Raw genomic sequence first — 57671 nt, 5'->3', positions numbered from 1 at the left:
GGCGATCAGACGACGGCAAAACATGCGCGCGCCACACTTCACAGAAAAATTCTTTCACGCTCGTCGGTCGCAACGGTCGTAGCGGCTTCAAGGCCGACTCCGCCCAACGTCGGCGCACATTAAATAAACCAATGGATGTATAAACAAGCAATGAATGCGCATTATTAAATGCGACGCGCGGAATGTCTCTGCAGCAATCTGCGGCGCGACAGTCGGCTCGAATTTGCCGTGCTGCTCCGTTAGCCGAGATGCGCGCCTACCGGCGGCGCAAGACACGATGCAGGATGACGTGGTGAATGGGCTTCGGTGACAAAGCGGGGCAGCCTGATTTCGCCGGGCAACGTCAAAGCAGCTTCGTCTAAGTCTTCCGGCACAAAAAGACTTTCTCACCGCGGATGAGCCCATATTGCGCGACTCGCGGCTCGACCGCCGTATATTCGTCGACGACGAAGCCCGTTCGCTCGAGCCGACGCCGGAAATCACGACCGAAGAAGCGGACGTGGTCATGCTGGTTGAAATACAGTATCCGATCTTCTTCTGTTTTTTGCCTCGATCGATCCTCGAACGTTTCCTGCCACCCCTCAATAAGCGGGATCATGGCGATCAGCGTCCCACCTTTGCGCAAGATCCGAAAGAGCTCGGGCATGGCCAGGCGATCGTTCACGTGCTCTAGGATATGGCAGCATATGATCAAATCGAACCTGTCATTTTCGAGGTCTATGTTTTCGATATTGATGTCGAGATCAGCGCCTTTGCCTCCGAACTCGCAGGTGACGTAACTGCGCGGCGTTCTCGCCTTGATATAGTCCGTGAGCCCCTTTTCTGGCGCGAAGTGAAGGATATCCTTCCCCGTAAACAGGCTCTGCTCGGCGTCGCAAAGCGCCAACAAGCGGTGCCGCTCGTGCGATAGGCAATTCGGACAGAGCGAATCGAAGTTGATCCCCAACGCCAGCGGATTTGCGTACGCGAAGAAGCGGCCTCGATATCCACATACTGAACAGGTTCTCTCAAATCGCCCGAACAGGAAACGGATCGTCCGAAGCCCGCTGCGCAATGACCAGACATAAGGTCGCAAACGACCCTTGATGCCCCCAATCGACGATGATGCCACGTCAAAATTGCTCATCTTGCGCTCCCAACATCTGCCATTCCCTGAGCGAAGCACGCACACCGATGCAAACGCCCCAAAACGTCCACATGTAATTCCAGAAATGGACCGTCAAACCCGTGAACAGGAAGACCATGCAGGCGATCGTAAATCCCGTCTGAATCTCGGTTGGACGACGCCCGGGCACAGGCAATACCGCCGAGAGATTCAAAGCGATCAGCAGGATGGTGACCGGTACACCGTAATGAAGGCTCGTGACGAGCCACACGCTGTCGACGGTACGGTCGAGTAGATAATAGCCAAACGTCACGAATCCGGCTCCCGTGAGCGGCGACTGCCAGACCTGCGCCGAGACGGCGTCCCAGATCATGAGGCGATAGAAGCCGGTTTGAGGCTCCAGGGTTGCGTGTGACAGCAGCCAGCTGAGAGGGTTGTTTGTCATAACGGTGATGGCCACCAGGAACGCGCCCGCCCCGGTCCAAAGGAGATGCCATCGCCAAGGGAAGCGACACAGCAACCGGTCGTAGGCGTAGCTCGACATGACCAGGACTATCCCCATGACGGCGGCCGAAGATAGCGACAGCAATCCGCCGAAAAAGCACAGACACGCCCACGACAGCCGCTTGATGGCGCTTGTCGCCGAGAACAGCACGATGGCAGCAGCCAGCGAACAGAACACGCCATAGAGAATAGGATGATCGAATGTCGATATTGCGCGTCGCAGACCTGCTCGTACTCCATCTGCGCCCGACGTGCCGTCGTCCACGAACGCTTCAGGCTGCGGCATGATTGCCGCCATGAACTCGCGGACGATCCAATGCCCTGTCAACACGTCCGCCAACGCAACGCATATCGCAATCGCCGTGAATGCCTTGATCAGACGAATGAACTGCTGGACCACCGACGGCTGCAGAATGAAGGCTCGCGCGATAAAATATGCCCCGACAAAGTCGAGCGCCTCTGCAACAGCGGAAAACGCCGATTGAGGTCCGGCGGCATAACCAGCCGCCGCCACCATGGCGAGCGCAAGCGTCCCCGCGAGCCCGTCCGACAACAAGAGCCGCCGGCCCGACTGCAATAGCCGCGCAACCGCCGGCAACAGCAGGATCATGAGGCTTATCCTGGTCGGCGTCAGCTTTGCCCCGGCGATCAGCACCTGGACGCCCGACGGCAACACGATGCCCATCAGAAGCAGCGGGACGACCAGACTGGACCGTTGGGGAATGGTCGATTGGAATCCGGACGCCGCCGGGCGAATACGCGGCTGCCCCGCGAGGAGAGCACCGCCAGGATAGCTCATGAGGCGATCTCCCCGGAGCGGCCGGACCGGGCCATTGGATCCGACAAGCGTTTCAGTTGGTGCGAAGCACGCCGGCGCTTCATCTGATGGCCTCCTGCGTCGCGACGCTGCCGAAGTTCAGATTGCGGACCAGTCGCCAGCCGTCAGTCGCGTTCCGAAGATAGATGGGCTGGTTTTTCCGAAACAGGGTGGGCCCATACTGTCCGGAACCGATGTGGTTGCCGGTGATCGACACGCCCGAGATCGGATTATCGTTGAACTTCGCGTCCGAATAGATCGTGTAACTGCCGCCAGCGAGAAGATTGCCTTCGATGACGATGTTGGAGACCGGGCCAAACTCGTTGTCGATCATGATGGCGCCGGCCGCGCCGTGAGAATTGATGATCGTGTTGTGCCGGATGACCGTGTCCGAGATGCCGCCATCGATCTGGACGCCATCGTAGTGAGGCGCCCCACCGGCGTTGAGATCGTGAATAAAGTTGTCTTCGATCAGATTGCCCTTGCCGGTCAGCACGATACCGTTTTCGACGTTGGAGATGTTGTTGCGCTGGAACGTGCCCTGTCCCATGATGCCCTGGTTGCCATTTCCATCGGGGCCGGCACCCTGGCCGTCGATCGTGCAATCCCTGACGACGACACCCGTCCGATGCGGATCAATCCTGATAACCGCCCAGACGCTACCCGAGATGCGGGACATCTCGATAGTTACGTTGTCGGCGTTGACGACGACGCCGCCCTGAATGTCCAATCCCGAAATCGTCGTGCCGGCCACGGCAATCGCAAGCGGTCCGGATGGCTTCAGCGCGAGATCACGAGGCGGCCCCGTGTTGCTTGCGTCGGGCCATTGGGAGGCGAACGCCGGCTTGGACGGGCTGTTCGGTTCCGCTGCCACAGCCGCCGGAATTTGGAGCGCTGCGGCCGCAGCCGCGACACGGACGGCGTCGAGCACAATTCCGCCCCAGCGGTGCTTGCGGCCAAGCGCAAGGCTGCCGGCTCTTCGCCATCTCCGCGCGCGTTCCGCGACGCCATCTGATCTCATCGCTCTTCTCGCTGGAAACAGCCCGACGCCTCAGCCGGCCCGATCCTCTGCGCCTCGTAACCGCCGACCCACTCTCGCCGGCGCTTCCAGACGGCTTCCCAGTACGCCGCATTCTTTTGCCATTCGACGTTCCGCGCCAGGGCGGCTGCCATGCCGTAACCGCACCAGCGTGTGAGCGGCACGATCAGGTGCAGCACCTGCCCGATCGTTCGCGCCGGCCAGCCAAAATGCCGGTTGATCAAGGTGACCCTTCCCTTGAACACCTTCACCCTCTTGTCGACGGGCACGACGTCCGATGCCCCGCCATAGTGGACGATGGTGGCCTCAGGCGTGACCGCGGGCCGCGCACCGAGCGATCGTGCGCGATGGCAAAGGTCGGCCTCCTCCCCGTACATGAAGAACGTCGGGTCGAACCCGCCGAGCCTCTCCCACAGCAGCTGGTCGATCAGCAGAAAACAACCCGTAACGATGTCGACGTGCCGCGCGGTATCTCGGTCCCATCCGCCATAGGCCTCGGAATTGAAAATCGGATTGCGACGACCGAAATAGGTGAGCCCCAGGGCGAAACACGACAAATTCCACAAACTGATTTTTCGGAAGCACGAGGTGCGATTGAGGCTGCCGTCCGGAAAGACGGTGCGTCCGCCCCAGACGTGAAAGGACGGATTTGCGTCGGCGAATTCCAGGAGACGATCGATCGCGCAATCGAGTATGATGGTGTCTGGATTGAGCAGGAGCAATCGGCGGCCGTGCGCCCGTTTTGCGGCCAGATTGTTGGCGGCCGCAAAGCCGATATTGTTGTCTAGCGCAATCAGACGGACGTTGGGGAATTGACGGGCAATTTCGGCAGCTGACTGGTCGGAGGAGTTGTTGTCGACGACGATGACCTCATATCTCGTCCCGATTGTCTCCGCGGCGATCGATGCCAGACAGTCGAGCGTCATCTCGCGAGTATTGTAGCTCACGACAATGATGGAGAGATCCAGCTGCCGATCCGGGTCCGGACGTTTGTCATCATGGTAGGCGTTCCTCATACCAGCTCTGCTCCTTTCGACGAAACTGCCGCCCCGCTCGTGGCGCTATCACCCTCGAACCTCAGCTCCGGTGTTGGTGTCGTGTCATTCCGCTGCGCCGGCCTCGATTGTCCCTGTCAGATTTTTGCTCGGCTCATGACAGCGCGCGGCAGCCTCACTCTGGACGCCTCGCCCGCTGCCTAGGCGCGGAATGTGCAACGACACCCAACGCGAAACCCACGCCTTTTGCTTGAGCGCCGGCGCTTCGACAAATCGCCAGGAGGCATATGCAAGAACGAGAGTTACCGATCCCGCCAGCAAGGCCAGCGGCCAACCGGTCGTGAGATCGAACAGCGTCAGGAACGCCAGGATGACCGGCGAATGGATCAGGTATACGCCATAGGACAGATCGTGCTTGAGCGGCACTCGACTGGCGACCTCGGAGAGCCCGAGGTAAACCACGACGTAGGGTACACACAGCGGCAGCGCTACCGCCCCCACCCCGCCCGCAAGACCGATCAGCGCGCCCCCTACGGCGACGGTGGCCCCGATTCCGGAGAACGGGATACTTTCACGGTAGAGGTAGAGGGTCGTGCCCGCGATGAAGTAGACGAAGAGACCGATGAAATCCAAAAGCCGCTGCGGACAGGCCGCATGCAGCGATGGCAAGAGCGCCAGCCCAACATAGGCGAGGTAGACCAGTGCGAAACTGATGATCGTCAGCGTACGTCGGCGGAGAAAGCCCGCCACGCTCATCGCCGCCAGCACCGCATAGGACCAGACTTCGATATTGAGCGTCCATAGCGGTCCATTGACCTGTACTTCGTGTCCGTGCCGCACCACGCCCGGCAGGTAGTGCGACATCAGCGTGACGGCGTTCTTCAGATACAGGTAGAGCTGGGCGCTGCCGAAATAGTCGGCTAGCGAATATGTCGTCAGGGCCGGACCCAACACAAACATCGACGCGATGACCACGACGAACAGTGCGGGCAGGATACGCAACGCTCTATTTACGCCGAACCGGACGAGATCGCCGGACCGAGCCAAGCCGGGTGCCAGCAGGAAACCGCTGACGCAGAAGAAAATAACGACTGCAAACAGGCCGAACTGGATGAACCCGCCGCTGAACCGATAGAGGATGTCGTTGACTCCCCACCAGGCATGGTGAGCGACCACCATGAGTGCGGCCACAAGCCGGATCTGATCAAAACCGGGGCCTCTGGCCGAAAGGACGGAAAGCCGATCGCCGATCGTCGTCGCCCCGGTTGAAATCATCGATTTCTCACGCAAATGATCTTTCTGACAGCTCACGATTATATAATATTAAATTCTAAAGGCAATTAAATACGGCGCCCATATTAACAGGAACGGACCTCGACGGCCGGGCCATCTGATTCATATGAGGCCAATTCGGCTATCCTGTCATCGCGTGGTTTTCCTCCGGAGACGGTCACGATAATCGAGGCCGAAAGCCCGAGCGAAAGAAGCCTCGGCGCGCGCTCGCTCAACCGGGAGGTCATGCCAAACAGTCCGTCGCCATGGTCCGCCGGAACCCCGAACATCGCTTCGATTCGCAGGCCTGACTCGACGCACCAACTCGCCAGCTTGCGCGCCGAAGCGAAATGAACGCCCGCAGCCTCGTAGCCGCTGGAGCGCCTGGACTGGAGACTCGCCCTGAGATACGACCGAACACCCCTGGGGGACATCGTGTTGGGCATCTGGATCACTGCTATCGACCGCTCGTGCATGAACGATCGCAGCCTTAGAAGCAGCTTTCGCGGATCCGGAGCGAGGTGCAACAGGTTGAGACATAGAACGCAGTCGTAGGTGTCGCGATTGGGGCCGATACTGTCCAGATCGGCGTAGATCATCTCGATCCCGTCCCCGGCGGGGCCGGCTGCAATCACCGGATCGAGCGGAATCGCCGTGACGTGCAGACCTCGCGCCTGCAGCCGCTTCTCGGTCTTGCCGGAACCACAACCGATCGAAAGCACGCTGCGCGCCGATGCCGGCACGAGCGCGATCGTTGCCTCGGATTCAGGTTCGTAATAGTCCTTGGAAAAACCCGCGCGGCGAAGACGCGTCTCCGTTGGAAGCAACGAGTAGGGCGAGCAGCGGCCAGCCGCGATTTGCAGCAGAATCGCCTTTTGCCTGCCGAGTTCTTCTTCCCCGATCCCCATCCGGCCGACGTACCGGTTGGTGAGGTGATGCACGGTGAAGTCCTCCAGGTGCGAGATTGGCACCAGCTTCCTCAAACCACATTGGGTGTATGGATCCGTCGCGGCCGTACAGGCCAGATCATACTTGCCCTGGTGCGGAGCCACATCGAAGCGGCCCGAATGCAGGGCCTTGGCTAGCTGCTCCCGGGTAAGGACGAAACAGGCGGCGTGCTCGTTGGTGAAATGCGCCAGAATATAGTCGCCGCGCCGCCTGACCGATGAGGGATCCCAGTGAAAGTGCGCGTGAATATCAGGATAGTTGCGCTCGCCGTCTTCGCCGAATTCGACCCGCAGAAACCCAGCAACTTCGTCAGGAGATAGAAACGACGTTACCTCCAGCCAGGCGCGGATGTTCCTCTCGGTGATCAGAATGTCGTCTTCCGAGTAGATGAACAGATCGTATTGGTCACGACGTTGCGCGAACAGATTCTTGTGCGCGAACGGCAGGGACCACGGGTTCCTGGCGGGCAGGCCAACAATACATTCCACCCCGGTTGTCGCGCGCTTGTCGATATTCGACAACACGACGATATCAATAACGAGGGACATCGCCCCGTATTCCCGTATGACCCGCTCGAGATACCGGTCATTCGAGGTTCCATGGCTTGCAATCGCGACCAGTACGCGAGGCAGGCGACGGCGGTCTTGGTGCGTCACATGCCGGGCAGCATGCTCGTTCATCGCATCGGGATCCCAGAGAGGGTCATTATGCGGACCTCGCGTTTAAATACGCCATAGAGTATATATCCAGATATGGATTAGTCGATATTTATTATTATTTAAATTTGGATTATATCGCGATATGGTTCCGAGCAGATGTCGGGTTGTTCTCGGCATTTGGCGCGACACCCGGAGAATCCCATCGCATGAAGGTGCTGGTCTATCCCCATTCCATGGAACTGGGAGGGTCGCAGCTCAACGCAGTCCAGCTCGCCGAGGCGGTTCGAGACCTCGGTCATGAGGTCATCGTGGCGGCAGAGACTGGCCCTCTTCTGGACAGAGTAAGGGAAACCGGCCTCAGGCACATTGAAATTCCCCGGCATCGGGCCCGGCCCTCGCCTCGCGTCAGCCAGATGCTCCGAAGCATCGTTGACGAAGGAGCGATTGACGTGGTGCACGGTCATGAATGGCCCCCCATTGTCGAAGCTTTTCTGAGCGTTGGGCTATCGACCAGGGCTGCCGTGGTGGGAACGGTCATGTCGATGTCGGTCCCCAGGTTCCTGCCGCGCCGCGTTCCTCTGACCGTTGGCACGGAGATGATCCGTCGCGCCGCGATCGCTGCAGGACATCAGGATGTTACCTTGCTCGAGCCGCCAGTCGATACGAAGTCCGACCATCCCCTCGTCGACGGCGCGAACTTTCGCGCGGCGCAGAATATTGGTCCGGACGAGGTCGTCATTGCGATGGTCTGTCGGCTTGTGCCGAACCTTAAACTGGAGGGTCTGCTATCCGCGTGCGATGCCGTCGGCGGAATAGCGCTCGACGGTCCGCCAGTGCGGCTGCTGATCATTGGTGATGGACCGGCGCGACCGAGTGTCGAAGCGCGGGCGGCCAGGACCAACTCGCTCGTCGGCCGGAACGCCGTCATATTGGTAGGCGAGATGTCCGATCCGCGCCCTGGCTATGCTGCCGCGGACGTCATCATTGGCCAGGGCGGTTCGGCGCTGCGCGGGATGGCCTTTGGCAAGCCGCTAGTAGTGATAGGCGAGGACGGGTTCAGTGAGCTGTTGACGCCCGAGAGCGCGCCGACCTTCTTGCAACAGGGCTGGTATGGTTTGGGCAAGGGCTCGCGTGGCGCGGGTGCCGGTGCACTTCGGTCGGCTCTCGAGGCCATTCTCGCCTCTGCGCGCCTCCGTCAGGAGCTTGGCGGATTCGGCCGGCGACTGGTGGAGCATCGCTTCAGCCTCGCGCACGCGGCGAAAACGATAGAGCAAACCTATCTGCATGCCCTGCGCAGCAAGCCCTCAGCCAGCCAGCGATTGGCAGATGCCGGACGATGCGCGGCCAGCCTTGCCAACTATAAGGTGCAGAGGAAATACCAGCGCTGGATGGGTTTGGCTTCCGCCGAAGACGACAACGATCGGGCGCGAATCTCCGCGGTGCTGTCCGCAAAGGCGAACGCCCCTCGATCAGACAGAGTCGCGCCAGATCCGGCTCAAAAGATATCCCGACAAACCGATTCTTGACTCGCCACGGATCGGCACAAGCGGCTCAGCGGGCCAGTTCACGCTTCACCGCATCCACGATACGGTCCTGGTCCGCGCCGTCCAGCTGCGCATAGAGTGGAAGCAGGATCGCGTGATCCTGAGCGAGCTCGGATTGTCGCAGATCGTGTCGCGCCACCGTGCCGGCATAGGGCGGCTCGCGATGCGAGCACATGATGCCCCTGCGCGTAGCGATGCCATGGTCGAGCAGCGATTGCATCGTGACCCGCTGATCCAATCGATCGGGCAAGCGCACGCAGTAGCTCTGCCAGTTCGATCGTGCCCACGCCGGCTCGAACGGCAACCGCAACCCCTCAATATTACCGAGCAGCTCAGCATAACGGGATGCCAACGCGCGCCGCCGCGCAATCAGGTGCGGGAGCCGCTCGAGCTGTTTGCGCCCGATCGCGGCCTGCATATCCGTCATTCGATAATTGTAGCCGACGAGGACGTACTCCTCGAAAATGACACGCTGCGACCCGTGACGCACGATGTCAGGAACGCTCATCCCGTGTTGCCGTAACAGCCTGAACTTTCGGTCGAGCTCGGCATCGGAGGTGGTGAGCATTCCCCCCTCACCTGTCGTGATTACCTTTCGCGGATGAAAGGAAAAGCAAGCAATGTCTCCATGCGGCTTGCCGATCGCCTCCCATTGCCCATTCATGCAGATCTGCGATCCCGCGGCACAGGCCGCGTCCTCGATCACGGCGATCCCGTGGCGACGCGCCACAGCCATGAGCGCGGCCATGTCGCACGGCATGCCCATCTGATGGACCGCGATGATCGCGCGCGTGCGCTCGGTGATGGCTTCGGCCAGCCGGGCGCAATCCAAATTGTATGTCTCGGGCTCGATATCGACGAAAATCGGAGTGGCGCCCTGATATCGGATCACGTTCGCCGTTGCGATGAAGGAATGGCTGACCGTGATCACCTCGTCGCCCCTGCCAATACCCAGCGCGGCCAAGGCGAGCTGCAGGGCGGTCGTGCAATTCGCGACCGCGCAGGCATGCGGGGCGCCGACAAGCGCGGCGAACTCGTCCTCGAACGCAGCCACCTGTGGACCTTGCGATACCCAGCCCGACAGCACCACGGCGCGCGCAGCGTCGGCTTCTTCATCCGCAAGCAGCGGAGCTGCGATCGGGATCACGATGTCGCCACCTGCCGCTGACGATCCGAAGCGAGTTCGCGTTCTGATCGCCACCACTTCACGAGGTCGGCTAGCCCCTGCTCGAGCGAAACCGTGGTGCGGAACCCCAGCAGACGCTCGGCCTTGCCTGTCGATGCCAGCCGTCGAGGCACCGGATTGACCGAGCGTTCAGGTGCAAATTCAGGTGTCAGGCCGCGCCGTCCCATCACCGACGCAAGCGCCGTAGCCAGTTGCGTCAGGCTGGTCTCAGTACCGCTTCCGACGTTGAAAACTTCATCAGTGACCTTTGCCCTGGCCGCAAGGATGTTGGCGCGCGCGATGTCGCGGACGTGAACGAAATCCATGGTTTGACGGCCGTCACCAAAGATTACGGGAGGCAATCCAGCCTCCAGCCGCTCCATCCAGCGGATCAAGACTTCGGTGTACCGTCCGTGTATGTCCATCCGGCTGCCGTAGACGTTGAAATAACGGAATGCCACGTAATCGAGGCCGCATACGTCGTTGAAGGCCCGCAGAAGCCCTTCGTTGAAGGCCTTGGCGGCTCCATAGAGGGTCCGGTTGTTGTACGGATTCTGCCGCTCGGTTGTCGGAAACTCCTCGGCCATGCCATATACGGACGCCGAGGACGCCGCGATGATCTTCTCGATATCGTGCTTGATGCACAGCTCCAGGAGGTCGTAGGTGGCGTCCACCATGACCTCCTTGGCCAGGCGTGGCTCCGCCGCGCAATGAGTGATGCGAAGTGCGGCCTGGTGAAACACGATGTCGGCAGCCTTCACCAAGGCTTCCATGAGCTTGCGATCGCGTATGTCGCCGTGAACCAGTCTCACCGGTCCACGACCAAGCGCGCGCCGGAGATTTTCCGGCCGGCCTCTGACCATGTTGTCGAGGGCAACGATCTCGATGCAACCCTCATCGCAGAGCAGATCGACGATGTGGGAGCCGATGAATCCTGCCCCACCAGTGACCAGAACGCGCTTACCCTTGAGCTCAATCAAGACGCCCTCCTGTTGCAGGACCTTGTTGTGAAGCTTTGTGATTGCCGCGATTGGTTGCTGACGGCTTCGCTGGGTCGCAATGCTCCGGCGCTCCTCAACGTGGAGACAGCTTCGGCCGCCCGGTCCGGCAGCAGCTCCGGATAAATGGGAAGGGAGAGAAAGTCGTTCGCAAGCATCTCGGTTACCGGCAGATCACCGGCCTGATAACCGAGTTCAGCATAGGCCTTCTGCAGGTGTACCGGAATGGGATAGTGAATCCCTGCACCGATGCCGGCGTCCCGCAATAATGTGAGCGCGTCGTCGCGCCGCTGCAATCTGATCGAATAGACATGATACACGTGGCGGGAGTGCGAGGGCGGCCGCGGTCGCGCGAATGGGAGCTCAGAAAGCAGTTCGTTGTATCGTTCTGCGAGCGCTCGGCGGGCCTCGGTCCAGCGCTCGATGTAGTCCAACTTGACATTCAGTATCGCGCTCTGGATCTCGTCCATGCGATAATTGTATCCGGGAATGACGTGGTCGTATTTCGCCTCCTGCCCCCAGTCCCGCAGCAGCGACACGCGGCGCGCGAATTCAGGCCGATCGGTCACGACGGCTCCGCCCTCGCCGAATGCTCCCAGATTCTTGCCCGGGTAAAAGCTGAAGCACCCCAGATCCCCGATCGAGCCTGCGCGGCATCCCCGGTATTCTGCGCCGTGCGCCTGCGCAGCGTCCTCAATGACGACCAGACCGTGACGTCGCGCAATCGACATGATGGGATCCATGTCGGCCATCAATCCATGGAGGTGAACCGGCAGGATGGCTCTGGTTCGAGGTGTTATCGCAGCCTCGATCAGGCCAGGATCCATCGTCCACGTGACCGGGTCAACGTCGACAAAAACAGGTTTGGCCCCGCTGTAGAGAATGGCGGCGGTTGTCGCCACGAAGGTCATGGACACCGTGATGACTTCATCACCGGGTCCGATGCCCGCTGCCAATAGCGCAAGGTGAAGCGCAGAGGTCCCACTATTCACTGCCAGGCAATGAGCAGTCCGGCAATATTCCGCAAATCGTTCCTCGAAGGCTGCGACCTCCGGCCCTTGCACAAAATGCCCGCTGCTGACGACTCTTGCCACCGCGGCGTCGATTTCCGGCTTGATTTGGCAGTATTGGGCTTTCAGATCCAGGAAAGGTATCAAGATTCAAAACCTTGGATTGGACTGACGACAATTAAACAATTAACTCGCATTATAATATTAATTCAAGCATAATTTTCAGAATATAAACAAATATTAAATAAATCTGGCCTACGAGACCTCGCTGATGAAGGCACGATCGACGGCTGCCTCGCTTCCGGCTGCGGACATGGTCCGAGCGGGTACGCCCGCCACGGTGGCACCCGGGGCAACGTCCTTTGTCACGACCGAGCCCGCGCCAACGGACGCACCCGCGCCGATCGTGACACCGCATAGAATTGTGGCGTTGGAACCGATGGAAGCCCCCTTGCCGACGTGAGTGCGCTGCAATGTCCAGTCCGAAGCTTGTTGAGGACGACCATCCGCCGTTGCCGCCTTCGGATGTTTGTCGTTCGTGAACATCACGCCATGACCGATAAATACTTCGTCCTCGATCGTGACGCCTTCGCAGATGAAACTGTGCGATGAAATTTTGCACCGCGCGCCTATCCTCGCTCCCGCCTGGATTTCGACGAAGGTTCCGATCCTGCTCTCGTCGCCGACGGTGCAGCCGTACAGATTGACCAGTTCCGGGTGAAGGATACGGACATCGCGACCAAGTTCTACGTCTCGTGTGATAGGCATATTCCGCACTCCGAATGATGTCGCAGAAACGCTATGACGCCGTCCGCGAAGGCCACAGCCCCGGCGCCATTCTCGCCAAGCCGGCTGCGGCGTAGTGAAACTGCTGCAAGAGCGGGTGTCCGGTGACCATCAGTCCCAGCCACCAACAGAGCCCAGCAACGAAGGAGGCCGACGCCAAACCTGCAACTGAGGTAAGATCTCCGGCCTCCGTGAGCGCCGTACAAATAGATACACCGGCAATCACAAGAGCCGTTACAGCTCCGCTTCTCCATAAGGTGCGTACGAATTCGGCGGGCCGAAGGCCGAGTTGTCGCCCCAGAAAATAAAATGCAACCGCTGCTTGAAATGGCAATGTGACAAGAGCGGATGCCGCAACGGCGTGCACGCCCAGAAACGATGCGCCGAAGATGACCAGAAGTGATGGTGGCAGCGAAATCAACGACGAGATCAGCGCATCCTGCACCCTTCCGCCTGCAACAAAGACCGGATAGGTCAGGCAGGCCGCGAAAAGCGCTAGGTTGCCGATACAGAGCAGTTGCACGAGCGGGACGACCTCCAGCCACGTCGGACCGAGCCAGAGCAGAATGATTGGCCGGGCCATGATGGCCATAAAGATCAAGAACGGCCACTGCACGGCCGAGAGAGACTGAATGGCCTCGAGATAAACAGCCTTGAGATCGCCGCCTGCTTTGCTTCGCCCAACAATTGCCGGCATGACGACCGGACTGATGACCTGCGTGACCAGCTTGTCGAATATCTGCGTCGAGGCGGTTGCACGGCTGTAGAGACCGACGGCGGTGAAGTCGAGCACTCTGGCCAGGAACAGCTGCGGCGCCAGGCCGTAAAACACATTCACGACGCTCACCGCGCCCGAGTAGAGGCCGAAACCGACGATCTCCCGGCAATCGACCAAGGATGGCCGCATCGCTTTAAAATCTCTCCGCCATATCAGCAGCATCACGGCCAGCACCGCGTTGCCGGCCACCCCTCCCCAGAGCGGGGCCATGTAGCTGAAGTGCGCCATTGCGAGAGCGACCGAAACGATAGCGATCGTTGTACCCGCTGCGAGGTTACAGATTGCGAGCACGCCAAACTGCATCTCACGACGGAACAATGCGGCTATGGTTCCAGAGAACGGCAGCAAGACAAGATTTAGTGCGGAAATCTCGATTCCTCGGCCCAGGCCGTCCAGCCCGAAGAGACGCGCGATCGGCTGCGCAAACACGAACAGCAGGAAAGCCGTGGCCGCCGAGATCGTGAGGGTAATCGTGAACGTGGTCTGCACGCTCGCGCGCGACAGTTCTCGCTTCTGGATCAGATAGCTTGCGCCTGCAAATTCCTGAAAGCAGGCCGCAATGATGGACGTGACGGCGTTCACGACAGCATAGATGCCAAACTCCTCGGGAGACAACAAACGGGCAAGCACGGCGGTTGCGACGAAGACCAGCAGCAGGCCGACGTAACGATCGAGCGCTGAGAACAGAATGGAGCGCTGTACCGGCCTCATTGTATCGTCTGCCATGTCGGTCAGGCTAGCTGGGCCGCCGCGCGCGTCATGCTATCGCTCTGGCGCGTTGCCGGGTTCCGTAAGGCTCCTGCAGCAATACCGGCGCACCCTGTTTTGCGATCGAGCACGATGCCGCTTCCAAAACCTCGATCACGCGGAGTCCGGAGGTGCCGCTGGAAATCGGCTGGGCACCGGTGCGTACGCAATCGACAAAATGCTCGACCTCCGTCTGTAGCGCCTCTGTGGGCGAGATATGCGGAGCCCACATGTCGCCGGCGCGATATCCGATCCGAAGTTGATGTGCATCTTCAGGAGGCGCGTCAAGCGTAATTCCCTTGTCATAGACCTTTATCTTTTCGGTCGGCTCGAGATCGTCGTAGACAATCATCTTCTTGCTGCCACCGATGAAAGTCTGACGCACCTTGACGGGCGACAGCCAATTGACGCTGACGTGGGCCACGCATGTGTTGGCAAAGAACAGCGTGATATGCGCCATATTCTCCGGCGAACCGGTGACATGGCACGAGCCGGTTGCAGAGACGGCGATCGGCGCCTCATCGAGGATATGGTGAATGATCGAGATATCGTGCACCGCCAAGTCCCAGATCACATTTACGTCCTTTTGAAACAACCCGAGACTGGCGCGCGTGCTGTCGTAATAGTAGATGTCTCCGAGTTCGCGGCTCAGCAGAAGCTCCCGAATCTTCTGGACCGCCGGCGTGTAGAGGAAGGTGTGATCGACCATGAGCGTCAGGCCACGACGATCTGCTTCGTCGATCAAACGGGTCACGAGCTCGGCGCTCGGCGCAAGCGGCTTCTCGACCAACACATGCTTTCCGGCCTTCAGCGCCGCAATTGCCAGCTCATAGTGGGTATGCACCGGCGTCGCGATAGCGATTGCATCGATGCTGGCGTCCTTGAGCAGATCTTCGTAGCGAGTGGTGGTTTCCACTGTCGGGTAAAGCTGCTTGATCGCGCCAAGCCTGCCCGGGTGCAGGTCGCTCACGCTGACGACGCGGGTGGCAGGGTTGATCGAGAAATTGCGAACGAGATTGGGCCCCCAATAGCCGTACCCCACGACGCCGATTCCCAGTTGACTATCTCGCATGCTAACCTCGATTCATTCAGAGGATACGCCTCTAGCCATCCTCTCGCTGACGGTCACATCACGTTGGGCGTCAAGTCCGCGCCGGCATATCCTGCCATATGCCTCGTGTATCTATGACGTCGAGATGCCGACGCTCCGACAGGGGCACCATCTTGAATTCGTCATGATCGACCAGGAGGACCGCGATCTCGCAGCTGCGCAGAGCCTCATCGATGTTCACGAAAGCGACACGGTGGTCGGCCAACTGAGGCGGCAGACGGCGAAGGTTCGGCTCGACGACCTTGACTCGCTCTCCGTACTTTGCCGCGAGATGCGTGGCTATCTCCATGGCGGGACTTTCACGCAAATCGTCGACATTGGCCTTGAAGGTCAATCCACAACAAGCAACGTTTGCATAGGGATGCTCGTCGATCAGCGCCTCTGTACGTTCGATGATGTTCTGAGTTTTGGCATTGTTGACTTCCCGGCTTGTCCGCATCACCCGAGCGAGGTCTGGTGCGGAGTCGATGATGAACCAGGGATCGACCGCAATGCAGTGCCCGCCGACTCCCGGTCCCGGCCGCAATACGTTTACGCGAGGATGGCGGTTGGCGATGTCGATCACCTCCCAGACATTGATGTCGAACCTCTCGCAAATCAGCGAGAGTTCGTTCGCGAATGCTATGTTGGTATCGCGGAAGGCGTTTTCCGTCAGCTTGACCAACTCGGCTGCGCGCGCCGTGGTCCCGACGCAGGCTCCGCGAACAAACATCTTGTAGAAGCGTTGAGCACGCCGCGTGCAGGTTGGCGTAATTCCCCCGATGCACCTGTCGTTGTTGATAAGCTCGGTCAGGATCCGTCCCGGCAACACGCGTTCTGGACAGTAGGCGACGTAAATCGCTCCGTCTTCCTTGCCGTTGACGCCTATGTGCAGATCTGTCCTGCGCTCGACGATCCGCTTTGCTATCGCCTCGGTAGTCCCGATCGGCGACGTCGACTCGAGGATGACGAGATTGCCGGGCGCAAGGATGTCGACGATTTGATCGACTGCCGCATTGACGCTTGAAAGGTCTGGACGGTTTTCGCGATCGATCGGCGTCGGCACTGCTATGATGAAGACGTCGGCAGGCTGCGGCTTGGTCGAGGTCGTCAGGGCACCGCTCGACACGACCTTGGACACGAGACCATCGAGATCTGGCTCTGCAATGTGAATTTTTCCGGATGCGACCGTATCGACGATACGCTCATTGGTGTCGATACCGGTCACCTGCAGTCCCCGGCTCGCTATCAGCGCTGCGGTCGGGAGCCCGATATAGCCAAGTCCAACGACATTGATCTTCTGAAATTCAGGCATCAAGAAGCACCTTCACGATACGCTCGCTCGCGTGCCCGTCACCAAACGGATTATGCGAACGGGCCATGGCGGCATAAGTCTCGTCATCGTCGAGTAGGCGAAATGTCTCGGCAACGATCTTGTCGTAGTTCGCACCGACCAGGCGCGCCGTCCCAGCCTCCACCCCCTCGGGACGCTCGGTCGTATCGCGCATCACCAGGACTGGTTTGCCGAAGGTGGGGGCCTCCTCCTGGACGCCACCTGAATCCGTCAGGACCAGATGGGACAAGGAGAGAAGGCTCACGAAGTCCGTGTATTCCTGAGGTGCGATGAGGACGACCCTCGGGTGATCCGACAACCGGGACGCAAACAAGTCGCGGACATTCGGATTCGGATGCACGGGGAGCACCACAGCAACATCTTCCCTGCGCAGGATCGTTTCCAACGCGTTCACGATGTTGACGACACCGCCGCCGAAATTCTCCCGGCGGTGGCAAGTCACCAGAATGATGCGTCGATTGCCGTGGCGCTTCTTAATGCCGTCCCAGCGGCTCGAGAGCCCCGGATCGGATTCGACCATGGCTTTCACGAGGATGAGCGCGTCCACCACCGTGTTGCCGGTGACGTGGATTCTGTCGTCCGAGACGTTTTCAGAGCGTAGCGCGCGTGCCGCGCGCTCTGTCGGCGCAAAATGTTGATCTGCGATCGAGCCGACGATCTTGCGGTTCACCTCCTCCGGCCACGGAGCGAAGATGTCGCCGCTGCGCAGTCCCGCCTCGATGTGCGAAACGGGTATCCGGTGGTAATAGGACGCCAGCGCACCGGCCATGGCAGTCGCCGTGTCGCCCTGGACGATAACCCTGGTGGGCTTCACCTTGTCGAGGAGCTGACCGATTTCTCCGAGCAACCGGGCGGTCAGATGATCCAGCGTCTGATTGGCCGTCATGACGTTCAGATCAAAATCCGGAACTACCTTGGCGAGCTTGAGCACCTGATCGAGCAGCTGCCGATGCTGTGCTGTCGCACAGATCGTTAACGAAATGTCCTTGCGATTCTCGGCCTTGAGTCGGTTGATGACCGGAAAGAGCTTGATTGCTTCCGGCCGGGTTCCCAAAAGGATGAAAAAATGCTTGCGCACGTCTCACCCTCCGATCCGACTCGGGCCCGGCGGCACGGCGCCCGGCGTGCCAAATGTATGCTCTATTGCTTGCTTGACGAGCGCTTGCACCAGGATGCCCGCAAACAATGTGTTCGTCGTGGCGTATCGCCACCACATCCGCCCGGGCTCTTGATAGATGCGGTAGAGCCATTCGAGGCCCAGCTTCTGAATCCGTACCGGCGCGCGCCGAACGGTGCCTGCGAGGATATCGAACGCACCGCCCACGCCCATGATAAAGGGTACGCCGAGCTCGTCACGATGGGCAGCGAGAAAGCGTTCCTTCCGTGGTGTCGGCATGCCAATGAAGAGACAGTCGGCCGCGCTGGACTGGATGTCCCGAACGACGTCAATCTCCTGCTCCGGCTTGAAGTAACCGTCGTGCCAGCCCGCGAAGACGAGTGAGGGACATCTCTCTCGCGCGCGTTGCATGGCCTGGTGCAGGACGGCGGGCGTGGCTCCCAGGAAATATGGTTTGCAGCCCTCCCGCGCACATACCACGAGCAACTCGGTCAGGAGATCGACACCGGCGACTCGCGAAGCGGCCGGAAGCCCCAGGGCCCGGGCCCCCCAGAGAATCCCCATGCCGTCGATGCTGACGATGTCGCTGTTGGCGACATCGGCCGCCAGCACAGGATCGGACCGCATATTGACGAATTTGGCGACGTTCAACGCCACATGTTGCAGCCGCCGGCGGCTGCGCATGGCGCCGCGCGCAATCTCGACGGTCTCCGCCATCGTCAGCAGATCGATAGGGCACGCCAGGAACGATGCACGCATTTGAATCGACCTCCAAAAATGCAATTTTGTTTATGTTGCATTTAAGATTATTATATCGATAATATTGGACTAATATTTAATTGCAAGGATTAAATGCGCGGCTTTCTGCCTGGAAATGAGCGCTACTGCGCCGGGCGCGCGTATGGCAGGCCAGGGCAATTAAATAGGGACATTTCAAATGATCTCAGTCATTATTCCCCACCTCAATCAGGCCGACGCCCTGGAAGCCTGTTTGCGAAGCCTGGATGCGCAGACCCTGTCCCGGGACTTGTTCGAGGTCATCGTGGTGGACAACGGCTCGGCGATGCCCCCGATGGACGTCATTGCCGGCCATTCCGGCGTAAGGCTGGAGCACGAGCCGCATCCCGGCCCGGGTCCGGCGCGAAACGCAGGCGCGGCCTGTGCGAGAGGCGACATTCTCGCTTTTGTGGATGCCGACTGCCGGGCTCATCCGGACTGGCTGACCGCGATCCATAAGGCGTTCCAGCAAGCCGGACCGGCGACGATCCTTGGCGGAGAGGTTCGCATCAGGCCTGCCGTCGAAGGGCGTTTCACCGCGATTGAGGCCTATGAAAGCGTTTTTGGCTTTCGCAATCGCTTGTACGTCACGAGGCACGGCTACTCCGTCACGGCAAATCTCGCGGTTCGCCGCGCCGACTTTGCGAGGATCGGACCTTTCCCGGGCATTCAGTTCGCGGAAGATATGCAATGGGGACAAATGGCTATCCACGCCGGCTGCGAATTTCGCTACGTTCCCGAGATGGTCGTGTTTCACCCTGCGCGGCGCTCTCTTCGAGAGCTCTATGCGAAGTGGGATCGCCAAATCACGCACTACCGCAACACGGCGCAGGCCGCGCGCGGTTGGCAGTTGCGCTGGTTTGCCACGGCCCTGCTCGTCCTCGCATCGCCGGCGGTTGGCGCCATCACCGTGCTGACGAGCGGACGCCTCCATGGGATGAGCGCGCGCCTCAAAGCGATTGCCGTTCTCTGCGCGGTTCGCAGCCATCGAACGACCAAGATGCTGGCCCTGCTTTGGAGAGAGGGCACGGTCGTCTGGAATCGCTAGCCGATCGCGCTGCCGTTGCCCTGCGGCTCGCCGCCAGGCGGGCAAGCTGACTGTTCGAACGCGACGTTGTGGCTGAGATCGCGCAAGTCGGTACGCCGGCCGAATGACCACAAAATCCAGCCGAGTTCGTAGCTGCGACACTCCAGTCGAACACCCACATCCGCGCTGTCGATCAGCTCCCCCCCGTTCTCGCGCCAGGCGTTCTTGACCGCACGCAATACGCGCGGCGCCTTGGTCGTCAATTCACCCTTGCGGATCTGCGAACGGATCGTCAGGTTCAGTTCAGGCACGAGCATGCTCCGGCCCAGCTGGTTGTGACCGAGTACCCAGTTGAATCCCCTGACCAGGGCATCCCGCGCTCCCCGTTGTCCAAAGCGCTCGGCCCATTCCAGCAGCGCCGGGGCCATTCCATACTGATGGACCGAATAGATTTCGTAGAAATCGAGGATGCGGCCGCTCATCGCATCGAAGAACCACGGCCATTCGCCTTGGGGCCCTTGAAGTGCAATCAGATTGCGCACGCAAGTATCGGCCATGACGAGCGCGGACGCATCGCCGGTGAATTCGCCGTACTGATAGCAGGCGATGGAGAGATATGTTTGCGTCGCAAACGACGCGAAACGGCGACGGAAACCGGACGGTGCGTCGAAGAACAATCCGGACTCGCCATGGAACCGTTCCTTCAGGAAGCGGTAGAGCGAGCCTGCGAAGCATAGCCACTCCTTCTCGCCTGCCCTCGCCTGCGCAATCACTCCCGTCAGCAGCATGCCCAGATCCTGCGCCCGAAAAGCCTGCCACTGCGACTGATCCGAGAGAACGGCTCTCACCTCGCGCTTGACCTGCATCGGAATCGGGAGGCGGAGCTCCGCGGCGGCCCACAACGCCATGCCGAACGCATATTTGCGTACGGGTAGCGCAGTAAGCCTCACGGCATTTCGGTAGAATATGTCCGGGAGGTCAATATCAGCCGGAAGTTCCGCGACCCGCGACATCCCAAGCAAGACGTTGAGAGTATAAAACACGTCACTATGGGGTAGCGACTCGTTCGGCGAAGCGCGCCCGTCGAGGTGATAAATATGCGACCAACGACGCTCTGCAGGCAGCCAGCAGCGTTCAAGCCCCTTGAGCGCATAGTTCACCAGGGGCGAGTTTGATGCAGGCACCTTGGTTGCAGCGGGCACTATGAGCTTCACACCAGAATTCGGACTGATCATCATTGCCAGCACCATTGTAAACTCGGTTCAGTACTCCCGGATGCTTTCATCCAGGCCGCGAAGCAGAGGATAGAGGAAATATGAAATCACCGTTCGCTGTCCGACCTTCATCTCGGCGGTAACAGCCATACCGGGGATCAACTGAACGCGTTCGGACGGCAGCCGAAGGTGCGTGTCCCGCAGATCGATCAGTACGCGGTAATAGGGAGCTGATGACCTGCGCACACCTTCGGCCTTCGCCTCTGGCGAGAACGAGTCCTGACTAATGACTCCGACCTCGCCAGTAGCGGTGCCGTACTTCTGAAATGGAAATGCCTCGAACTTCACTCGTACGGCCTGCCCGACCGCCACCTGTCCGATATCCCTCCCCTCCACGTTGACCTCCACCCGGAGCGCCTCGTCCCGAGGGACCAGCACAAACATCGTCTCGGCCTCGCGGATCACCGAACCTACCGTCCGATTGGCAATGTCGAGCACCACCGCATCCGCCGGTGCATTCAGCACGATCAGTTGTCGGCGGAGCTCCGCCTTTTTGAGCTCTTCGGCAGTGCCGTCGCGCTTTGGCAACGTCTCGACGAGTTCCTGATAGGCGGCGCGGCGAAACTCGGCCGCGAACACCTTCTGGTCTGCACGGGCCTTCTCCAGGCGATGCGTGTTGTCGATGATGCTGCCACGGACTCGCGCCAGGTTGCTTTCGACCTCCAGCCGCGCATCCCGTGATAGCAGGAAGTTCAATCTTGAACCGACCTCCTTGGCCATCAACGTATTTCGCATGGCTTCAATGGACTGCATCGTGTCCAGTCGCTGGGCGAGGACCAGCTCCTCGCTCTGAGCCGTTTTTAGATTGGCCTCGGCGGACGCAATCTGCGCGTCATAATTCTGGATTTGAAGGTCGAAGGCCGCCTTCCTCTGGAGGAATAGCCTTCTCTGCAACGCCTGGTCGGCGTTCGCCGTCCCATCGACGCCGTAGTCCGTGCCGTCCAACTCGGCTCGAAGCCGGCCGATGGAGGCGTCGAGACCCGCCAGGCGGCCGCGCAGTTGGGCAAGATCAGCTTGAGAGAATGTCGGATCGAGAACCGCAAGCACGTCACCGCGATTAACGGCTTCGCCGGCCCTGACCCGTATCTCCCGAATGACCGAGGTTTCCAGCGGCTGTACAACCAGGTTGGGATGCGTCGTGATCAACTTGCCCTGCGCAGTCACAATCATGTCAACGCGAGACACGCATGCGAATGTGACCGCCGCAGCGATCAGGGCGACGACACAATAGAGCGTGATTCGTCCCACACGCGGCGGCGTCAGCTGCTCGATCTCGGCTGCGTCTGACTGAAATTGCGCGACAATGCGAGAACCTGCGGGCGCGGACCTCAAGAGCCGGCGTCTCGTCAGTGAACGGGACGGAAGCCCGGATCTACCCGAGGCCGCCTCAGCTCTGGTCTTTTCAGCCGCACTCATGCGATCTGCCTCGTCTGCTGATTCCAGAGATGCCTGTAGAAGGTGCACTTCGACAGCAGTGCATCGTGACGATCCACATCGACGATCCGTCCACGGTCGATCACCAAAATCTGGCTTGCGTCCGACAGCATCGAAAGCCGGTGCGATACGATGATGACGGTCCGTCCCTCGGCGATACGTCGCAGATTGCGCCGAATGATCGCCTCGCTCTCGGAATCCAGCGCGCTGGTGGCCTCATCGAGGATCAGAATGCGCGGGTTGACGATCAAGGCCCGCGCGATGGCGAGCCGCTGCTTTTGTCCGCCTGACAGGTTCGATGCCTGCTCCTCGAGCATGGTATCGAACCCCCTCGGCAGCCGCTCAATGAACTCGTCGGCGCCGGCGAGCTGAGCCGCCCGGACGACCTCCTCGAATGTGGCGTCGCGCCTCATGCAGGCGATATTTTCGCGCACTGTGCCTCGGAACAAGAAATTGTCCTGGAGCACGATCCCGAGATTCCGCCGCAGATGGGCGAGATCGATCTCGCGCGAATCGTGACCGTCGATGCGCACCAATCCCTGCTGCACCGGATACATTCCCGCGACTAGGCGTGTCAGCGTCGTCTTGCCCGAACCGCTCCGGCCGACAATTCCGAAGATCGAGCCGGGAGCGATCGAGAACGACACGTCGTCCAACGCCGGCGTTCCCTCGCCATAGCCAAAGGTGACGTTTTCAAACTCGATCTGCCCGGCGAAGTCGGGCCGCAGGCCCTCACGCCGACCGTCGCGTTCCAGCTCCCTGTTCATGACCTCGCCGAGCATGTTAACGGCCAGCGCAACCTCTTGGTATTCGTGCACCATGGTCACCATCTGCACCAGCGGCCCCGAAACGCGCCCCGCCAGCATGTTGAAGGCGACAAGAGCGCCGATCGTCATCTCGCCGCCGAAGACGTCGAGCGCGCCAAGTGCGACGATGCCGAGCGTCATCATCTTCTCGAGGAAACCGGTCAAGGCCTGAGCGCCCGCCGAGATTTTTTCAACGCCAAACCGCATCGATACCGACTGCGCGCAGCGATCGTCCCATGTCCTGTTCTGGCCGGGCTCCATGGCCAATGATTTCACGGTGCGCATTCCGTGCACAGTCTCGACCAGGAAGGCCTGGCGGCTGGCCTCGGCCTGATACAGCTGGTAGAGTCGTCGTCGAAACGGTCCTATCAAAATGGCAATCACGCTCGCGCTGATCACGGTGAAGGCCAGCACGACGCATGTCAGCTTGACGCTGTAGAGCGCCAGAACCGGCAGGAAGACGAGCAACGAAAGCGCGTCCAAGGCGGTCAGGAACAGTCGGCCGGTCAGGAATTCACGGATCCGGCCGGCTTGCTGCATGTGCTTCACCAACACGCCGGCCGAGATGCGCTCGAAGAAAGTTACCGGAAGTCCCAAAAGATGCCGAAACGTCCTGGTCGCGACCCGGATGTCGATCTTGTTCGTGGCATAGAGCAGCAGATAGCGCCGCAAGAAGCTGAAGACCGCGTCGAAGCAGAGCGCTAGGATCGCGCCGGCCGAGAGCACGTAGAGTGTCGTGAGGCTCTCGTGGACAAGAACTTTGTCGATGACGAGCTGAAAGAAGATCGGAAGCGCCAGCCCCAGCGCATAGAGGAACACCGCAGCAATTGCGACGTCGGAAAACAGCCGCCACTCCCGCAGCATTTCGGGTACGAACCAGCGCAGCCCAAAGGGCCTCTGGCCCTGCGATGGAGAGCTCTCGCGCTTGAACAGAACGACCTTTCCCGACCACATGGCGCAAAAGCGGTCCGCATCGACCAGCAGGTGCTCTCCCCTCCGCTCCGCCAGAGGATCGAAGACCGTTACAGCATCGCACTCCGGCCCGACGCCGACCACGAGGACCCAGTTCAGGTTCGAGAGCTGGACAAGAGCCGGATAGGCTTCGCCGAGCTGGCATATCGCCTTCCAATCAAGCTGCGCCGTGCGGGCGCGAAGGCCCGCATCATGAGCCATGCGCAGCAGGAGATCGGTCGAGATGCCGGTCTCGTCGACGGCATAGGCGTGCCGAAGCCGATCGGAAGGCAGATCGATGCCGTGATGTGCTGCGATCCTTGACAGGCATTCGAGGGCGGTTTGAGCAGCCCGACGCGGCTCGTCCTCCGACGAAGGCGGTCCCGGTTCGAACCTCTCGATTTCAACGGAAGTTGGTTGAGACATTGGGAGATCGTGGATTGTCAGAAACTGACGAGGCAGGTTCGACTCGCGCGCTCGTCTGTGGCGCGACCATCGGCGCCTTGGGCCGAGAGCGCTGGACGACGCCCGCATCGACCAGACCCTGAAGCGCGTTCTGCATCACCTCCACAGAGTTCGCGAACGACTCCGCAGAAAAGATCAGCCTTTGCCGAAAGACCTTCTTGGGCGCGTTGTTGGCGTCACGTTCCGTGGGCGAGAGGCTGACCAGGTCCACCCGCACGATCGACCCGCCAATTGTGACCTCGTCAATCCCGTCTGTATAGAGCTCTGTATGCATCAGCCTGCTTCCCTATTTCGGTTGAGATGGATGGCCTAGTCTGCTCGTGTCATTCGGGCGTTTTGCTATGACGCGAAGGCAATGATGCAGATGGATACCTGAAAACGATATCGGTCCACCGATACCTGTTCGTTCGGGCTCCACCGCGTTGCGACCTTGGCGCCAGCCCCGCAGACGCCGCGGCGGCAGTCCGGCCACGCCATATGAGAGCCGTTCATATGTGGCGCCGGGCGCACTCCGCACGGGTTCGGGTGGCACACGTCTCGTGAGCGCGACCGGCGACGCGATCATTCGTGATAGGCTCGACATGACCTCCTCCTTTCTTGTCTATGCAGCGAGCTGCGGCCTGAAGAGAACGTCGACCGCATAGCTGGTCGCCCCGAAGGTGTTGGTCGGAAATAGGCTGCCGGAGCCGTACGCGTAGACGCCGTTGCCCCCGCTCGATGAGGATGACGGAGCCGTCAGCGGTCCGTTCGTCACCGCATTGGCAAACAGGTTTGGATCGTCCGAATAGTTGCCCGCAGTGTGGTAGGAGGCGATGTAAGTCGTCCCTGCCGTGATCGTGACGGGCGTCGCGAAGTTGACCTGTTGCCAGCCGCTCGTCGTCTCGTTGGTGAAGGTGGCGGTGGCCAGCAGGGTCCCTGAGCTGCTCCAGAGATCGGCCACGTGCTGGCCCGTGTTGGACGGCCCCTTGTAGAAGCGCAGGCCGACAATGTCGCCCGAAGTTGACGCCTGGAACTTCATGCCAAGCTCCACCGGATTCGGATCATTCACCGTCACCACGCTGGGTGTAGGATTGGAGCTGAAAAGGCTTACGGTGGTTGCTGAAGGCGCATGAACAGTTACGCTCACACCGGCGGTTGCTGAACCGCCCCGACCGTCGGAAATGGCGTAGTTGAACGATGCCGGCCCGGTATATCCGTTGGCGGGAGTGAACGTCACCGTATTGTTCTGGGCACTGAAATTGACGGTGCCGTTGACGGCCCCGCTGACGCCCGTGATCGACAGGGCATCCCCGTTCGGATCAGTATCGTTTGCGAGGAGCGCCGCCCCGGAAATGCTGAGCGGTACGTTTTGGGTGGCATCGAAGCCGCTGTCGTTGCTGGCGATCGGCGGCTGGTTCGTGCCACCACTCGAATTGCTGAACAAGACGTCGACCCAATAATTGGTCGCGCTGAATGTGCTGGTCGGAAACAAATTGCCCGTTCCGTAGGTGTAGACACCATTGTTGCTTGCGGAGGCCGTGAGTGGGCCGTTCGTGCGCGCCGTGGTGAAGTAGTTAGGCGTATCGGCGTAGTGGCCGTTGCTGTGGAAGCTCGCGACGTAGGTGGTTCCGGCGGCGATCGCTACCGGGCTATTGAATGTGAGGGTTTGCCAACCGCTGCTGCTCTCGTTGGAGAAGGTCGCGCTCGCGAGGAGCGTTCCCGTGCTACTCCACAGTGAGCCGGTATGAGTGCCGGTGTCGTTCGCACTCTTGTAGTACTTGATCCCGCTAATCGTGCCGGCCGCCGAGGACGTAAACCGCACGCCAAGATTGACCTGAGATGTGTCGGACGCCGACAGCACCGAGGGCGTATCGGAAGCGGAGAACAAGCTGACCGTCGAGGAGGCCGTGCCCACCGCGATATTGAACGTCTCGCTGGCCGTGAGGCCGCCGAGATCGGTCCCGATGGCCTTCACGCCGAGCGTGCCGACATCAGCCGACGTCGGCGTGCCACTGAAGGTCCGGGTCGAAGCGTTGAAGGCCAGCCAGGCGGGAAGTGCCGAGCCGTCGGCCGCACTTGCCGTATAGGCGAGCGAATCCCCGGAATCGACGTCGGTGAAGGTGCCGGCTGGCAGCGTCAGCGAGAAGGCCGAACCAACCGTGGCAGTCTGGTTGCTGGTTTGGGCCGCCAGGACCGGCGCATCATTGGCGCCATGAATGGTAATTGTGAGCGTTGTCGAGGATGTCGCCCCGGCGGCATCACGCATCGTGTAATTGAAGGCGTCTGTCAGCACGTTGGACGCAAGCCGCAGGGCCTGCACCGCAGCATCAGTCTCATTGACCGTATAGGTGAAGGCGCCTGACGCGTTGAGCACGAGGCTTCCGTGCGCGCCGTTCAGCGCCGAGCCGAGCGCGCCGGAGGTCGAACCGAAGCTGACCGCAGTCACGGTCTCGGTATCGCCGGCGTCAGGATCGGTGTCGTTGGTCAGCACGTTTCCCGCGGCAGAGGAACCGCCGGTGCCGTTGTTGACACCGCCCTTCTCGGTGGCATCGCCCGTGTCGGCGACCGCCGTCGGCGGCGTGTTCGGAGTCGTCGTCACGGTGATATTGAACATTTCGCTTGCAGCAAGGCTGCCGAGATCGGTCGCGGTTGCCTTCACGCCGAGCGTGCCGACATCGGCCGACGATGGCGTACCGCTGAAGGTTCGGGTTGATGCGTTGAAGGTCAGCCAGGCGGGAAGCGCCGAGCCGTTGGCCGCTGTCGCGGCGTAAGTGAGCGAATCGCCGGAATCGACGTCGTTGAAGGTGCCGCCAGGTAGCGTCAGCGAGAAGGCCGACCCAACCGTTGCGGTCTGGTTGCCGGTTTGGATCGCTAGGACTGGCGCATCGTTGGCACCATGAATGGTGATTGTGATCGTGGTCGAGGATGTCGCACCGGCGGCATCACGCATCGTGTAATTGAAGACGTCCGTCAGCGTGTTGCTCACAAGCCGCAGGGCCTGGACGGCAGGATCCGTCTCATTGACCGTATAGGTGAAGGCGCCTGAAGCGTTGAGCACGAGGCTTCCGTGCGCGCCGTTCAGCGCCGATCCGAGCGTGCCCGAGGTCGAGCCGAAGCTGACCGCAGTCACGGTCTTGGTGTCGCCGGCGTTGGAATCGGTATCGTTGGTCAGCACGTTTCCCGCGGCAGACGAACCGCCGGTGCCGTTGTTGACACCGCCCTTCTCGGTGGCGTCGCCCGTGTCGGCGACCGCCGTCGGCGGTGTGTTGGTGCTCGCGGATCCGTTGAAAACGACGTCGACAAAGTAGTTCGTTGCCTTGAAGACGTTGGTCGGGAATATGGCTCCGGTTCCGTAGCCATACACGCCATTTCCCGTGGCGGGGGCGCTCAGCTGGCCATTCGAGATCGATGTGGTGAAATAGTTCTGAGTGTCCGAATAATTGCCGTTGGTGTGGTAGGAAGCGACATAGGTCGTGCCCGCGGTAATGGCTATCGGGCTCGAGAAACTGACCTGCTGCCAACCGCTGGCGGTCTCACTCGCGAAGGTCGCCGTGCCGAGCAGCGTTCCCGTCGAACTCCAGAGATGCGCGACGTGGGTACCTGTGTTCAGCGAGCCCTTGTAGAAGCGCAGGCCCGTTATGGTCCCGTTGACCGACGCGCTGAACTTGAGGCCCACCTCGACCGAGCTTGGGTCGCCCGAGTTGGCGACGCTCGGCGTGTCGTTGGTGCCGAACAGGCTCTGGGCGGATAACGGATAGCCGACATTGAGGAAGACCTGGCCCGTTCCGCTGGCGCCCGCGGAGTCCGTGATCGTGTAAGCGAACTGTGCCGCTCCCGCGTAGTTTGCGGCCGGATTAAATGTCACCGTCTGGGTCTGGACATTGTAACTTACGGCGCCGTTAGCCGGATTACTCACGCCACTGATCGAAAAGGACAGACCGGCCGGATCCGTATCATTGGCGAGCAGCGCGGATGCCGGGATGTTCAGCACACCGTTCTGCGTGACCGTGAACCCGCTGTCATTGTTGGCCTGCGGCAGCTGGCTCGTATCCCTGAAGACGACATCGACCCAGTAATTGTCACCATCTGCCATCGAAATATTGGACGGGAAAAGCGGTCCGGTGCCGTACGCATAGACGCCGTTCAGGCCGCTCCCCGTTGCTGTCAATGAGCCGTTGGTGTGACCTGGGTTGTCGAAATAGAAATCGGTCGTGGAATAGTGACCGGTGTTGGTGTGATACGAGGCGACGTAGGTCACCCCCGCTTGTATGTGAACGGGCGTGGTGAAATTGACCTGTTGCCAGCCGCTTCCTGTTTCGTTGGTGAATGTCGCGCTTGCGAGTAGCGTCCCGTTCGCCGTCCAGAGATCGCCGAGATGCGTTCCCGTGTTCTGGGTGCTCTTATAGAACCGGATGCCTGTGATATCACCGGCCGTGGCGGCAACGAACTTGACTCCCAGCTCCACGGCAGCATTGTCCGGCGTATTGACGACTGCCGGCGTGTCCGTGGGACTGAAGATCGTCAGGTTCGAAGAGGGCGTCACCGTGTAGGCAACGCCCGCGCCCGGGACTTCGAGGTTTAAGCTATCGTCGACGGCCCTGCTCCGGACCTTCAACTGCCCCGGCGCGCCCGCAGCGAATGTATAGGTCCAAGTGACGTTCGGTGCTCCGACGGTGCTGCTGGCCGGATGCCAAGTGGTGCCACCGTCCGATGACACTTCGACACCACCGATGACGCCGCCAGCGTCACTTGCTGTTCCGGTTACAGTGATGCGCTGGCCCTCCACGATGCTCGTCGCGGAGAGATTGGTGATCGTGGAGGTCGGGGTCGTGTGATCGGTCGATTGGCTCGCAATCACCAGACTGGCCTGCAGCGTCGCGGGCTGGACGCCCATGTCAGCGAACAGATTGACCATGGCCTGCTGGACGTTCCGATCGATCGGCGTATCCGGGGCGATGTTGTACTGGTCATGATCCGATGCAAGACCCCAGGACCAGAACACGGTGCCAGCGCTAAAAACAAGCGCGCCACTCACGGGATCTCGAAACTCCACCAGATTGTGAGTAGCTGTCCCATTGCCGGTCGTGTTGCCGTAATCGAGCAAGTATTTTGTGGTTTGCAGAGTGGTTGAGGAAACATCTACCAGACCGGCGGGGCGGAAGCCGTTATCCGGTGACGAATCCCATTCATAGCCGAGCAGGTTCGGCGTCAGGGACGCAGTCTGGCCTTGAGCCGTTCCCGCGATCGGCGCATTGCGCCAAAGCCTCAACTGCGTCATTCCGTATGGGATCTTGATCGTGCCGTAGGAATCCCCGTCCACCTGGAAGACCGTTCCGGTCAGCGCATTGGATGGAATGCCCGACATGCCTCCGGTCGACGCAAAGCGTGCGTCCATGAATGTTCCGGTCGCCGTGCCTGTCGGGTCGATCAATTGGTTGGCATGGGTATCCTTGTACGAGATCAAGGTCCGGTTAGCCGTATGGCTGGGATCGATGCTGGCTGCCAGCCTCGTCTGCCAATACACCTCGTTGCCGCTCAAAAACGTCAGATCGACACCGGCATGGCCGGCGGCCTGGACGTTGGCGAACTGGCTGTCGGTCCAGTATTCGTCGTGCCCCACGTCCATGTAGATCTGATGATTGAGCAGCAGCGATCCGTTGGTGGCCGCATCGATGCCAGAAATGTAGGAGACGTCGTATCCGTTCTGCTCGAGCCAGTAAATTGCCGGATATTCCGCCGAGAAGACCATGTCATTAGACGAGCTCCCGAGCCCGCCGTCACGCGTGGTGATTGGACGATTGTAGCTTACGGCATAAGCGGAGCCGTTGACGCCAGGTCCGCTGCCCGCGTAGAGATTGGCGCCACCCCAAGGGTTATAGGCTTGCCAGGTCTGATCGGCCGTCTGAAATACGATTGCGCTTTGTGACGCATCATTTCGGACCACAAACGGAATTTGAAACACCTGCGTTCCGTCGATGACGTTGGCGATGTACACGCCAGAAACCGCGTCCGTCGGTACGCTCCACGAGTCGGTCACGCTCCAATTGCCGGCGTCGACGAGGCCGGTCGACGCGTCTTTCAAGGGATTCGGCTGCACCACTGAGGTCGCAGCCTGATGCTGCAGGCTCGTAACCAGCCTCGCACCGTTGCCGCCATAGTATCCAAGCCGATAGATATCGATGCGATAGTTGGGAGCGCCGGTCTGGTTGTTGATCTTGAATTGAACGGCCCCGCCGACATTGGTGCTTATCGCCGTGGTGAACCCCTGGATTTTCGTCGAGTCTTCACCGGGGCTAATCTGCCAAATGCTACTCGATGTGCCTTGCTTCTGATTCTCCAGCACGATCGGGTTCGTCACCGGATCCGCAATGATGGTGCCGCCCAGCCCATCGCTTGCAAAGGTCCAATTTGGGTCGTTCCCGGAGAACAGCAGGGTGACATTGCCGGCCCCGTTGCTGAAATCGACCGTGCTGATGTTTGAGCTAGGGTCGTATTGAACCGACGCTGACATCGTCGCCGTGAAGGGGAAATCCCTGAGGTCAATCAGGTTGCCAGCCGAAAGCGGTCGATCCGGCGACGAACTTCCGATCAGGCCGTGGAATTGGGCGGAGTGATCGAGAATCAGGGTGCCGACTTCCGTCTCGAACGAGACGGTTATTCCGTAAAACGAACCTTTCACGAGCTGCCCGGAGACCGAGCCTCCGATCTCGAGCGCCGATTTGTCGGAAATCGCGAAGGCGCCCGACCCGCGGACATCACCTTTAAAGTCCGCTGCGGCAGCCTCATCGCCGCCAGAACCGAGCTTGATGCTCCCGTTGTTTATGGCGTCACCTTCCACGACGAACGACGTTTTTCCCCCGAGCGCGATCGTCACACCTGCATCAACGATCAAACTGCCCACATCGACATTGGCTTTCGTTGTGACAACATAGGATCCAGGCGCGTCGATGAAGGCGCCGGACGCGGCATTCGGAATGCCCGTACTCCAGTTCGCGGCGACATTCCAATAGCCGCCGCTCGAACTTATCCAATGTGTCGTACCGGCATGCGAACGTGAAGGCGCGACCACCGCTCGCAGATCGGAGCCGGAAACGGGCCGCGGGCCGAGGCCGTTCGGGCGCGTCAGGGTGCTGGTTGTACTCCACAGCCAAGCAGCGTCTCTGCTCAAGGTCGTCCAGAGGGGCCCCCCCAGCAAGACCGCATCGATCTGGCCGAAATCACCCTCCTCCGAGAGGAGAGGCTTTGCTGCTCGATAAAAGACGCTCGCCTTTTGATTTAACATGGCCAGCCCTCGAAATTCGCAAAGAGCATTTAATTTAAAATGACAACGCCGGTCAATTAATTAAAATAAAAAATACGACATTTAAACTAGCCGTCGTCGACTGCGACCCCGGACCGCGCCCCAGGGAACCGCAGGATGTCGGTGAGATACCTGCCGTATCCGCTCTTCTCCAACGGCTGAATCAGCTCGAGAAGCTGATCTTCATCGATGTATCCCTGCCGAAAGGCGACCTCCTCGAGACAAGCCACCTTCATGCCCTGTCGCTTTTCGAGCGTCTGCACGAAGGTCCCTGCATCGATAAGCGACTCGACCGTGCCCGTATCCAACCATGCAAAGCCCCGTCCCATGCGCTCGACGTGGAGAGCGCCGGCCGCGAGATAGCGCATTTGCAGATCAGTTATCTCGAGCTCTCCCCGCTGCGAGGGCTTGACACGGCGGGCATATCGCACGACCCGGTTGTCGAAAAAATAGAGACCGGTAATGGCCCAGTTCGATGTCGGCTCTCTCGGCTTCTCCTCGATTCGCTGCGGACGGCCCGCCTCGTCGAATGTAACGACGCCGTATCGTTCGGGATCACGCACGTGATACGCGAACACGGTTGCGCCTTCCTCGCGGGCTGCGGCCTTGGCGAGCAGCTCGCTCAAGCCGCCGCCAAAAAAGATATTGTCTCCGAGCACCATTGCGACCCGATCGGTTCCGATGAAATCGGCACCCACGATGAACGCTTCCGCAAGCCCACCGGGGCGAGATTGTTCCGCATAACTGAGCCGAATTCCCCACTGACTTCCATTCCCGAGCAATCGTTCAAACTGGGCCCGATCTGCCGGGGTCGTGATCACCAGGATCTCGCGGATTCCTGCCAGCATCAGCGTCGACAGCGGGTAGTAGATCATCGGCTTGTCATAGACGGGCAACAATTGCTTGCTCACCACACGTGTGATCGGGTAGAGCCGCGTTCCGCTGCCGCCAGCCAGGACAATTCCCTTCAGCATCGGTGTCTCCTTTTCCGACAAGTTGGTCGAGACAGGTTTCGAGAGAGTGGCGCCAAGCCGGCAGTCGAATCCCAAACACGCGCTCCGCCTTGGATGAATCCAGGCGGGAGTTTAGGGGCCTGCGCGCAGCGCAGGGATACTGCTCGGTCGTGATAGCTTCCAGCGCCGGCGGCCGCACTCCACGACGGGATAAACCATCGAAGATTGCCTCGGCAAAGCCGTGCCAGCTCGTTGTTCCCTGGCCGGACACATGAAAGATGCCTGCCGCGGTGCGGCGATCATCGGTGACCGACCGCTCTGCAATCTTCAGGAGCGCTGCGGCCAGCTCCGCCGCTGATGTCGGGCTTCCGTGTTGGTCGCCGACGACCCTTACGATTGGACGCGTTTCGGCCAGCCGCAACATCGTCCGAACGAAGTTGCTGCCTGTTGCGCTGTAGATCCAAGACGACCTGACGACGGTCGCGAGCGGATGTGCCGCGAAAACGGCCGCCTCGCCGGCCAACTTTGATGCACCATATGTGTTCAACGGCGCCGGCACGTCGGCTTCGTCGTAAGCCTCGCGCTTGGCACCATCAAAGACATAATCCGTCGACAAATGCACAAATGGAATGTTTCTCTGCCATGCGACATCCGCTAACGCAGCCGCACCATCGCGGTTGATACTGAAGGCTTTTCCGACTTCAGCCTCTGCCCCATCCACAGCCGTATAAGCAGCGGCATTGATGATCATGCTAGGGGCGATGGAGGCGACCGTCCTGTCGATCCCGTCCCGGACTTCTAGGTCGAGCTCCTCACGTCCGAGGGCGATCGCAGACAGGCCGCGAAGAGCAGCGAGATCACGAAGGCAACTGCCCAATTGGCCATTTCGACCAGCAATCAGAATCGGTCGTTCGATCATGGCAACCTCAGTGTCGAGTGGCTGGGAGGCCGAGGCGCGCGCCGTCGTAGACCATATTGCGAGCCCGCGCCCACCAGGTGCCGCTGGCCAGATACCATTCCACCGTGTCGGCGAGACCTTGTTCGAAGCCTCGGCTCGGCTGCCATCCCAGCTCGCTGCGAGCTTTGGACGCATCGATTGCGTAACGCGCGTCGTGTCCCGGACGGTCCGGCACAAACGAGATCAATGATCGCCGTGCTGCCGGCCCTGGACGTAATCGATCAACCACGTCACAAATCTGGGTGACGACCTCCAGGTTCGAGCGTTCGCTGTCGCCGCCGAAATTGTACTTCTCTCCAGCTCTGCCCTCGAATAGCAGCCTGATCAGGCCGGCTGCGTGATCGTCGACATGAAGCCAATCGCGCACATTGCTGCCGTCGCCATAGACGGGCAATGACTTGTACTCCATCGCGTTGAGAATCGTCAGCGGAATGAGCTTTTCAGGGAATTGGAATGGTCCGTAATTGTTCGAACAGTTCGATACGATCACTGGCAGGCCATAGGTCTTATACCAGGCGAGCGCGAGGTGGTCCGAGGCAGCCTTGCTCGCCGAATAGGGCGAGCTCGGCCGATAAGGGGTATCTTCCCGGAAGCAGTCCACCGGCCCCAATGAACCGTAGACCTCGTCAGTCGACACGTGAATGAACCTGAACTGTCTCTGCCTCTGGCTTGGAAGCCCGTCGTAATATCGTCTAGCTGCTTCCAGCAGAGTATAGGTGCCGACGATGTTGGTATTGACGAATGTTGCCGATCCGGTAATCGACCGATCGACATGGCTCTCCGCTGCCAAGTGGATGACTGCACTTGGCTCCCACTTGTAAAACAAACGAGTGATCGCTTCCTCATCGCAAATGTCGTGCTGCTCGAATCCATAGCGGCTTGTACCGTCGATGGATGCCAGCGAGGCCAAATTGGCTGCATAGGTCAATTTGTCGACATTGACGACAGAGGCCCCGACCTCCGACACCAACTGTCGACAGACCGCAGACCCGATAAATCCCGCTCCACCGGTCACCAGGACACGCATGCCACGCCCTCTATTCAAACACTGATGCAAGCTGCTCAAAGGTCGGCAGCGCTCGATCCTTCGGTGAGAGCTGGGCCGCCGAGGCCCTCACCGGCCATTCGATCGCCAATTCGGGATCTGCCCAATAGACACCGCCGTCGTGGTCCGGGGAGTAGACCTCGTCGACCTTATAAAAGACTGTCGTTTGAGGCTCGAGCGTACAGAAGCCGTGAGCGAACCCTTTTGGAACGAGCAACTGCTCGTCACTCCCGCTATCCAGTTTGATCGAGACGTGCTTGCCGAACGTCGGCGATCGCCGCCGCAGATCGACCACCACATCGAGGATCGCTCCCCTCAGCACGCGGACCAGCTTGGCCTGCGCGAAGGGAGGCCGCTGGAAGTGCAATCCACGAACTGTCCCGACCCGTTCCGAGCAGGACTGATTGTCCTGGATGAAATCGTGAGAAATTCCCCTTTCGGCAAAATCAGAGCGGCGAAATGTCTCGCAAAAGTAGCCCCGCGCATCAGAAAAGCGCTTCGATCGGACCAGCTTGACATCCGGAATCGCCAAACTTCGCACTTCCAGCATGACCGCAAGCTCCGATACGCGGCGCTATCGCCCGGACGGTCGGCCTGATCTACCCCTTGTCTGCCCAACGGAGTAGCGCACCGGACCGGGTCCGCCTCGCTCTGTTCGCAACAAGTATCGGGTTAAATCCGGCGGCGACCCTTCACGTAATTAATTTTCCAGACAATTAATGCCCGAGCCATATTTAATTGGCAATACAAATTTTATCATATATATTATTTTAAATGCGGCCGCAGGTTCTAATGGCGCCTGCGGCCTTGTGCTCCCGCGCGATTGTCACCAGCCGAGAGAATTGTCCGATGCTTCAGACCAATACGCTCCAGACCGATGGGGCACGCCTACCCTCCGCCATGCCAATGCAATCGGATCGCCAGGACGCTGCGGGCATCGGCGAGCTCATTAAATTGGCGCTCGTCTTTATAAGGCGGCAATACCTCGTCATCATTTTCACCACCGTCCTGGCAGGTGCCGCCAGCCTGGTATACCTCCGGTTGGTCTCGCCGGCCTATACGGCGCAGGTTCAGGTCCTGTTTGAAAACCCAAGGGCGCAATTCCTCCAGAAGCAATCGCTACTCTCCGAACCACTCGTCGACGTCACTCAGATCGAAACGCAGTTGCAGATCATCAAGTCTCAGGCAACCGCTGCGGCCGTGATCAAGCAGTTGAAATTGGGCGATCATCCGGATCTCAGAGAGCCCCAGCCGCTGCAGTCCTGGCTAGTGGGCTGGCTCCGACGATGGCGATCGAATCCGTCGGAAGCTGCGCGATCTGCCACGCCAGACCAGCCCTCAGAAGCCGCCACTGCGAGCTTTCTGGATCGCCTATCTGCAGGTCGGGTCGGCTATAGTCACGTTATCGAAGTCGCCTTCACCTCGAGCGATCCAGCGCTAGCAGCGGAAATCGCGAACGCAATTGCCAAAGCCTACATCAACGATCAGCTCGAGGCGAAATTCGAAGCCAGTCGAACTGCCACAAGCTGGCTGCGGGAACGCTTACGAAACCTCGGTGAGGAGGCGCTGACCGCCGAACGTGCCGTCGAGGCTTACAAATCTCAGAACAACATCGTTTCGCCTGGTGGAAAGCCGATCGACGAGCAGCAGATCACGGAACTCAACACTCGGCTGGCTACCGCCCGCGCGCAGAGCTCCGAGGCTGCGGCCAAGCTGTCGCGCTACGAAACTCTGCTTGGCGCCGACCCGGCAAAACCATCCTCGATCGGCAATCTGGATGCTATCGGCTCCGACGCGATGAACAGTCCGATCATTACGTCGCTACGCCAGCAATATCTCGAACTCGCCAGGCGTGAGGCCGAGTTGTCGGCCCGCGTCGGGCGCGATCATCTGGCGGTCGTCAACGTCCGAAACAGGCTGCGTGAGTTTCGCGTCTCCATTATGGACGAGGTCAAGAGACTTTCTGAGATCAGTCGCAGCGAAGCCGAGCTCGCAAAGCAGCGGCAGCAAGAGATCGAAAAGCGCCTGACCGTGGCCATTGCGCAGTCGCGCCTCACGAACTCGGCGGAGCTGACGATAAGAGATTTGGAAAGTCGGGCGAAAAGCCTGCGGGCCCTCTACGACACCTTTCTTCAGCAGTACATGGGCTCGACGCAGCAGGAGACCTTCCCTATCTCGGAAACCCGGGTCATCTTCCCCGCCTCCGCCGCTCAGACCAAGAGCAAACCGAAGACGAAGGTCGTGCTGAGTTTCGGTCTTCTGGGTGGCCTCGCGCTGGGACTACTCCTCGGTTTCGTGAGAGACGTAATGGACCGCGTTTTCCGTACGTCTTCCCAACTCGAGGCCGCGCTCGAACTTCCGTGCCTGTCTCTCGTGCCAATCCTGAACTTGCCCAAGCAGCTGAGGCCGTCGGCCCGGCTTCAACAGACGCAGGAAGACTCGAGCCAGCGAGTACTTTCGACCGCTCCGGACATTCATCGCGCCGTCGTAGGCATGCCTCTTTCTCGGTACACGGAGGCCATCCGTGCGATCAAGATTGCGATCGATCATAGCCCGGCGAAGACCCCCAACCAGGTGATTGGCCTGACGTCAGCTCTCCCAAATGAGGGCAAGACCACGATTGCTGCCTCCGTGGCGCAGCTCATCGGACACAGCGGGAAGAAGGTGATCATAGTGGACTGCGATCTCCGGAATCCATCGCTCTCGGCCCGTCTCGTTCCGAAGGCAGTGGATGGCATTATTGAGGTCATGAGCGGTGATCGCCCGCTCGAGGAGGTGATATGGCGGGATCCGAGGACAAATCTTGCCGTTCTTCCGGCCGTTCAACGCGGGCCCGTGCTTCACTCGAGCGAACTTCTGTCCGACGGCTCGATATGCAAGCTCTTTGATCGACTGCGACAAAGCTATGACTATGTCATTGTAGATCTTCCGCCGCTGAGTCCGCTTGTCGACGTGCGGGTCACAGCGCCTCTGATCGATTGCTACGTTCTCGTCGTCGAGTGGGGACGCACCAAGATCGAGGTCGTTCAGCATGCGCTGCACACCGCCCCGACGATCTCGGACGCGCTGATCGGCGCAGTCCTGAACAAGACGGACATCAAGGCGATGGCGCGCTACGACACCCAGCGAAGCGACTATTACGACGACAGTCACTATGTTCGTTATGGCCTTTCAAGCTCCTGAGCGGCCTGGCGCAATGCGCTATCGCGATTTCGCATTGGACGGCCTGCCGATCTGAGCATCCTGAGGAACGCCACGCCAGAGAGGTGACGTAGTATGCTCGTCAGGTTCATGATGCTGACGCTCGTTGTGTCCGTCGCTGCGGCTTTTGCGATGCCCGAGATCCCGCAGAAGCGAGCTCTATGCTCTGCTCTTCTCGCGACCGCGGTGCTGGCAGCCGGGGTCTTCGCCTCATCCTCCGCGATCGCGAGTCTGGTACGACGGTTGGGATTCCTTCTCATCCTCATTCTCGCTGTACCGGCGATCTACATGGCCTTCCAACTCGCTCCAATTCCTATCCACGGGATCGGCAATCCGATATGGGAAACCGCGTCGGCCGCATTGAATGCCCCCCTTGCCGATCGGCTGACGGTGGACATCCGAGCAACTCTGCAGGCATTCCTGCACTACAATACGGCCGTCGCGCTCGCGCTCGTCACGGCCGTCGTCGCGCTGGACAGACAGCGCGCGTGGCAACTCCTCTCCATGCTGGTCTCGATCGCGACGATCGTTAGTGCGTACCTGCTGTTGCGGCAGTCGATTGGATCTGACGGCTTCTCGCACGGCGATACTCCTGTCCTCGCCGTGACCGGCACAGTCCCGGCAGTGCTGGGGCTCGTGCTATCCGCAGCGATGATGGCCCGTGCGTTCGAGGAACGCCGCCGTGTCAAGCAACGCTCTTTTCGAGTGGCGACGGCCCTGTCGTTCGCACTGCTCGCAACGTTTCTCTGTCTGTCGGCAATCCTCGCCAGCGGAGATGGGCCGGGAACGGCCACAGCGGCGCTGCTCGGAGTGGGAATCGTGCTCGCCGCGTTCGCGATCCAGAACTGGTTCTCTGGGGTTTGGGGTATCGCGAGCGTCCTGGCCACGGCTGCAGTGTTGTTTCTGGCGGCCTTCACCCTCATGCCAATGAGGCCTAATGCCGATCTGACAGTCGCCCTGTCCGAGCACGCCCTGGTGGCGACTGAGCGGATGTTGCAGGATTCCGGCCATGCCGGCTCCGGCGCGGGAACCTACGCGGCATTACTACCAATCCATCGCGACATTGCCGCACCGTTGTCACAAGAGCGCTCGACGGCTGCCGCGGCCATCGCAATCGAGATGGGCCGCCCCTTTCTGTACGGCGTATTGATCGTTGCGGTGCTTGGCGCCGGGGCTCTGCTCAGATGCTCCTTGCGGCGAAGGCATGACTACGTCTACGCGGCCATTGGCGCCGGCGCTGCGGCTTCGTTGGTTGTGCTGGCCTTGGTCGAGGACGGCATTCTCGAGTTCGGCGCGTCGCTGTTGGCTGCAGCGCTGTTCGGACTTGCGGTCGCCCAAAGCCAGCGTGATAAAGGCGCTGCGACCGTGCAGTCGCGTTCAACGCGGCCCGTAACCGGACTGGACAGTCCGGGCCTGGCAGGCGTGCCAATACGCTCATATGGGATTGGCAATGCATCGATGCGTATTGGATTGGGCTGCGTTGCAGTCGCGCTGATCGCGCAAACGGTCTGGCTGCTCGCTCAGCCGTCGTATCCTGGTGGTTTGCCGGTTGACGCGCTTGCCGCCAATCATCCGTCACGCCAAGCACTTCTGAGGGGGCTAGCGCCCAACTCACTGCGCAGTGATGGCGATTTGCAGTCTGGGAGACTCGCTGCTGCCCCACAGCCCGCAGCCAATGGAGCGACGGCCTCAAGACCGGAGCTCGGAGTCCATCCTGCCGCTCCGACTGTACTGGCACAGGCACTGCGGTCCTCGCCATTGCGAGGAGATCTTTGGCTCATGCTTGCGGTACTGTCGAGGGAGCAAAGGTCGGTCGAACACGACGTCGCGGCCTTGCTAAAACTCTCGTACTACACAGCCCCAAACGATCTGGCCCTGCTTCCGCTACGACTAAATGTCGCTCTCGGCGAGGCCTCTGTCGTCAACGAGCCTGAATTGCGTGAACTGGTGCAGCGCGACGTCAGGATGGCCTTTGCTAGGCAGCCCGCTCTCCGGCCCGCTCTCATTGCCGCCTATCAATCGGCGGCGGCTGATGGGAAGGCCCTTGTGGACAATCTAATTTCGGAATGGGATTCAACAGCTCTTCAAAGCATGCGCAAGGAAGTTCCGATTCCTTCGCCCGGAACGGATTTGCCTCCGCCAAACCGCGTCTCCGGCCGAGGGCCGCGGTAGTTCCCCAAGCTTGTTCCGCAGGCCGTCGGGCATAGGACAAGAGCGGCAAATGGCGTCATTTAAATGACGAGTTTTTTCTTGATATATTCAACAAATTAATAATATATTAAATATCAGTATTGAGTGCCCCATCATGAATTTCGTGAACCGACACTTCTCCGATCGAAACGATACGGCTCGTGTCAATCTCGAGCCATCGGTGTCCCCCAGGCATAAATGGCCCCTCCGGTATGACTGGATCGAGCATGCTGCCCTCTGTGCCGATGTCGCGACGATCTTGTTTGCAAGCGCGATCTCCACAATACTCTACCGGTTCCAAAGCGGGCAGATTGAGGGAGGCCACGGCAACGCATTTGGCGTGGCACTGGTCAGCGCAGCTTGCGTGGCTTCCGTGCTGAAGGCTCAGGGCCTTTATTGCCCGATTGAGCTCCTCGTCCTCAAGAACCAGATTCGGGCCGTATGTGTGACGTGGGCGTCATTGCTGCTCTTGATCTGGGCCGCGTACGGCTTTGCAATTCATCCAGGCGCATCTCAGCAAGCTGGCCCACTCTTCGCCATCCTGGGCCTGGGGTTCCTCGTAGCCGAGCGATGGGCTGTCAGGTCGCTGTTGGTAAGAGGTCTGAGCGAAAGAAGATTCGCCAGCACGAATATCATTCTAATCACCGACCAGCCGCTTTCGAAGAATGCCGGCCTGCCGGAAACCCTGGCTATGCATGGTTATTGCGTCAAGGGACGGTTCAGCCTGCCGCCGGTTGGGTTCGGTCCCGCCGGTCGCAAGCGGCTCACGTCTCGCGTAATCGACTATATTCGCAACGCCCGGCTCGACCAGGTGGTGGTCGAAGCCAGCCCGGAGCGATGGCCCGAACTGCGGGCATTTGTTGCCGAGTTGCGGGTATTGCCGTTTCCGATCATATTCGTGCCGGTCGGCACATCATCCGAATTGCTTCGGCATCCTACGCGGAATTTGGGAAGTGCCGTTTGCGTAGAATTGCAGCGCGGTCCCCTTACGCCGTTCGAGTGCGCGGGCAAGCGAATCATTGATATTCTTGGCGCGGGGCTCGCCTTGGCCATATCCGCACCATTGCTTGCGCTTGCTGCGGTCGCAATCAAGCTGGACTCTCCCGGCCCTGTGTTCTTCCGACAACAACGCTGTGGTTTTAATGGTCGGACATTCTTGATCCGCAAGTTTCGGACCATGCATGTGCTCGAGGACGGCAGCGTGATCGTTCAGGCGACCCCCGTCGACCACCGCATCACCCGCGTGGGCAAATGGCTGCGTCGAACTAGTTTCGATGAACTGCCGCAACTGCTGAACGTGCTCGAGGGCAGCATGTCGCTGGTGGGTCCACGTCCCCACGCCTTGGCCCACGACGGACAGTTTGACAAGCTCGTTCGAAACTACGCGTTTCGCCGCAGGGTCAGGCCAGGACTGACCGGATGGGCCCAGATCCACGGCTGCCGCGGCGCAACTCCCACAGCCTCCATGATCGAAGCACGTGTACAGTACGATCTCTGGTATATCGACAATTGGAGTCTTCGGCTGGATCTCGCAATCCTGTTGCGAACTCCGATGGAAGTATTGCGGGGCCGCAACGCCTACTAGGCTGCTCCGCTCAAAGCGCCGAGCTACGCCAGCCTATCGGCGTAGCGACGCTTCAGGCTCTCTGCCGAAACTTCGGAGCCGCTTCCCCTATGCGAAACTCCTCGATCCGACGGCCCGATTTCATCGCAGCAACCAACCACCGCGGCCGCTTGCCACGTCCCGACCAGGTTTCAGAAGTCTGGGGGTTGCGATATTTCGGAAGCACGCGCGGATATTTGCGCCTCTGCTTGCCGGTCGGGGAGACGCCCGACTCGCTTCTTTCGGCTAACACAGCCATCCCGCCGCCGAGAACCGCCAGGCGCTTCTCCAGCTCCTGCTTTTCCGCCTTAATCCGCTCCGACAAAATGCCGCTAATTTCCTCATGAAGCGACCATAGATCGTCGAGGGACATCGCTTCTAGTTCGAGCTTCTTGGTCGACATGTTGGCATCCTGTAGTTGCGCCCATTTAATATTGTCCCGGCCGGGTAATCAAGAACCAAGTGGTCGGCGTTAACAAAAAAAATGTGGAACCGAACGGCACGTTCGTGCTCCACATAACTGCGTCGTCAGTCCTAATCAAGACAAAAACATGAACTATCCCGCTCAATTTAATAGCGACCAAAGTAATATCACGCGCCTTACGTGCACCGACGTCTCGACTTCAGCCAGGAATGGCAAGTCAAGCTGGCCGCGGGATCAATTTGCGACGCCGCAATCTCGGCAAATATGATCGTCGCGCGAGCCCGCGTTGCGTCGTTCTTACTGAAATACGGCCATCAGCCCGCTGTAACCGGGAGCTTATGACCGCGATATCCCTCAGCGCGAGCCGTCGCAACTGGATTTGTAGCTTCAAAGCCTGGATGTCGGTCAATCCATCCGAGGGAGCGATGAACTGGCCGATGGCCGCCTGAAGGCGCCCCAAAGGGCAATCGATAACATCAAATGTTTCTCTTCGGGCTTGCAGCAAGGTTGCCTCGCCATCATTAAAATTGGTGAAAATAATCCTCGCAATAAATATTAAATAATATATTATTTATTTATTGTCGCGTCAATTTGAAAGACCAACCCTGGACCGGTCGAATATTCGGCGCTCGAAAAACGATATTGGGCGTGGAGATGACAAGGTAGTCAGGGCGTCGTCGAACGGTGACGAGAATGCTATGCATAGGCAAGATCTCGAAGCCATGGATTTTGAAGAACTATGGCTCCTCCACGAGGAGCTGACAAAGATTCTTGCTGAAAAGATCACGGCCGAAAAGCGGGAATTGGAGAAGCGCCTGGCGCAACTCAATCAACCGGAACAAGTCGGTGGGCCCGAAAGCGGGACGGCAGAGATGGGCCTAGGCCAGCCTCCCCGCCGTAAATACCCAAAGGTCGTACCGAAATACTTCAACCCCCTCAAACCGACGGAGACCTGGTCTGGGCGTGGCAAACAGCCGCGCTGGCTGGTCGCCGCGCTACAATCAGGCCACACGCTGGAGGAGTTCAGGATTCACGAGAACGGTGAAGCCTCCAACCGGAATGCTGGTGGTCAGGAGCATTGATAGCCCTGCTGCAAATGCCCGCATGCGCGAATCGTTAGATCCACGGATCCGGAAGCTGGCACTCGCTTAGGACGCGGCAATTTGAATGCGTCCGCATGGGATCTGCCGCCCTCACGAGGGAGCTTGTGGTTTAGACCTTGCCTGCGCGCACCGCGACGGCCGCCTTCAGCAGAAACTGCAGGGTTCCCACCCTCGGCAGGGACCACAATCCACGCCGGCGCGCGGCCGGTTGGATGGCGCCATTTGCCGCCTTCCGGTAGTTTCCGAGATCCAGCATCATCATTGCAAGGAGGGGCACACGTGTGGCCGGAAATCGTGCTTGCATCACCTGTCGCATGAACTGCAGACGGGGAATCAGCCGAGAGCGCGCCTCTTGTGGAATCTCGACGCCAAGCAACTCAGCAAGAGCGAACAGCTGGGTTTCAACCGCGTTCGTCATCAATTCGCCCGAGACAAGAGAGGTAAGCTCCCTCCAATCGAGGCCCTCGGCAGAATTGTTTAGATCACGCAATTCAACAAGGTGCCGCAGGTCGAGATCGCCGAGCCAATAACCATAGTCTTGAAATTGATCATGGATGATCAACATAAGCGCTCGATAAGTAGGGGTAGGGATATACACGCGTCCGCGTCCCAGCGGCGCGGGAACGCAATGGTTCAGCGGGTGCCCGAAGCGCTGGTAGAGGTACGCAGGGCCTGGAGCTGCCTGCTGCAGGTCGATGGTCCCGACATCCTGCGATCGATTCAGCTCGACGTGCCATCTCGGGCTTTCAGGAGGGGCCTGATGGTCGATATTGTAACCAATTGCGCATAGAGCGGAGACTGCCGTTCTGGCTTGGTCCGGCATTACCATAATATCCAGATCAGACATTAACCGAACGCCTCGTCGCTCCTCGGGCGCGGTCGCCAGCGTCGATGCTCCCTTGAGCATGATCGGCGTGATTCCCAGGCCGTTCATCGCAACGACGGCTTCTTCGAGCTGAGCGACGAGCCGATTGTTACGCAGCACGTTTCGGCGGTGGATCTGGCGAATATATCCGCAGACGTCCTCGGGCAGGATCGGTGCAAATTTGTCGACAAAATCGATGAGCGCCGGCGTCGTCAGCGTCTGATTTGCGAGCCCGATCACGGACGTCCAATCGACATCGACAGGTGGCATGCCTTGCAAGCAATTGCAGAGGCTCGTCAGCGCCGTGCTATGCCTTGCCATTGCATAGATCCATAAGCACGCGCCGAGCCTCCACGGCCTCGCAGTAGGTGAGTTGAAGCGATGGCGCGCCAGCGACGATCCGCTTCAAAGCGAAAAAGCCGGCCTGCGAAAGTCGCCCGTCAGCAGCAAATGCGTTCTCGATGAGCCGCTTCATCGAATCCAGTTGATCTATCGCGGTCAGTTCGGCCGGACCGCTCGCGACACGGTTCAAGAAGATGATCCAGCTTGCGGAAAAGCATTGGTGGTACGCATCCGCAATGGGTACGTATCGCACCAGAACGCCGTCGGAGCGGCAATGCGTCGCGTCGTACCGGTCGCCATGTAGTCGCGAGAGCAAGTCCCACGATCCTTCCTTGACGGTGAGAGCAAACGGGATTCCGCAGATCGCTCCGTCAGTTCCAACCAGCGCAACGTCATCGCCGGCGTACCGAAGTCCGGCGTCCACCAACTGCAGTGTGAGGGTGGACTTTCCGGCTCCCGGTTGGCCGCATAGCAATAGGCCCGCACCGTCTTTCACGAGGGAAGCGGCATGGAGGGAGAAGGTCCAGCGATTGCTTCGAATAAGTCGCTCGGTGATGTGTGCTTTGATCGTAGGGGCCAGTGCTTCGACTTGACACCTGGAGATGCTGGAGTCCTCTCCGCGCCAGAGCACTTGCTCGTCGAGCATCATTGCCTCGATCGCAATGTCGTCGCCGCCGGCGCTCTGGTCCGAAACACAAAACAGCGAGCACAGCCGTCTCAAGAGGTCCCGATTTGCGGCCCGGATCCCTATTCGGTGCCGGCCTAAATCCGCCGAGACGGCAAAATCGGTCGGCATTCGCCAATCGACCTCGAGCAACGCTCGATCGATCCATATATCTACGACCTGTCGCGTGAACTGGCGTGCCGTGTGCTCGTCAATGCCTAGCGTCCCAAGCCCCTGATGGATGTCCTCCAGAGAGGCGCCTTGCGCCAACTTACACCAGATGAATGCTCCTACTCGGTCCAGCTCAAAGATCTTCTGCCCTGTTTCGCTGAAGACCATTGATCGACCTTCCAGCAGCGCGAACACCGCATCCGCAGCCGGTCTCAACACCATCTCGGCCGACGATCTTTCCAGCACGGCTCCAACCAATGTGAAGAACTCTGCCTCGTCTTGCAGGGACGAGGCGACGACAGCGTCCGGGATGCCCTCGCCGCCCTCGGCAGCCAATGAAGATCAATCTGACCCGTCCGCGGCACGGCAATTCCCATCTGCCGGGCACAAGTCACCCAATCGGTCTCGTTTCGTAACGACAATCCGGTCAGTCATGCCACAGCTGACCGCCCTGCGCCCTCCCCTGCGGAGAAATGTTCAACACCTACTCTCAAAGAAAGCTCGCTCGCGCTCAACCGATGAGCATCCAGGAGGTACCGATAGGCTTCGCGATCGGCACTGCGTTCTCGCAGAATGCGCTCCTTCTCGCCAATATTCACCAACTCCGCGCGCATCTGGGTCAACTGCGGCGCATCGGGGGCGAGGTCGTACCCGCCAAAAGTTAAATCCCACATTGTCTCCTCCAGACGAACGAAACCTGGGCGAGCTTAGCTTAGTTGATCGGCAGCAATTAACAACGATATTTACAACGCCGCCATATAACAAAATTTATTTCATATTTGAACCACGCACAAACCATCCGTTACCAAGTCAAATCGTGGCGCGCCCCGAACCGGCGACAGGTAGTGAGGGAATAGCTGAATGTGCGCAGGGCTTGACGCTTTCCGATGTGACATCCTGCCGCGACAAGCCCGCAAAATAAATCGGCCGAAAGTCGCAAACCGGACCGACAATGCGAATTTAATTGCGCATTAAAAGAAAAACGGAGAATATTAACGGATTGCACGAGGGGGAGTGAGACCAGTGATCCGGTTGGCTGATCTGTCCGACAAGAGGAAGATATTGGCTTCATTGCGAGCGGAATATTCCGCACGAAGCCGCAGGGATTTGGACATGATAATTGTGAAGGGTCCCCCAGAAGCTTTCGGTTGAGGTCGAAGCCTCATTTCATAGGCCTGCCGGGCCAAAGCCGGCAGGATCCCAAGAATTCGCCCAGCAAGAATCCGGTCGGTTGGAGAAGCGTCGTCACGAGCAAGTTGCCCTTTGCTCGAACATCGACCCAGGTGCGATGCCCCCCCAAGTAACCCGCACCGACAAGAGCGCACTCCAGCCGACCGGCCCCTTTTATCCGGCAGATGTTTCAGGGAGCTCACATGGGTATGATTATGGTCAAGTGCCCGAAAACCGGTCGCGCGATTCCGACCGGTATCAAATCCGATCGTGAGACGTTCCTGCGAAGCATCGTGTTTTTCGGCAATACTCGTTGCCCGACTTGTCAGGCCGATCACAACTGGTTCGCTCGCGAGGCCTGGGTCGAAGAGCCAATCGTTCGGACGACGGATATCCTCGGTGCGGCTCCCTCGTGCTGATGCCAATGCCGAGGCCGTTTTAGAGAGTCCGTCCAAATTCTCTCTCTTCGAGACAGGCATTCCTGTTGCGGCGCATTAAAACGCTCGAAAATATTTCCGCGTATCGTCGTAAAGCGAACGGACGGCTCGAGGATGCATCGCTTAGACGTTATTGGCACGTCATCACAATTTTGAGCTTCCCGTCGCGGATTCGAAGGCCTGTTTGGGGGTGTGGTAGTGAGTAGTGGAGTCTGCAGCCTCGCTGTTCTGCGTCACACAACGATCGAACTCGCTAGCCTGCTGGCTCAATTGAAGCGGCTCAGGGAGAGGGTACGAGGGGCGGAAGCACGGCACTCGGTACAAAGACGGCGGTCGGCGTCGTCGCCGCACGCACGAAGGCCCCGAGCAACGAGGTATCGGACGCGCGGGATTCCCAAGCGGGTGCGTTTCTGATCACCGTCTGGCTTGATTGCAGACCAGCATGGATGCGCAAGCCTTAAGCTCTGGGACTGCGCAAGCCTCGTGTCCTGTCTATCCCGCTTCCACAAGCGCCGGCTCGGCTCGCCATGATGGATTTCTCTTGATCTCCCGGTGCGCACATGGTGCACACGCCACCTTCTAACCTCGCGCTCCAATTCCTCATGGGGGCGAGGAGCAGGGATCACCTCGCAAGTTCAATCTGTTACCGCATCTTCTTTGGCATTCTCCCCGTTATGTACTTTCGCGAAAATAGTATAGTCGCCGGTCGCACGTGATCGCCAACCGATCCATGACCGCGGGCCTTCCGGCTATCGCCAGCTGATCTGCCCAACCCTGGCCCCCACGTGGCCGATCCTGCATAGTCAGGACCGTCGGATCGAAGGCGCTGGGCATTGCACCGCTTGTTGTTGACGCCGCACCCCGGCGATATGATCGCCAGGCGCTACGCGGACGACGTCGTGGTCGGCTTCCTTGGAGCGGATGCGGAACGCTTCCTCCACGATCTGACGGAAGCATGCGGCATCGCCGACGACTCTAGCTCGGCGCGGTTGCCAGCGATCGCCCTTGCCCTCGATCGCGAATGCCAGATGCGACGCAGTTCATCCACGATCCTCTGGAGTGCTACCCGTTTCCGAGGCGGCGCGTCTGACCGGGTCGGCCGCCAGGCAGCCGGCGCTCGGATCTGACGCCCTGGTCGGCTCTGAGCGTCAAAAAAACTCATATCCAGCCGAGAATTTATGCAGTCCCGAACCGGGGGTCGATTGCCTACAGTTCGCCCGCAGCCTGCCTGTGCATGCTCCCAGCCGCCTTCTTGAGTTCGTCTCAGGCGCAGCCGAAGAGGTGGAGCTTACTTGTGGCAAAGGTGGCGGATTCAAAGGGCCGGAACTGGCTCGGACAAGCAATGGGAGATTAGGGATGAAACTGAACCGTCGTCATTTCGCGTTTGCGATCATGGCCGCCGCTGGCTTGGCGATCGCCGCGCCCGCCAGCGCAGATGTCCTGGATAACATCACCAGCAAGAAGAAGATCCGGGTTGCGACCGACCTGGGTATCCCGCCCTTCGGCATGCTGGACGGATCCCTGAAACCAACCGGCTCTGATGTCGAAGTGGCCAAAGCCCTGGCCGCTGATTGGGGTGTCGAACTCGAATTCATCAACACAACTGGCCCAACCCGTATTCCGAACATCAATACAGACAAGGCCGACGTGATCATTTCGTCCCTGTCAATCACGGAAGAGCGCAAGAAGGTCGTCGACTATACCAAACCTTATTCTTTCATCCGCACTACGGTGATCGCGCCGACGAACGACACGACCAAGTCGTGGGAAGACCTCAAGGGCAAGAGCATCGCTGTCGTCCGCACCACAGCGCAGGACGTTGCCTTGTCCGGCGAACGTGAGAAGCAGTACGGCTTCACCGTTATCCGCTTTGATGACGATGCCACTGCCATTACTGCCGCCGTCTCGGGCCAGGCGACTTATCTCGGGCTCGCGGACCCGCAGATGAGAGCCATCAATGAACGCTCCAGCAATCGCAAGTTCGAGGCCAAGCTGGTTATCAACCAGTTCCCCATCGCCATGGGAGTGAGGAAAGGCGAGACAAAACTGCTCGAAAAGCTCAACGAGTGGATCAGCACGAATGTCAAGAACGGCAAGCTGAACGGCTATTTCAAGAAGTTTCACAACATCGATATCCCGGATGAAATCCTCCAATAGCCAGACGTGTCGTCACATGGCGCGTAGGCTCATGTGACCCGGCTGGCGCATGGAGCCGGCCCGCCCCGGCCCTGGATGCGTAAGGTTTATCCGCGCAGTGCCGTTTAGCCTACATCAACAACAATAAGCACGAAGCTTATCATTGGACGTATCAATGACCCAGGAACGCATCGAAGCGGACTATCTGCTTGAGACTCCCGACGATGTGGAAAGGACTGCCGAAACCATCGCGGGGGAGCAGTCTAGTGGCACTTTTGTCCCCGTACCCGGCGAGACTCCAGAACTTCGTGAACGCGCTGCCGCGAAGGTCGTAAAGCTAGACGTCGTGAGCGAGGCAGTCGGTCGCCGTTCCCTGCCCTCCTCTGGTCCCTCCCCCGACAACGAAGGCCTCACAAGGGCCAAGCTGACCTTGTCATGGCCGCTCGCCACGCTCGGCCCTTCACTGCCGAACCTGATGTCGACGGTGGCAGGCAACCTGTTCGAACTTCGTCAAGTCAGCGGGCTTCGCATTCTCGATATCCGCCTGCCCCCTTCCTTCGCCAAGGCATACTGCGGGCCGAAGTTTGGTGCCGAAGGCACAAGACGCCTGGCAGGCGTCAAGGATCGTCCTCTGATCGGCACCATCATCAAACCCAGCGTCGGCTTCAGCCCAGGAGAAACGGCTGCCTTGGTCAAAACCCTCTGCGAGGCAGGTATCGATTTCATCAAGGATGACGAGCTACAAGCGGACGGCCCGTACTGTCCCTTCAATGACCGCGTCGCCGCCGTGATGCGCGAAATCAATTCCAACGCGGACAAGACCGGCAAGAAGGCCATGTATGCCTTCAACCTGACCGGTGATGTCGAAGAGATGAAACGGCGGCATGACGTTCTGCTGAAGCACGGCGCAACGTGCCTCATGGCCAGCCTCAATTCGGTTGGTCTCGCCGGCATGATCGAGCTCGCCAAGTTCTCGCAGTTGCCCATCCATGCCCATCGCAATGGCTGGGGCTATCTTTCGCGCTACCCGATGCTCGGGTGGTCTTTCGTCGCTTGGCACAAGATCTGGCGCCTGGCCGGCGCCGACCACATGCATGTGAATGGCCTTGCCAACAAGTTCTCGGAAGGTGACGAGAGCGTCATCGAGGCGGCACGTGCCTGCCTGACACCGATGTTCTCGGATAAGCCCTGTACCGTCATGCCGGTTTTCTCATCCGGTCAGGGCGTGAAACAGGTTCCGGGCACGCATGCGGCCCTCAATTCGACCGACCTGATTGTGACGGCCGGTGGAGGCATCATGGGGCATCCCGGTGGCCCCGGGGCCGGAGTAAGCGCCTTGCGCGAGGCCTGGGATGCTGCTTTGCAAGGTGTGCCGCAGGCCGATTATGCGCTCACCCATCCTGCCCTTCAGGCAGCAATGGATTCAGCAGTATGAGCCTGCACCGTCCCATTCTCAGTGGACCGCTCGTCGCGTTCTATGGTGACGATTTCACCGGCTCCTCCGCCGCGATGGAGGTGCTGGCGTTTGCTGGCTTGGAAACAATTCTGTTCTTGCAGCCCCCGTCCAAAGAGCGGCTACGTCAAATCGCTGGCGAGTATAGCGGAATAGGCATCGCCGGCATCGCGCGCGCTCGCAGTCCAGAATGGATGGACGAAAACTTGCCGGCTGTCTTCGACCTGCTGGACGAAGCCGGTGCGCCTATCCTCCACTACAAGCTCTGCTCGACCTTTGATTCAGCCTCTCACATCGGCAATGTCGGTCGTGCAGCCGAGATCGGCCTTCGCAAGTATCCGGGCTGGGCGCCGATGTTGGTATCGGACCCGGGGATGGGGCGTTTCCAGGCGTTCGGCAACCTGTTCGCTCATGCCAATGGCGTTGGTTACCGGCTCGACCGGCATCCCACCATGTCAGTGCATCCCGTCACGCCAATGCATGAGGCCGACCTTGCGCGTCACCTTGCCGGACTGACCACCCTGCGGATCGGCTTGGTCGACTTCGCGACCATGAAGAAGGGTGGGTCCAGCACTCTGCTCCAGCGCGAACTGCAGCGTGGGGCGGAAATCGTCTCGCTGGACGTCCTGGATCAGGAAACGCTCGAAGAAGGCGGTCGCCTCATCTGGGAGGAAGGTGGCAAGCGCCAATTCGTTCTCGGCTCCCAGGGTGTCGAGCAAGCGCTGGTGGCCTACTGGCGCGCGGCTGGCTTGATACCGCCAGCATCCGCAGCCGCGCCACCGAAGAGAGTTGAGCAGATCGCCATTGTCTCGGGTTCAGTCTCCCCAATCACCGCCGAGCAAATCAGGCATGCCGAGGCCCAAGGCTTTGAGCTCATTCCGCTCGCTGCCGAGCGAGCCGTTTCGGAAGATGCCCTGAGGGTGGAAACCGAACGGGCTATCGCGGCCGCGTTGCAGGCCGTCGGGACCGGCCGTAGCCCTTTGGTCTTCACGGCTGCCGGCCCCGACGACGAACGGGTTTCTATCTTCCGTACTGCCATCGCGGCCAGCCGTATTCCAATTTCCGTGGTGAACGATCGGATTGGTAGCGCGCTCGGCAACATCCTGAATGCACTTATCCGTCAGACCGGGCTGCGTCGGGTCGTCATCTCCGGCGGAGATACTTCGGGTCAGGCTGCGTCGCGCCTCGGCATCGACGCGCTCAGCGCTGTCGCGCCGTTGTCGCCGGGCGTCCCGCTGTGCCGGGCACACTCACCGGACGCCGCCATCGATGGCCTGGAGATCGCGCTTAAGGGTGGTCAGACCGGCACGCCGGATTTCTTCACCGCTGCTCGCGGCGAACAATAAAAGGAGAGATATCGTGAGGCTTCAGAACAAAATTGCTCTCGTCACCGGTGGCGCTCGCGGCATTGGCTTCGCGATCGCGACGGCTCTGTCTCGCGAAGGCGCAACGATCGCGGTCGCCGACATCAATGGCGAGGGCGCGAACGCGGCCGCTGAAAAGCTGAAGGCGGCCGGCGGCAAGGCCTTCGGCTTCTCCGTCGACGTTGCCGAACAGGCTTCTGTCCTGAAACTTCTGAAAGCCGTGGTGGCCCAGTGCGGCCGCCTCGACATCCTCATCAACAATGCCGGTGTCGGCGGCAATACACCCTTCCTGGACACGCCGCTGGAGCTCTGGAACCGAATCATCTCCATCAATCTGACCGGTGCCTTCCTAGTGGCTCAGGCTTGCGCCAGACAGATGGTCGAGCAGGGCCACGGCGGCAAGATCATCAATATCGCCTCTCTTTCCGGTCAACGCGGCGGCAACGGTCGCGCCGCCTACGGATCGGCTAAGGCGGGTCTTGAGTTGCTCACAAAGGTCATGGCCGTCGAGCTCTCCGAACACCGCATCAACGTCAACAACATCGCGCCAGGCGCTATCGAGACCGACATGGCGGCGACCGCGCATGATGCTGCGACGCGTGCGGCTTACAATTACCTGATCCCAATGGTGCGCTATGGCATGCCCGAGGAAATCGCTGATGCCGCGGTATTCCTGTGCTCGGAGGAGGCGCGGTACGTTCAGGGACACACTCTGAACGTCGACGGAGGATTCCGCACTGGTGGTCTGATGTTCGGAGAGCGCAAGGCACCGAAAGCCTCGGCGTGAGCAGGTAAAATGCAGGCATAGAGAGCGAGGAGCCACCGTGTCGCTGGACTTTTCTCCAATTATTGAGCGGTGGCCGTTGCTGCTGGACGGGGCGCTGGTCACCATGAAGCTGGCGGCCTCGGCCACCATTCTCGGTTTCATCATCGGTACCCTCTGCGCCATCGGCCGCAACTCCAAGCTCGAGTGGCTGTCGAAGCTTTGCGCCTGTTACGTTGAAGCTGTCCGCAACACTCCATTCCTGGTGCAGGTCTTCCTGGTATTCTTTGGCCTGTCGTCGCTGGGTCTCACCTTGAGCGCTATTACGGTCTCGATCATCGCGCTCACCATCAACGTGGGTGCGTACACCGGTGAGATCATGCGTGCCGGTATCAACTCAGTCCATGCGGGACAGTGGGAAGCCGCCGAGTGCCTCGGCTTATCGAAGGCGCAGATCTACTGGCATGTTATCCTGCGTCCGGCCGTCGAGCGCGTTTATCCCTCGCTGACCAGCCAGTTCATCCTGCTGATGTTGGCGTCGTCGATTACATCGCAGATCTCCGTTTCGGACCTGACTGGCAACGCCAATTTCATCCAGGGTGCTTCCTTCCGACCGATGGAAACCTATCTCACTATCGGCCTGATCTACCTGTTGCTCGCGCTCACCATGCGTTTCGTATTCTGGCTGATCGCCCTGGTGGCCTTCCCGCGCCGCCGTCGCCTTGGCACCGCGCTCTGAGGTCTGGCTATGACACCGACTTTCGGACTCATCCACATCCAGTTTCTCCTACAGGGTGCCGTGCTGACCCTGGGTCTGTCGCTTTGCGCGTTCATCGGCGGTGGTTTGATGGGTCTGGGCATCGCCTTGTGCCGTGTCTCCGCGAACCCGGCACTGCGGGGCGTGTCCTCCTTCTATATCCAGATGGTTCAGGGCGTGCCGCTACTGGTCATCATGTTCGCTGGATACTTCGGCTTGCCCGCAATGGGCCTATCTGTTTCCCCCTTGGTGGCTGCGATTCTGTCCATGACGATCTGGGTCGGAGCCTATTTGGGCGAATTCTGGCGAGGCAGCATCCAGGCCGTCCCCAAGGCTCAATGGGAAGCCGCAGAGTGTCTGGCGCTCAGCCGCTTGCAGCGGATGTACCACGTCATCATTCCCCAGGCCGTCAGGAATGCAACGCCGGGCACGGTCGGCTTCATGGTCCAGATCGTGAAGAACACATCGTTGGCATCCGCTGTGGGCTTCGTGGAGCTGACGCGCGCGGGCCAGCTCATCAACAATTCAACGTTCCAGCCGTTCATTACATTTTCGGTCGTGGCCCTGGTGTACTTCGCGCTCTGCTACCCGCTCTCCGCTATCAGCCACAAGCTAGAGAGCCGCCTGGCGCGCGGCATGCGCACTGTTTGAGGGAGATCAATCGTGCCTGAGATGACTATGTCCCAAAATCGGCCCGATACGTCCGCAGGAAACGACGTCGTGGTCCTTCTGCGCAACGTGCATAAGAGCTTCGCGAACCTGGAAGTTCTGAAAGGCATCAGCTTCGAGGTCAAGCGTGGTGAGGTGACGGTTCTCATTGGGCCATCCGGTTCGGGCAAGAGCACCGCGCTGCGCTGCGTCGACCGGCTGGAGACGATCAGCCAGGGCCAAATTGACGTTTGTGGACACAATCTCACCGCACCAGATTTGGACCTGCGCAAACTCCGATTGGACGTGGGCATAGTGTTTCAAAGCTACAACCTGTTCCCGCATCTGACCGTCGCCGAGAACATCATGCTGTCTCCGCGCACCGTGAAGAAGCTGCCAAAACAGCAGGCCGTCGAGTTGGCCAAGCACTGCCTGGCACAAGTGGGGCTGTCAGAGAAATTCGATTCCTACCCCGAGCAGCTTTCCGGTGGACAACAGCAGCGCGCCGCAATCGCCCGATCGTTAGCGATGCAGCCAAAGGTAATGCTTTTCGACGAGGTGACTTCCGCGCTGGACCCCCAATTGACCGGCGAGGTCCTGCGAGTCATCGAGCGTCTGGCCGATGACGGCATGACGATGGTGATGGTCACCCACGAGATGAACTTTGCTCGACGCATTGCCGATCAAGTCGTCTTCATGCATCAGGGCAAGGTCTGGGAGACCGGGCCGGGCAGCATGCTCGACAGTCCAGCCACGCCAGAATTGCAGGCATTCCTTGCACACGAACTTTAATCTAGTTGCGTGCCGTAAACCCGACCGCCCGAGCCCGGCCGACCCAAATCGGGACTCCAGAAACCCGGCACCTTTGCCAGCTAGGAACCCCGAGGCAACGAGAGCTTCGAGGCACGCTTCAAGCCTTCCCGCAGTTCTTGCGAAAGCCACTTCTCCAGAGTCTTGAGGTCGCTCCTCGACGCCAGGTGCGGCGCGATCCAAAGCGAGAGCTGACGTTCTCCGGGCGCAAAGCCGAACGGGGCAATCAGTCTGCCGGATTCCAGGTCCCCTATGGCGAGCATGTGCGGGACAACGGCGATCCCCAGTCCGAAAGTCGCCGCCTGGATCATCAGATAGAAATGATCAAACCTTTGGTGCACTTGCGGCGCCCTCTCGTCTTCTCCGACTGCTGCGAGCCAATCGGTCCAGGCATTTGGGCGGGTCGTGGTCGCGAGCAACCTGGCGTTCGACAAATCTTTGGGTCTCTTCAGCGAGATGGATTTGAGATAGGCCGGAGAACACACCGGACCTATCCACTCAGTGCCAAGCGGACGAATGACCGCCGACTTCGGCGGTTCGAACGTGTTGTTTCGAATGGCTACGCTGATGTTATCCCGCGTGAAATCCACTCGGTCGTAGTTCATGTCGAGCTTGATTTCCATGCCGGGGTGCTTGGCGTACAATCCGGGCATCCGCGGAATAAGCCAGCACATGGTTATCGAGGCTGAGCAGGACAACGTTAACGGACCGGGCTTCAAACGCTCAATGGTGGCATGAATCAGGTTGAAGGCCGTCGACAAGCCGTCCACGAGTTGCTCGCCCTCCCGGGTTGGCACCGATTCCTTGGTGCCGCGCATGAGGAGCGCCACACCCATGACTTCCTCAAGCACCTTGATTTGGCGACTAACGGCGCCATGTGTCACACCCAGCTCGACTGCTGCACGGCTGATGCTGCGATGTCGAGCCGTCGCCTCAAATGCGCGCAAGGCGTTTAGAGAAGGCAAAGGTGCCGGCATCCGATCCCCCATGTATGCGATATTTATCTCATAGTCAGATTAAATCGATTGTCCGTTAGGTTCGCCGGTTTTGGTGTGAAAGTGCAGCAAATAAGCTAGGCCACGTCGGTTTCCGACCGCGGACGCTGACATGCCTCTCTACCATGCTAGATGCTACGATAGCGCTCGATACTGGAAAGATCAGGCACGACTCCGAGCCCCGGGTCGTGGTCCAGTCCGACCGTGCCGTCCCTGACATTGATGATCGGGCCGCAAAGCAGATCGCGCAGCGGGTTGTCGTTGGCATCGACTTCCAGCCAGCCATCGCCTCCGACACCGGCGAGGAGATGCGCGGACGCCAGCAAGCCAATGCCTCCGCCGAGATAGTGCGGGCAAAACGTCTTGCCCGCCTTCAGGATGTCGCGCGCCAGCCCGGCACAGACGCTAAGGCCACCCCATTTCGCGATATCGGGTTGAACCACGCCGAGCACGTCTTCGGCCAGAACCTCCCTAAAGGCCTCGAGGCTCGAGATGTTTTCGCCGGCGGCAATGGGCATCTTGGCGAGTCCGTGCAGCCTGCGCCATTCCTCGCGCGGGCGATCCGCGCGGATCGGCTCCTCCAGCCAGCGCAGATCGAATTCGGCAAGCCGCGGCAGCATCTCCATGGCCTGCGCGACCGACCAGCCCTGATTGGCATCGCTGGCAAGCATGCCGGCGCCGACGATCCCGCGCAGCGCGGCCAAATTAGCCAGATCGGTTTCGGCGCCGAACCCGACCTTCAGCTTCAGCGCGCGATGGCCCCGTTTGAGCGCGGCTTCCGCCGTCTGCGCGGCGCCACCGGGATTGATGCCGCTGGCATAGACCTTGATCTTGTTCGACTGGCCGCCGAACAGCCGCCACAGCGGCAAGCGCTGGCGACGCGCGGAGAGGTCCCATAGCGCGAGGTCGATCCCTGCAATCGCCTGCGCGAACGGACCGGGTTCGCCGCATTGAAGCGCCAGCACCTCGGTACCCCCCGTCAGCGCCTCGAAGGCCTGGACCGGGCCGTCGAATTTACGCCCGACAAGGCCGGGCGCCAGCACCTCGTTGACGAGCCGGGCACGATGCTCCGCGCCTGGCGCCGGAAAGTTGGACCAGGCTTCACCCCATCCCTCGACGCCGTCCTCGTCGACGGCGCGAACGATGACGGCGGGTCGGTTGAGCATCTTGCCGAACGACGTCACCACCGGCGTCGACAGCGGATAGCGAAAGCAGAACGCCTCGATCGAGCGGATGGTGAAACCGTCAGTCATGTTGCGGAGCCTACGATCGGGATGAACCACGCGGAACCACTATCTCAATAGGCGCGCGCGAAGTCACCTTCCTGCTTGATATCAGCGAACACCGGAAAACGCGGCTTCCAGGGCGAGCCCTTGGCCGTGGTGAGTTTGTTGAGCCGTTCCAGCACGCCGAGACCATCCTTGCGGAGGCTCGCCGATACCGCCGCACGATCCGGAAAGTTCTTCAGAACGGCGTCAAGCCAGATGGTGCGGCCGGCGAGGAAGCCGCTTGCGCCCGCGGCATAGGAGTAGTCGAGAACGCGTTCGAATTTTTCAGGGGCGGCGCCCCCCGACAGCAGCACCCAGGGGATGCTCCGTTCGCGGCAGATGTCGCCGATCGCATCGAACTCCTTCTGCGCGGCCTTCGCCGCCGCACTGCCGTCGCGGGCCGGCAGGCC

The 57671-nt window shown here is 59.9% G+C and carries 45 protein-coding genes and 1 pseudogene; 15 read left to right on the top strand and 31 right to left on the bottom strand.

From position 1 onward, the window contains the following. Window positions 1-358: 358 nt before the first annotated feature. The 6 genes from MOV75_RS00775 to MOV75_RS00750 all read right to left on the bottom strand — a co-directional run bounded on the left by MOV75_RS00775 (window position 359) and on the right by MOV75_RS00750 (window position 7360). A complete protein-coding gene (locus MOV75_RS00775) occupies window positions 359-1126 on the bottom strand; it encodes a methyltransferase domain-containing protein (protein WP_246916365.1) in 768 nt (255 codons plus the stop codon). Further along, entirely contained in the window at window positions 1113-2408 is a 1296-nt protein-coding gene (locus MOV75_RS00770) for an O-antigen ligase (RefSeq protein ID WP_246916367.1), read from the bottom strand. The genes MOV75_RS00775 and MOV75_RS00770 overlap by 14 nt, the downstream gene beginning before the upstream one ends. Before the next feature lie 79 nt (window positions 2409-2487). After that, window positions 2488-3447 (bottom strand): right-handed parallel beta-helix repeat-containing protein, encoded by a 960-nt coding sequence (locus tag MOV75_RS00765; RefSeq protein WP_246916369.1) that lies wholly within the window; start codon window positions 3445-3447, stop codon window positions 2488-2490. After that, window positions 3444-4481 carry a glycosyltransferase family 2 protein gene (locus MOV75_RS00760; protein ID WP_246916371.1) on the bottom strand — a complete coding sequence of 346 codons (1038 nt, stop codon included), beginning with the start codon at window positions 4479-4481 and terminating at the stop codon, window positions 3444-3446. Before MOV75_RS00760 ends, MOV75_RS00765 begins: the two co-directional genes overlap by 4 nt. Before the next feature lie 84 nt (window positions 4482-4565). Further along, a complete protein-coding gene (locus MOV75_RS00755) occupies window positions 4566-5750 on the bottom strand; it encodes an acyltransferase (protein ID WP_246916374.1) in 1185 nt (394 codons plus the stop codon). Between the two features lie 68 nt (window positions 5751-5818). Then, a complete protein-coding gene (locus tag MOV75_RS00750; protein WP_247004509.1) occupies window positions 5819-7360 on the bottom strand; it encodes a bifunctional 2-polyprenyl-6-hydroxyphenol methylase/3-demethylubiquinol 3-O-methyltransferase UbiG in 1542 nt (513 codons plus the stop codon). Between the two features lie 185 nt (window positions 7361-7545). Here MOV75_RS00750 and MOV75_RS00745 point away from each other — a divergent pair, with 185 nt between their 5' ends. Then, a complete protein-coding gene (locus MOV75_RS00745; protein ID WP_246916378.1) occupies window positions 7546-8865 on the top strand; it encodes a glycosyltransferase family 4 protein in 1320 nt (439 codons plus the stop codon). A 25-nt stretch (window positions 8866-8890) separates the two neighbouring features. Here MOV75_RS00745 and MOV75_RS00740 read toward each other — a convergent pair whose 3' ends face one another. The 9 genes from MOV75_RS00740 to MOV75_RS00700 form a co-directional block, all read right to left on the bottom strand. Continuing rightward, window positions 8891-10030, bottom strand: coding sequence for a DegT/DnrJ/EryC1/StrS aminotransferase family protein (locus MOV75_RS00740; RefSeq protein ID WP_246916380.1), 1140 nt, complete (start codon window positions 10028-10030; stop codon window positions 8891-8893). Next, window positions 10027-11028 carry an NAD-dependent epimerase/dehydratase family protein gene (locus tag MOV75_RS00735; RefSeq protein ID WP_246916382.1) on the bottom strand — a complete coding sequence of 334 codons (1002 nt, stop codon included), beginning with the start codon at window positions 11026-11028 and terminating at the stop codon, window positions 10027-10029. Before MOV75_RS00735 ends, MOV75_RS00740 begins: the two co-directional genes overlap by 4 nt. Then, window positions 11025-12203 (bottom strand): DegT/DnrJ/EryC1/StrS aminotransferase family protein, encoded by a 1179-nt coding sequence (locus tag MOV75_RS00730; protein ID WP_246916384.1) that lies wholly within the window; start codon window positions 12201-12203, stop codon window positions 11025-11027. Before MOV75_RS00730 ends, MOV75_RS00735 begins: the two co-directional genes overlap by 4 nt. 108 nt (window positions 12204-12311) lie before the next feature. Next, entirely contained in the window at window positions 12312-12824 is a 513-nt protein-coding gene (locus MOV75_RS00725; protein ID WP_246916386.1) for an acyltransferase, read from the bottom strand. A gap of 31 nt (window positions 12825-12855) precedes the next feature. Next, complete coding sequence (locus MOV75_RS00720) at window positions 12856-14346, bottom strand: oligosaccharide flippase family protein (protein WP_247004507.1); 1491 nt, start codon at window positions 14344-14346, stop codon at window positions 12856-12858. Between the two features lie 31 nt (window positions 14347-14377). Further along, complete coding sequence (locus MOV75_RS00715) at window positions 14378-15439, bottom strand: Gfo/Idh/MocA family protein (protein ID WP_246916390.1); 1062 nt, start codon at window positions 15437-15439, stop codon at window positions 14378-14380. 70 nt (window positions 15440-15509) lie between these two features. Then, a complete protein-coding gene (gene wecC / locus MOV75_RS00710) occupies window positions 15510-16772 on the bottom strand; it encodes a UDP-N-acetyl-D-mannosamine dehydrogenase (protein WP_246916392.1) in 1263 nt (420 codons plus the stop codon). Next, window positions 16765-17889 carry a non-hydrolyzing UDP-N-acetylglucosamine 2-epimerase gene (gene wecB / locus MOV75_RS00705; RefSeq protein ID WP_246916394.1) on the bottom strand — a complete coding sequence of 375 codons (1125 nt, stop codon included), beginning with the start codon at window positions 17887-17889 and terminating at the stop codon, window positions 16765-16767. The genes wecC and wecB overlap by 8 nt, the downstream gene beginning before the upstream one ends. 3 nt (window positions 17890-17892) lie before the next feature. Then, a complete protein-coding gene (locus tag MOV75_RS00700) occupies window positions 17893-18687 on the bottom strand; it encodes a WecB/TagA/CpsF family glycosyltransferase (protein ID WP_246916396.1) in 795 nt (264 codons plus the stop codon). Between the two features lie 178 nt (window positions 18688-18865). Here MOV75_RS00700 and MOV75_RS00695 point away from each other — a divergent pair, with 178 nt between their 5' ends. Continuing rightward, window positions 18866-19753 (top strand): glycosyltransferase family 2 protein, encoded by an 888-nt coding sequence (locus MOV75_RS00695; protein WP_246916398.1) that lies wholly within the window; start codon window positions 18866-18868, stop codon window positions 19751-19753. Here MOV75_RS00695 and MOV75_RS00690 read toward each other — a convergent pair. The 9 genes from MOV75_RS00690 to rfbC form a co-directional block, all read right to left on the bottom strand. Next, window positions 19750-20982, bottom strand: coding sequence for a hypothetical protein (locus tag MOV75_RS00690; protein WP_247004505.1), 1233 nt, complete (start codon window positions 20980-20982; stop codon window positions 19750-19752). The genes MOV75_RS00695 and MOV75_RS00690 overlap by 4 nt on opposite strands. A gap of 12 nt (window positions 20983-20994) precedes the next feature. Next, window positions 20995-22338 (bottom strand): HlyD family type I secretion periplasmic adaptor subunit, encoded by a 1344-nt coding sequence (locus MOV75_RS00685; protein WP_247004502.1) that lies wholly within the window; start codon window positions 22336-22338, stop codon window positions 20995-20997. Window positions 22339-22418: 80 nt separating this feature from the next. Beyond that, window positions 22419-24623: a peptidase domain-containing ABC transporter gene (locus MOV75_RS00680; protein ID WP_246916404.1), complete on the bottom strand. Its 2205-nt coding sequence runs from the start codon at window positions 24621-24623 to the stop codon at window positions 22419-22421. Next, window positions 24601-24936 (bottom strand): hypothetical protein, encoded by a 336-nt coding sequence (locus MOV75_RS00675; RefSeq protein WP_246916406.1) that lies wholly within the window; start codon window positions 24934-24936, stop codon window positions 24601-24603. Before MOV75_RS00675 ends, MOV75_RS00680 begins: the two co-directional genes overlap by 23 nt. 327 nt (window positions 24937-25263) lie before the next feature. Further along, the gene (locus tag MOV75_RS00670; RefSeq protein ID WP_246916408.1) at window positions 25264-31923 is read right to left on the bottom strand and encodes a DUF4082 domain-containing protein; all 6660 of its coding nucleotides are present in this window, start codon (window positions 31921-31923) and stop codon (window positions 25264-25266) included. An 86-nt stretch (window positions 31924-32009) separates the two neighbouring features. Then, on the bottom strand, window positions 32010-32915 hold the full coding sequence (gene rfbA / locus MOV75_RS00665) for a glucose-1-phosphate thymidylyltransferase RfbA (protein WP_309486765.1): 906 nt from the start codon (window positions 32913-32915) through the stop codon (window positions 32010-32012). After that, the gene (gene rfbD, locus MOV75_RS00660) at window positions 32824-33813 is read right to left on the bottom strand and encodes a dTDP-4-dehydrorhamnose reductase (RefSeq protein ID WP_246916410.1); all 990 of its coding nucleotides are present in this window, start codon (window positions 33811-33813) and stop codon (window positions 32824-32826) included. The genes rfbA and rfbD overlap by 92 nt, the downstream gene beginning before the upstream one ends. Before the next feature lie 7 nt (window positions 33814-33820). Next, window positions 33821-34879 (bottom strand): dTDP-glucose 4,6-dehydratase, encoded by a 1059-nt coding sequence (rfbB, locus tag MOV75_RS00655; RefSeq protein WP_246916412.1) that lies wholly within the window; start codon window positions 34877-34879, stop codon window positions 33821-33823. Between the two features lie 10 nt (window positions 34880-34889). After that, window positions 34890-35447: a dTDP-4-dehydrorhamnose 3,5-epimerase gene (gene rfbC / locus MOV75_RS00650; protein WP_246916414.1), complete on the bottom strand. Its 558-nt coding sequence runs from the start codon at window positions 35445-35447 to the stop codon at window positions 34890-34892. 299 nt (window positions 35448-35746) lie between these two features. Between rfbC and MOV75_RS00645 the strand changes: the two genes are divergently transcribed. The 3 genes from MOV75_RS00645 to MOV75_RS00635 all read left to right on the top strand — a co-directional run bounded on the left by MOV75_RS00645 (window position 35747) and on the right by MOV75_RS00635 (window position 41873). Next, on the top strand, window positions 35747-38080 hold the full coding sequence (locus MOV75_RS00645; RefSeq protein WP_246916416.1) for an AAA family ATPase: 2334 nt from the start codon (window positions 35747-35749) through the stop codon (window positions 38078-38080). Window positions 38081-38173: 93 nt separating this feature from the next. After that, the gene (locus MOV75_RS00640; RefSeq protein WP_246916418.1) at window positions 38174-40270 is read left to right on the top strand and encodes a hypothetical protein; all 2097 of its coding nucleotides are present in this window, start codon (window positions 38174-38176) and stop codon (window positions 40268-40270) included. 133 nt (window positions 40271-40403) lie between these two features. Next, entirely contained in the window at window positions 40404-41873 is a 1470-nt protein-coding gene (locus tag MOV75_RS00635) for an exopolysaccharide biosynthesis polyprenyl glycosylphosphotransferase (protein WP_246916420.1), read from the top strand. Window positions 41874-41925: 52 nt separating this feature from the next. Here the strand turns inward: MOV75_RS00635 and MOV75_RS00630 are convergent, their stop codons facing one another. Next, window positions 41926-42294, bottom strand: coding sequence for an H-NS family nucleoid-associated regulatory protein (locus tag MOV75_RS00630; protein WP_246916422.1), 369 nt, complete (start codon window positions 42292-42294; stop codon window positions 41926-41928). 719 nt (window positions 42295-43013) lie between these two features. Between MOV75_RS00630 and MOV75_RS00625 the strand changes: the two genes are divergently transcribed. Continuing rightward, entirely contained in the window at window positions 43014-43397 is a 384-nt protein-coding gene (locus MOV75_RS00625; RefSeq protein ID WP_246916425.1) for an H-NS family nucleoid-associated regulatory protein, read from the top strand. A 130-nt stretch (window positions 43398-43527) separates the two neighbouring features. Here MOV75_RS00625 and MOV75_RS00620 read toward each other — a convergent pair whose 3' ends face one another. The 3 genes from MOV75_RS00620 to MOV75_RS00610 form a co-directional block, all read right to left on the bottom strand. Continuing rightward, a complete protein-coding gene (locus MOV75_RS00620) occupies window positions 43528-44604 on the bottom strand; it encodes a nucleotidyltransferase family protein (protein WP_246916427.1) in 1077 nt (358 codons plus the stop codon). After that, window positions 44591-45796, bottom strand: coding sequence for a serine/threonine protein kinase (locus MOV75_RS00615; RefSeq protein ID WP_246916429.1), 1206 nt, complete (start codon window positions 45794-45796; stop codon window positions 44591-44593). The genes MOV75_RS00620 and MOV75_RS00615 overlap by 14 nt, the downstream gene beginning before the upstream one ends. A 95-nt stretch (window positions 45797-45891) precedes the next feature. Beyond that, window positions 45892-46134: a hypothetical protein gene (locus MOV75_RS00610; RefSeq protein ID WP_246916431.1), complete on the bottom strand. Its 243-nt coding sequence runs from the start codon at window positions 46132-46134 to the stop codon at window positions 45892-45894. Between the two features lie 699 nt (window positions 46135-46833). Here MOV75_RS00610 and MOV75_RS00605 point away from each other — a divergent pair. From MOV75_RS00605 to MOV75_RS00565, 9 genes are all read left to right on the top strand, one after another. Beyond that, window positions 46834-47049 (top strand): hypothetical protein, encoded by a 216-nt coding sequence (locus MOV75_RS00605; protein ID WP_246916433.1) that lies wholly within the window; start codon window positions 46834-46836, stop codon window positions 47047-47049. Window positions 47050-47900: 851 nt separating this feature from the next. Beyond that, the gene (locus tag MOV75_RS00600; RefSeq protein ID WP_246916435.1) at window positions 47901-48194 is read left to right on the top strand and encodes a hypothetical protein; all 294 of its coding nucleotides are present in this window, start codon (window positions 47901-47903) and stop codon (window positions 48192-48194) included. A 229-nt stretch (window positions 48195-48423) separates the two neighbouring features. Beyond that, entirely contained in the window at window positions 48424-49224 is an 801-nt protein-coding gene (locus tag MOV75_RS00595; protein ID WP_246916437.1) for a transporter substrate-binding domain-containing protein, read from the top strand. 154 nt (window positions 49225-49378) lie between these two features. Next, a complete protein-coding gene (locus MOV75_RS00590; protein WP_246916439.1) occupies window positions 49379-50638 on the top strand; it encodes a ribulose-bisphosphate carboxylase large subunit family protein in 1260 nt (419 codons plus the stop codon). Continuing rightward, on the top strand, window positions 50635-52002 hold the full coding sequence (locus tag MOV75_RS00585) for a four-carbon acid sugar kinase family protein (protein ID WP_246916441.1): 1368 nt from the start codon (window positions 50635-50637) through the stop codon (window positions 52000-52002). The genes MOV75_RS00590 and MOV75_RS00585 overlap by 4 nt, the downstream gene beginning before the upstream one ends. Further along, window positions 51950-52807 carry an SDR family NAD(P)-dependent oxidoreductase gene (locus tag MOV75_RS00580; protein ID WP_246916443.1) on the top strand — a complete coding sequence of 286 codons (858 nt, stop codon included), beginning with the start codon at window positions 51950-51952 and terminating at the stop codon, window positions 52805-52807. The genes MOV75_RS00585 and MOV75_RS00580 overlap by 53 nt, the downstream gene beginning before the upstream one ends. Window positions 52808-52844: 37 nt before the next feature. Next, window positions 52845-53522 carry an amino acid ABC transporter permease gene (locus tag MOV75_RS00575; RefSeq protein WP_246916445.1) on the top strand — a complete coding sequence of 226 codons (678 nt, stop codon included), beginning with the start codon at window positions 52845-52847 and terminating at the stop codon, window positions 53520-53522. Window positions 53523-53531: 9 nt separating this feature from the next. Next, window positions 53532-54191: an amino acid ABC transporter permease gene (locus MOV75_RS00570; RefSeq protein ID WP_247004500.1), complete on the top strand. Its 660-nt coding sequence runs from the start codon at window positions 53532-53534 to the stop codon at window positions 54189-54191. A 21-nt stretch (window positions 54192-54212) separates the two neighbouring features. After that, on the top strand, window positions 54213-54980 hold the full coding sequence (locus MOV75_RS00565) for an amino acid ABC transporter ATP-binding protein (protein WP_246916504.1): 768 nt from the start codon (window positions 54213-54215) through the stop codon (window positions 54978-54980). Between the two features lie 80 nt (window positions 54981-55060). On the opposite strand, the gene MOV75_RS00560 is transcribed toward MOV75_RS00565, so the two are convergent. The 3 genes and pseudogenes from MOV75_RS00560 to MOV75_RS00550 all read right to left on the bottom strand — a co-directional run. Beyond that, window positions 55061-55975, bottom strand: a complete 915-nt coding sequence (locus MOV75_RS00560; protein WP_246916449.1) for a LysR substrate-binding domain-containing protein — start codon at window positions 55973-55975, stop codon at window positions 55061-55063. A gap of 146 nt (window positions 55976-56121) precedes the next feature. Beyond that, window positions 56122-57246: a mandelate racemase/muconate lactonizing enzyme family protein gene (locus MOV75_RS00555; protein WP_246916451.1), complete on the bottom strand. Its 1125-nt coding sequence runs from the start codon at window positions 57244-57246 to the stop codon at window positions 56122-56124. A 44-nt stretch (window positions 57247-57290) separates the two neighbouring features. Continuing rightward, a pseudogene (locus tag MOV75_RS00550) lies at window positions 57291-57671 on the bottom strand (tagatose-bisphosphate aldolase); the annotation flags it as partial.

Source organism: Bradyrhizobium sp. PRIMUS42, assembly GCF_023006515.1.
Taxonomy (GTDB): domain Bacteria; phylum Pseudomonadota; class Alphaproteobacteria; order Rhizobiales; family Xanthobacteraceae; genus Bradyrhizobium.
This window is presented reverse-complemented; position numbering and strand designations above follow the sequence as displayed.

Coding starts and splice junctions, on each gene's coding strand:
- MOV75_RS00775 (WP_246916365.1), bottom strand. CDS start 1,126: ATGAGCAATTTTGACGTGGCATCATCGTCGATTGGGGGCATCAAGGGT.
- MOV75_RS00770 (WP_246916367.1), bottom strand. CDS start 2,408: ATGAGCTATCCTGGCGGTGCTCTCCTCGCGGGGCAGCCGCGTATTCGC.
- MOV75_RS00765 (WP_246916369.1), bottom strand. CDS start 3,447: ATGAGATCAGATGGCGTCGCGGAACGCGCGCGGAGATGGCGAAGAGCC.
- MOV75_RS00760 (WP_246916371.1), bottom strand. CDS start 4,481: ATGAGGAACGCCTACCATGATGACAAACGTCCGGACCCGGATCGGCAG.
- MOV75_RS00750 (WP_247004509.1), bottom strand. CDS start 7,360: ATGAACGAGCATGCTGCCCGGCATGTGACGCACCAAGACCGCCGTCGC.
- MOV75_RS00745 (WP_246916378.1), top strand. CDS start 7,546: ATGAAGGTGCTGGTCTATCCCCATTCCATGGAACTGGGAGGGTCGCAG.
- MOV75_RS00725 (WP_246916386.1), bottom strand. CDS start 12,824: ATGCCTATCACACGAGACGTAGAACTTGGTCGCGATGTCCGTATCCTT.
- MOV75_RS00720 (WP_247004507.1), bottom strand. CDS start 14,346: ATGGCAGACGATACAATGAGGCCGGTACAGCGCTCCATTCTGTTCTCA.
- MOV75_RS00715 (WP_246916390.1), bottom strand. CDS start 15,439: ATGCGAGATAGTCAACTGGGAATCGGCGTCGTGGGGTACGGCTATTGG.
- wecC (WP_246916392.1), bottom strand. CDS start 16,772: ATGCCTGAATTTCAGAAGATCAATGTCGTTGGACTTGGCTATATCGGG.
- MOV75_RS00700 (WP_246916396.1), bottom strand. CDS start 18,687: ATGCGTGCATCGTTCCTGGCGTGCCCTATCGATCTGCTGACGATGGCG.
- MOV75_RS00695 (WP_246916398.1), top strand. CDS start 18,866: ATGATCTCAGTCATTATTCCCCACCTCAATCAGGCCGACGCCCTGGAA.
- MOV75_RS00690 (WP_247004505.1), bottom strand. CDS start 20,982: ATGGTGCTGGCAATGATGATCAGTCCGAATTCTGGTGTGAAGCTCATA.
- MOV75_RS00680 (WP_246916404.1), bottom strand. CDS start 24,623: ATGTCTCAACCAACTTCCGTTGAAATCGAGAGGTTCGAACCGGGACCG.
- MOV75_RS00675 (WP_246916406.1), bottom strand. CDS start 24,936: ATGCATACAGAGCTCTATACAGACGGGATTGACGAGGTCACAATTGGC.
- MOV75_RS00670 (WP_246916408.1), bottom strand. CDS start 31,923: ATGTTAAATCAAAAGGCGAGCGTCTTTTATCGAGCAGCAAAGCCTCTC.
- rfbA (WP_309486765.1), bottom strand. CDS start 32,915: ATGCTGAAGGGAATTGTCCTGGCTGGCGGCAGCGGAACGCGGCTCTAC.
- rfbD (WP_246916410.1), bottom strand. CDS start 33,813: ATGATCGAACGACCGATTCTGATTGCTGGTCGAAATGGCCAATTGGGC.
- rfbB (WP_246916412.1), bottom strand. CDS start 34,879: ATGCGTGTCCTGGTGACCGGTGGAGCGGGATTTATCGGGTCTGCGGTC.
- rfbC (WP_246916414.1), bottom strand. CDS start 35,447: ATGCTGGAAGTGCGAAGTTTGGCGATTCCGGATGTCAAGCTGGTCCGA.
- MOV75_RS00645 (WP_246916416.1), top strand. CDS start 35,747: ATGCTTCAGACCAATACGCTCCAGACCGATGGGGCACGCCTACCCTCC.
- MOV75_RS00640 (WP_246916418.1), top strand. CDS start 38,174: ATGCTCGTCAGGTTCATGATGCTGACGCTCGTTGTGTCCGTCGCTGCG.
- MOV75_RS00635 (WP_246916420.1), top strand. CDS start 40,404: ATGAATTTCGTGAACCGACACTTCTCCGATCGAAACGATACGGCTCGT.
- MOV75_RS00630 (WP_246916422.1), bottom strand. CDS start 42,294: ATGTCGACCAAGAAGCTCGAACTAGAAGCGATGTCCCTCGACGATCTA.
- MOV75_RS00625 (WP_246916425.1), top strand. CDS start 43,014: ATGCATAGGCAAGATCTCGAAGCCATGGATTTTGAAGAACTATGGCTC.
- MOV75_RS00620 (WP_246916427.1), bottom strand. CDS start 44,604: ATGGCAAGGCATAGCACGGCGCTGACGAGCCTCTGCAATTGCTTGCAA.
- MOV75_RS00610 (WP_246916431.1), bottom strand. CDS start 46,134: ATGTGGGATTTAACTTTTGGCGGGTACGACCTCGCCCCCGATGCGCCG.
- MOV75_RS00605 (WP_246916433.1), top strand. CDS start 46,834: ATGGGTATGATTATGGTCAAGTGCCCGAAAACCGGTCGCGCGATTCCG.
- MOV75_RS00595 (WP_246916437.1), top strand. CDS start 48,424: ATGAAACTGAACCGTCGTCATTTCGCGTTTGCGATCATGGCCGCCGCT.
- MOV75_RS00590 (WP_246916439.1), top strand. CDS start 49,379: ATGACCCAGGAACGCATCGAAGCGGACTATCTGCTTGAGACTCCCGAC.
- MOV75_RS00585 (WP_246916441.1), top strand. CDS start 50,635: ATGAGCCTGCACCGTCCCATTCTCAGTGGACCGCTCGTCGCGTTCTAT.
- MOV75_RS00570 (WP_247004500.1), top strand. CDS start 53,532: ATGACACCGACTTTCGGACTCATCCACATCCAGTTTCTCCTACAGGGT.
- MOV75_RS00565 (WP_246916504.1), top strand. CDS start 54,213: ATGACTATGTCCCAAAATCGGCCCGATACGTCCGCAGGAAACGACGTC.
- MOV75_RS00560 (WP_246916449.1), bottom strand. CDS start 55,975: ATGCCGGCACCTTTGCCTTCTCTAAACGCCTTGCGCGCATTTGAGGCG.
- MOV75_RS00555 (WP_246916451.1), bottom strand. CDS start 57,246: ATGACTGACGGTTTCACCATCCGCTCGATCGAGGCGTTCTGCTTTCGC.